Annotated in this window: 50 protein-coding genes and 3 pseudogenes (1 of these 53 only partly in view); 23 read left to right on the top strand and 30 right to left on the bottom strand. The window is 71.6% G+C overall.

Annotated elements, in window-relative coordinates; genetic code table 11:
• Nucleotides 1-195: 195 nt before the first annotated feature.
• Both O7626_RS18885 and O7626_RS18880 read left to right on the top strand, forming a co-directional pair.
• Nucleotides 196-951, top strand: coding sequence for an NAD(P)H-binding protein (locus O7626_RS18885; RefSeq protein WP_278062482.1), 756 nt, complete (start codon nucleotides 196-198; stop codon nucleotides 949-951).
• A gap of 65 nt (nucleotides 952-1016) precedes the next feature.
• Nucleotides 1017-1925, top strand: coding sequence for an RNA polymerase sigma-70 factor (locus tag O7626_RS18880; protein ID WP_278062481.1), 909 nt, complete (start codon nucleotides 1017-1019; stop codon nucleotides 1923-1925).
• Nucleotides 1926-2017: 92 nt separating this feature from the next.
• Here O7626_RS18880 and O7626_RS18875 read toward each other — a convergent pair whose 3' ends face one another.
• Nucleotides 2018-2215 carry a hypothetical protein gene (locus tag O7626_RS18875; RefSeq protein ID WP_278062480.1) on the bottom strand — a complete coding sequence of 66 codons (198 nt, stop codon included), beginning with the start codon at nucleotides 2213-2215 and terminating at the stop codon, nucleotides 2018-2020.
• Between O7626_RS18875 and O7626_RS18870 the strand changes: the two are divergent.
• Nucleotides 2187-2345, top strand: a pseudogene (locus tag O7626_RS18870) (aldehyde dehydrogenase family protein); the annotation flags it as partial. The gene O7626_RS18875 and the pseudogene O7626_RS18870 sit on opposite strands and share 29 nt — an antisense overlap.
• A 40-nt stretch (nucleotides 2346-2385) precedes the next feature.
• Here the strand turns inward: O7626_RS18870 and O7626_RS18865 are convergent.
• Nucleotides 2386-3546 (bottom strand): FAD-dependent oxidoreductase, encoded by a 1161-nt coding sequence (locus O7626_RS18865; protein WP_278062479.1) that lies wholly within the window; start codon nucleotides 3544-3546, stop codon nucleotides 2386-2388.
• 229 nt (nucleotides 3547-3775) lie between these two features.
• Here O7626_RS18865 and O7626_RS18860 point away from each other — a divergent pair, with 229 nt between their 5' ends.
• Nucleotides 3776-5041 (top strand): endonuclease/exonuclease/phosphatase family protein, encoded by a 1266-nt coding sequence (locus tag O7626_RS18860; RefSeq protein ID WP_278062478.1) that lies wholly within the window; start codon nucleotides 3776-3778, stop codon nucleotides 5039-5041.
• Nucleotides 5042-5749: 708 nt separating this feature from the next.
• On the opposite strand, the gene O7626_RS41555 is transcribed toward O7626_RS18860, so the two are convergent.
• From O7626_RS41555 to O7626_RS18845, 3 genes are all read right to left on the bottom strand, one after another.
• Nucleotides 5750-6820, bottom strand: coding sequence for a hypothetical protein (locus O7626_RS41555; RefSeq protein WP_347404800.1), 1071 nt, complete (start codon nucleotides 6818-6820; stop codon nucleotides 5750-5752).
• Nucleotides 6821-7061: 241 nt separating this feature from the next.
• A complete protein-coding gene (locus tag O7626_RS18850; protein WP_278062476.1) occupies nucleotides 7062-7253 on the bottom strand; it encodes a hypothetical protein in 192 nt (63 codons plus the stop codon).
• 317 nt (nucleotides 7254-7570) lie between these two features.
• Complete coding sequence (locus O7626_RS18845) at nucleotides 7571-7873, bottom strand: hypothetical protein (protein WP_278062475.1); 303 nt, start codon at nucleotides 7871-7873, stop codon at nucleotides 7571-7573.
• 562 nt (nucleotides 7874-8435) lie between these two features.
• On the opposite strand from O7626_RS18845, the gene O7626_RS18840 reads away from it, so the two are divergent.
• From O7626_RS18840 to O7626_RS18825, 4 genes are all read left to right on the top strand, one after another.
• Nucleotides 8436-9461 (top strand): hypothetical protein, encoded by a 1026-nt coding sequence (locus O7626_RS18840; protein ID WP_278062474.1) that lies wholly within the window; start codon nucleotides 8436-8438, stop codon nucleotides 9459-9461.
• A gap of 190 nt (nucleotides 9462-9651) precedes the next feature.
• Nucleotides 9652-10530, top strand: coding sequence for a copper resistance protein CopC (locus O7626_RS18835; RefSeq protein ID WP_278062473.1), 879 nt, complete (start codon nucleotides 9652-9654; stop codon nucleotides 10528-10530).
• 22 nt (nucleotides 10531-10552) lie between these two features.
• On the top strand, nucleotides 10553-10924 hold the full coding sequence (locus tag O7626_RS18830) for a hypothetical protein (RefSeq protein ID WP_278062472.1): 372 nt from the start codon (nucleotides 10553-10555) through the stop codon (nucleotides 10922-10924).
• 6 nt (nucleotides 10925-10930) lie between these two features.
• Complete coding sequence (locus tag O7626_RS18825; protein ID WP_278062471.1) at nucleotides 10931-12238, top strand: hypothetical protein; 1308 nt, start codon at nucleotides 10931-10933, stop codon at nucleotides 12236-12238.
• A gap of 80 nt (nucleotides 12239-12318) precedes the next feature.
• Here O7626_RS18825 and O7626_RS18820 read toward each other — a convergent pair whose 3' ends face one another.
• From O7626_RS18820 to O7626_RS18810, 3 genes are all read right to left on the bottom strand, one after another.
• Nucleotides 12319-12732: a hypothetical protein gene (locus tag O7626_RS18820; RefSeq protein WP_278062470.1), complete on the bottom strand. Its 414-nt coding sequence runs from the start codon at nucleotides 12730-12732 to the stop codon at nucleotides 12319-12321.
• A complete protein-coding gene (locus O7626_RS18815; protein ID WP_278062469.1) occupies nucleotides 12729-13247 on the bottom strand; it encodes a diacylglycerol kinase family protein in 519 nt (172 codons plus the stop codon). The genes O7626_RS18820 and O7626_RS18815 overlap by 4 nt, the downstream gene beginning before the upstream one ends.
• 76 nt (nucleotides 13248-13323) lie before the next feature.
• Nucleotides 13324-14418 (bottom strand): NYN domain-containing protein, encoded by a 1095-nt coding sequence (locus O7626_RS18810; RefSeq protein WP_278062468.1) that lies wholly within the window; start codon nucleotides 14416-14418, stop codon nucleotides 13324-13326.
• A gap of 157 nt (nucleotides 14419-14575) precedes the next feature.
• Here O7626_RS18810 and O7626_RS18805 point away from each other — a divergent pair, with 157 nt between their 5' ends.
• Nucleotides 14576-15640, top strand: a complete 1065-nt coding sequence (locus O7626_RS18805) for a serine hydrolase (RefSeq protein WP_278062467.1) — start codon at nucleotides 14576-14578, stop codon at nucleotides 15638-15640.
• A 121-nt stretch (nucleotides 15641-15761) separates the two neighbouring features.
• On the opposite strand, the gene O7626_RS18800 is transcribed toward O7626_RS18805, so the two are convergent.
• From O7626_RS18800 to O7626_RS18775, 6 genes are all read right to left on the bottom strand, one after another.
• On the bottom strand, nucleotides 15762-17975 hold the full coding sequence (locus O7626_RS18800) for an alpha-glucuronidase (RefSeq protein ID WP_278062466.1): 2214 nt from the start codon (nucleotides 17973-17975) through the stop codon (nucleotides 15762-15764).
• Nucleotides 17972-20095 carry a beta-galactosidase gene (locus tag O7626_RS18795; RefSeq protein ID WP_278062465.1) on the bottom strand — a complete coding sequence of 708 codons (2124 nt, stop codon included), beginning with the start codon at nucleotides 20093-20095 and terminating at the stop codon, nucleotides 17972-17974. Before O7626_RS18795 ends, O7626_RS18800 begins: the two co-directional genes overlap by 4 nt.
• Nucleotides 20092-20781, bottom strand: a complete 690-nt coding sequence (locus tag O7626_RS18790; RefSeq protein WP_278062464.1) for a DUF624 domain-containing protein — start codon at nucleotides 20779-20781, stop codon at nucleotides 20092-20094. The genes O7626_RS18795 and O7626_RS18790 overlap by 4 nt, the downstream gene beginning before the upstream one ends.
• A 179-nt stretch (nucleotides 20782-20960) precedes the next feature.
• A complete protein-coding gene (locus O7626_RS18785) occupies nucleotides 20961-22601 on the bottom strand; it encodes an extracellular solute-binding protein (RefSeq protein ID WP_278062463.1) in 1641 nt (546 codons plus the stop codon).
• A gap of 53 nt (nucleotides 22602-22654) precedes the next feature.
• Nucleotides 22655-23617 (bottom strand): carbohydrate ABC transporter permease, encoded by a 963-nt coding sequence (locus O7626_RS18780; RefSeq protein ID WP_278062462.1) that lies wholly within the window; start codon nucleotides 23615-23617, stop codon nucleotides 22655-22657.
• On the bottom strand, nucleotides 23614-24609 hold the full coding sequence (locus tag O7626_RS18775; RefSeq protein WP_278062461.1) for an ABC transporter permease subunit: 996 nt from the start codon (nucleotides 24607-24609) through the stop codon (nucleotides 23614-23616). Before O7626_RS18775 ends, O7626_RS18780 begins: the two co-directional genes overlap by 4 nt.
• Before the next feature lie 465 nt (nucleotides 24610-25074).
• Here O7626_RS18775 and O7626_RS18770 point away from each other — a divergent pair, with 465 nt between their 5' ends.
• Complete coding sequence (locus O7626_RS18770; protein WP_278062460.1) at nucleotides 25075-26112, top strand: LacI family DNA-binding transcriptional regulator; 1038 nt, start codon at nucleotides 25075-25077, stop codon at nucleotides 26110-26112.
• A 51-nt stretch (nucleotides 26113-26163) separates the two neighbouring features.
• Here O7626_RS18770 and O7626_RS18765 read toward each other — a convergent pair whose 3' ends face one another.
• Entirely contained in the window at nucleotides 26164-27078 is a 915-nt protein-coding gene (locus O7626_RS18765) for a cation diffusion facilitator family transporter (RefSeq protein ID WP_278062459.1), read from the bottom strand.
• A gap of 134 nt (nucleotides 27079-27212) precedes the next feature.
• Nucleotides 27213-28202 carry a LacI family DNA-binding transcriptional regulator gene (locus O7626_RS18760; protein ID WP_278062458.1) on the bottom strand — a complete coding sequence of 330 codons (990 nt, stop codon included), beginning with the start codon at nucleotides 28200-28202 and terminating at the stop codon, nucleotides 27213-27215.
• Between the two features lie 267 nt (nucleotides 28203-28469).
• Between O7626_RS18760 and O7626_RS18755 the strand changes: the two are divergent.
• A pseudogene (locus O7626_RS18755) lies at nucleotides 28470-29672 on the top strand (MFS transporter); the annotation flags it as partial.
• Between the two features lie 153 nt (nucleotides 29673-29825).
• On the opposite strand, the gene O7626_RS18750 reads toward O7626_RS18755, so the two are convergent.
• Nucleotides 29826-32093 (bottom strand): MMPL family transporter, encoded by a 2268-nt coding sequence (locus O7626_RS18750; protein ID WP_278062457.1) that lies wholly within the window; start codon nucleotides 32091-32093, stop codon nucleotides 29826-29828.
• 181 nt (nucleotides 32094-32274) lie between these two features.
• Between O7626_RS18750 and O7626_RS18745 the strand changes: the two genes are divergently transcribed.
• Both O7626_RS18745 and O7626_RS18740 read left to right on the top strand, forming a co-directional pair.
• Nucleotides 32275-33432, top strand: a complete 1158-nt coding sequence (locus O7626_RS18745) for a histidine kinase (RefSeq protein ID WP_278062456.1) — start codon at nucleotides 32275-32277, stop codon at nucleotides 33430-33432.
• Nucleotides 33429-34076 carry a response regulator transcription factor gene (locus O7626_RS18740; RefSeq protein WP_278066210.1) on the top strand — a complete coding sequence of 216 codons (648 nt, stop codon included), beginning with the start codon at nucleotides 33429-33431 and terminating at the stop codon, nucleotides 34074-34076. The genes O7626_RS18745 and O7626_RS18740 overlap by 4 nt, the downstream gene beginning before the upstream one ends.
• A 215-nt stretch (nucleotides 34077-34291) precedes the next feature.
• Here the strand turns inward: O7626_RS18740 and O7626_RS18735 are convergent.
• Nucleotides 34292-35886 (bottom strand): annotated as a pseudogene (locus tag O7626_RS18735) (MDR family MFS transporter); the annotation flags it as partial.
• 172 nt (nucleotides 35887-36058) lie between these two features.
• Between O7626_RS18735 and O7626_RS18730 the strand changes: the two are divergent.
• Nucleotides 36059-36643: a TetR family transcriptional regulator gene (locus O7626_RS18730; protein ID WP_278062455.1), complete on the top strand. Its 585-nt coding sequence runs from the start codon at nucleotides 36059-36061 to the stop codon at nucleotides 36641-36643.
• Between the two features lie 156 nt (nucleotides 36644-36799).
• Here the strand turns inward: O7626_RS18730 and O7626_RS18725 are convergent, their stop codons facing one another.
• From O7626_RS18725 to O7626_RS18715, 3 genes are all read right to left on the bottom strand, one after another.
• Complete coding sequence (locus tag O7626_RS18725) at nucleotides 36800-38791, bottom strand: adenylyl cyclase (RefSeq protein WP_347404799.1); 1992 nt, start codon at nucleotides 38789-38791, stop codon at nucleotides 36800-36802.
• Between the two features lie 223 nt (nucleotides 38792-39014).
• Nucleotides 39015-39479 carry a CPBP family intramembrane glutamic endopeptidase gene (locus tag O7626_RS18720; protein WP_278062454.1) on the bottom strand — a complete coding sequence of 155 codons (465 nt, stop codon included), beginning with the start codon at nucleotides 39477-39479 and terminating at the stop codon, nucleotides 39015-39017.
• Between the two features lie 530 nt (nucleotides 39480-40009).
• Entirely contained in the window at nucleotides 40010-40294 is a 285-nt protein-coding gene (locus O7626_RS18715; RefSeq protein ID WP_278062453.1) for a flavin reductase, read from the bottom strand.
• Between the two features lie 627 nt (nucleotides 40295-40921).
• On the opposite strand from O7626_RS18715, the gene O7626_RS18710 reads away from it, so the two are divergent.
• Together O7626_RS18710 and O7626_RS18705 are read left to right on the top strand one after the other, a co-directional pair.
• On the top strand, nucleotides 40922-41425 hold the full coding sequence (locus tag O7626_RS18710; RefSeq protein ID WP_278062452.1) for a DUF5753 domain-containing protein: 504 nt from the start codon (nucleotides 40922-40924) through the stop codon (nucleotides 41423-41425).
• Entirely contained in the window at nucleotides 41416-41601 is a 186-nt protein-coding gene (locus tag O7626_RS18705) for a DUF397 domain-containing protein (RefSeq protein WP_278062451.1), read from the top strand. Before O7626_RS18710 ends, O7626_RS18705 begins: the two co-directional genes overlap by 10 nt.
• A gap of 59 nt (nucleotides 41602-41660) precedes the next feature.
• On the opposite strand, the gene O7626_RS18700 is transcribed toward O7626_RS18705, so the two are convergent.
• On the bottom strand, nucleotides 41661-42257 hold the full coding sequence (locus O7626_RS18700) for a TetR/AcrR family transcriptional regulator (RefSeq protein WP_278062450.1): 597 nt from the start codon (nucleotides 42255-42257) through the stop codon (nucleotides 41661-41663).
• Nucleotides 42258-42311: 54 nt separating this feature from the next.
• Here O7626_RS18700 and O7626_RS18695 point away from each other — a divergent pair, with 54 nt between their 5' ends.
• Nucleotides 42312-43076, top strand: a complete 765-nt coding sequence (locus tag O7626_RS18695) for an SDR family oxidoreductase (RefSeq protein ID WP_278062449.1) — start codon at nucleotides 42312-42314, stop codon at nucleotides 43074-43076.
• Nucleotides 43077-43119: 43 nt separating this feature from the next.
• Here the strand turns inward: O7626_RS18695 and O7626_RS18690 are convergent, their stop codons facing one another.
• Complete coding sequence (locus tag O7626_RS18690) at nucleotides 43120-44601, bottom strand: gluconokinase (RefSeq protein ID WP_278062448.1); 1482 nt, start codon at nucleotides 44599-44601, stop codon at nucleotides 43120-43122.
• 250 nt (nucleotides 44602-44851) lie between these two features.
• Here O7626_RS18690 and O7626_RS18685 point away from each other — a divergent pair, with 250 nt between their 5' ends.
• Together O7626_RS18685 and O7626_RS18680 are read left to right on the top strand one after the other, a co-directional pair.
• Nucleotides 44852-45802 carry an aminoglycoside phosphotransferase family protein gene (locus O7626_RS18685; protein WP_278062447.1) on the top strand — a complete coding sequence of 317 codons (951 nt, stop codon included), beginning with the start codon at nucleotides 44852-44854 and terminating at the stop codon, nucleotides 45800-45802.
• On the top strand, nucleotides 45802-46155 hold the full coding sequence (locus tag O7626_RS18680) for a hypothetical protein (RefSeq protein ID WP_278062446.1): 354 nt from the start codon (nucleotides 45802-45804) through the stop codon (nucleotides 46153-46155). Before O7626_RS18685 ends, O7626_RS18680 begins: the two co-directional genes overlap by 1 nt.
• 125 nt (nucleotides 46156-46280) lie before the next feature.
• On the opposite strand, the gene O7626_RS18675 is transcribed toward O7626_RS18680, so the two are convergent.
• Nucleotides 46281-46976: a hypothetical protein gene (locus tag O7626_RS18675; RefSeq protein WP_278062445.1), complete on the bottom strand. Its 696-nt coding sequence runs from the start codon at nucleotides 46974-46976 to the stop codon at nucleotides 46281-46283.
• Between the two features lie 185 nt (nucleotides 46977-47161).
• Between O7626_RS18675 and O7626_RS18670 the strand changes: the two genes are divergently transcribed.
• Nucleotides 47162-47767: a YdeI/OmpD-associated family protein gene (locus O7626_RS18670; RefSeq protein ID WP_278062444.1), complete on the top strand. Its 606-nt coding sequence runs from the start codon at nucleotides 47162-47164 to the stop codon at nucleotides 47765-47767.
• Between the two features lie 73 nt (nucleotides 47768-47840).
• Here the strand turns inward: O7626_RS18670 and O7626_RS18665 are convergent, their stop codons facing one another.
• The 5 genes from O7626_RS18665 to O7626_RS18645 all read right to left on the bottom strand — a co-directional run bounded on the left by O7626_RS18665 (nucleotide 47841) and on the right by O7626_RS18645 (nucleotide 52577).
• On the bottom strand, nucleotides 47841-48842 hold the full coding sequence (locus O7626_RS18665) for a phosphotransferase (protein ID WP_278062443.1): 1002 nt from the start codon (nucleotides 48840-48842) through the stop codon (nucleotides 47841-47843).
• 96 nt (nucleotides 48843-48938) lie between these two features.
• On the bottom strand, nucleotides 48939-49568 hold the full coding sequence (locus tag O7626_RS18660; RefSeq protein WP_278062442.1) for a response regulator transcription factor: 630 nt from the start codon (nucleotides 49566-49568) through the stop codon (nucleotides 48939-48941).
• A complete protein-coding gene (locus O7626_RS18655) occupies nucleotides 49565-50842 on the bottom strand; it encodes a sensor histidine kinase (RefSeq protein WP_278062441.1) in 1278 nt (425 codons plus the stop codon). Before O7626_RS18655 ends, O7626_RS18660 begins: the two co-directional genes overlap by 4 nt.
• A gap of 3 nt (nucleotides 50843-50845) precedes the next feature.
• Nucleotides 50846-51586, bottom strand: coding sequence for an ABC transporter permease (locus tag O7626_RS18650; protein ID WP_278062440.1), 741 nt, complete (start codon nucleotides 51584-51586; stop codon nucleotides 50846-50848).
• A gap of 10 nt (nucleotides 51587-51596) precedes the next feature.
• Nucleotides 51597-52577: an ABC transporter ATP-binding protein gene (locus O7626_RS18645; protein WP_278062439.1), complete on the bottom strand. Its 981-nt coding sequence runs from the start codon at nucleotides 52575-52577 to the stop codon at nucleotides 51597-51599.
• Between the two features lie 496 nt (nucleotides 52578-53073).
• On the opposite strand from O7626_RS18645, the gene O7626_RS18640 reads away from it, so the two are divergent.
• From O7626_RS18640 to O7626_RS18630, 3 genes are read left to right on the top strand one after another with little or no spacing between them, the layout of a single operon-like run.
• Complete coding sequence (locus O7626_RS18640) at nucleotides 53074-54345, top strand: extracellular solute-binding protein (RefSeq protein ID WP_278062438.1); 1272 nt, start codon at nucleotides 53074-53076, stop codon at nucleotides 54343-54345.
• A 12-nt stretch (nucleotides 54346-54357) separates the two neighbouring features.
• On the top strand, nucleotides 54358-55380 hold the full coding sequence (locus O7626_RS18635; protein ID WP_278062437.1) for a sugar ABC transporter permease: 1023 nt from the start codon (nucleotides 54358-54360) through the stop codon (nucleotides 55378-55380).
• Complete coding sequence (locus tag O7626_RS18630; protein WP_278062436.1) at nucleotides 55380-56267, top strand: carbohydrate ABC transporter permease; 888 nt, start codon at nucleotides 55380-55382, stop codon at nucleotides 56265-56267. Before O7626_RS18635 ends, O7626_RS18630 begins: the two co-directional genes overlap by 1 nt.
• A gap of 33 nt (nucleotides 56268-56300) precedes the next feature.
• Here O7626_RS18630 and O7626_RS18625 read toward each other — a convergent pair whose 3' ends face one another.
• Nucleotides 56301-56744, bottom strand: the 3' portion of a protein-coding gene (locus O7626_RS18625; RefSeq protein WP_278062435.1) for a carbohydrate ABC transporter permease. The gene runs 399 nt beyond the window's last position; 444 of the gene's 843 nt are visible here — the last part of the coding sequence; its start codon lies off the right edge, out of view; the stop codon is at nucleotides 56301-56303.

Raw genomic sequence — 56744 nt, 5'->3', positions numbered from 1 at the left:
GTGATCGGCACCCGTACGCCCACCGGGACGCGACCGGCGGTGCAGGCTGGAACCGCACTCCGGCCGGCGAGGGCCACCCGGGGTGATTCGGGTCGCACGGCATCCGGTCCTGTCACGAATCGACGTCCCGCCCGGTCGTTGTGATGGCCGGGCGCCAACCGGCGCCTGGACAGGGACGACAACCAGAGGACCAAAATGAAGATCGTCGTTATCGGCGGCAGCGGACTCATCGGCGGCAAGGTCGTGGACCTGCTCGCCGCACAGGGCCACCAGGCGGTGCCGGCGTCCCCGAAGACCGGGGTGAACGCGGTGACCGGGGAGGGGCTGGCCGAGGCACTCGACGGCGCCGAGGTCGTCGTGGACGTGTCGAACGCGCCCTCGTTCGAGCCGGCTGCCGCGCTGGAGTTCTTCGAGACGTCCACCCGGAACCTGCTCGCGGCCGAGGCGGCGGCCGGGGTGGGTCACCACGTGGCGCTGTCGGTGGTCGGCGCGGACCGGATGCCGAACGTCGGGTACATGCAGGCGAAGGTGGCACAGGAGAAGCTGCTCCCGGCGTCGCCGGTGCCGTACTCGATCGTGCGTGCCACGCAGTTCTTCGAGTTCCTCGAGGCCATCGCCGGCATCGGTACCGACGGCGACACCGTACACCTGGCGCCGGTGCTCTTCCAGCCGATCGCCGCCGACGACGTGGCGGCCACGGTGGCGGACGTCGCGCTCGGCACCCCGGTCGGCGGCATCGTCGAGGTGGCCGGACCCGAGCGGTCCCGCCTCGACGAGGTGATCCGGTCGGTGCTGGACGCGGACGGGGACCCCCGGGAGGTGGTGGCGGACCAGGCCGCCGGCTACTACGGTGCCGAGGTCGCCGACGACGCGCTGGTGCCCACCGGCGAGGCCCGGATCGGTCAGATCCACCTGGCGCAGTGGCGCGAGGCGACCGGCAGGGCGCGGTAACCCTCCGCCGCCAGCCGGTCCCGACGACTTTGCCGGATCGCGCCGCAGCCGGGGAGGATGGTCCGGTGCAGCCCGCAGCCGACGGACGGACCGGTCAGACCGGTCAGACCGATGACGTGGCGGACTTCCAGGCCGTCCGGGGACGGTTGTTCGGGATCGCCTACCGGATGCTGGGCAGTGTCGGGGACGCCGAGGACGTGGTGCAGGACACCTGGCTGCGCTGGCAGCGGACGGACCGCCGGAACGTGCGCAACCCCGAGGCGTTCCTCACCACCACGACCACCCGGTTGGCGATCAACGCGGTGACGACGGCCCGGGCGCGTCGCGAGACGTACCCGGGGCCGTGGCTGCCGGAGCCGGTGGACACCGCCGCCGACCCGGCGCTCGGCGCCGAGCGGGCGGAGGGGCTGGAGCTGGGCGTACTCCTGCTGCTGGAGAAGCTCGCCCCGGCGGAGCGGGCGGCGTACGTGCTGCGGGAGGCGTTCGACTACACCCACCGGCAGGTGGCCGAGGTCCTGGCGACGTCGGAGGCGAACGCCCGGCAACTGTTGAGCCGGGCCCGCCGGCACCTGGATTCGGCCCGGTCGGCGCCGGTCGGCCGGGCCGAGCACCGGCGGCTGGTCGAGGCGTTCCTGGCGGCGGCCGACGGCGGGAACCTGGCCGCCCTGGAGCGGCTGCTCGCCGACGACGTGGTCGCGCGCTCCGACGGCGGGGGACGGGTGCACGCCTCGAGGCGGGACGTCACCGGCCCGGCCCGGGTCACGAACTTCCTGGACAACGTGCTGCGGAAGTACTGGCACGGGTCGGTGCTCCGGCTGGTCCCGGCCAACGGCGCGGAGTGCCTGCTGGTGGCGGCCGCCGACGGTACTCCGCAGGCGCTGCTCGCCCTGACGACCACCGGCCGGGGGATCGAGCGCCTGTTCGTCGTGCTGAACCCCGACAAGCTCGGCCAGTTCGCCAGCCCGCCCGCCTGACAGCAGCCGTCCCGGCCTCCCACGCCACTGCACCGGCGGCGGTGTGGTGCCAATGGGCCCGACCCCGCTCGCCGTCGGATCTTTGGCCGGCGTCAGGGCCGCTGACCGCCGACGACCGAGAGTTGGGGCAGCTTCTCCGCGCTCTCGCTGCCCGGGGTGGCGGTGAAGACCAGCAGCGACTGGGACTGGTCGGGATCGAGCAGCACCTGACAGTGCAGTTCGAGGAGGCCGAGCCGTGGATGCGTGATCCGCTTCGGGGCGCGACTGCGTGCCGGCCAGGTGGACGTCAACGGCGGCCAGTGGAACCCGCTCGCCCCGTTCGGCGGCTACAAGCAGTCCGGGAACGGCCGGGAGTTCGGCCGGGAGTTCGGCCGGGCGGGGCTGGCGGAGTTCCTGGAGACCAAGGCCATTGAGCGCTGATCTCCGCAGGACCGGGACGGGTGCCGCCGGTACGCCCGCCTCAGCCGGCGTACCCGTCGGACCGGTCGGACGGGTCGGACCGGCCGAATCGGTCGAATCGGTCGAACCGGTACGGCGCCAGCTCCGCGTCCCGGTCCTCGCCGAGCACCTCGGCCGCGACCAGGTCACCGGCGTACACGCTCAGGGTCGCGCCGCTGTGCGAGACGGCGAAGTGGAAGTTCGGCAGCCGGCCCGCCCGGCCCAGCACCGGCAGGCCGTCACCGGGGATGGGCCGTTCACCGACCCGTACCTCCCGGACGGTCACGTCCCGGAGGCCGGGATAAAGTCGGGTCCCCGCCTCGACCACCCGGTCCACCGCCGGTCGGGGCACCTGGTATCCGCCGTCGGCGGCCGGCTGCGCCGCGTCGTCGATCTCCGGACTGTGCAGCAGCAGCCGCCCGTGCCCGTCTGGGCGCAGATGGACGTGTGGGGCGTGCACGACCCGGGAGACCGCGACGGCGGTCGGGGAGGTGTAGACGAGTACGCCACGGGTGTTGCGCATCGGCAGCGCGAGCCCGGCGAGGTCGGCGACCCGGCCGGCCTGCGGCCCCGCGCAGTTCACCACGGCGGCGGCGGGCAGCCGGTGTCCCGAGGCGAGCCGCACCGCGCGTACCTCGGCACCGTCGACCTCCAGACCGGTGACGGCGTCGTCGCGGACGACCTCGGCGCCGCCGGAGAGCGCGGTCGCCAGCAGGTGCCCGACCAGGCCGGCCGGGTCGACCCAGCCTTCCCGGGGGAAGTAGGCGATCCCGTCGGGCGGCAGTTCGGCCGGAGCCATCTCCGGTTCGAGGCGGAGCACCTCGGCCCGGTCCAGCCACCGCGCCTCGTACCCGTAGGCGAGCACGCCCTCGACCTTCGCCCGCAGCTTGGCACGGGCGTCGTCGCCGTCGGCCCACTCCAGGTTGCCGCCCTCGTGGTACCAGTCGCCCCGCGGCGTCTCGGCTGCGAGCCGGCGGTGCGCCGCCATGCTCGCCACGCTCAGCTCGTGGTAGGCCCGGGGCTGCTTGCCGCAGGAGTTGGTCCAGGAGAACGTCGCCCCGGAGGTGCCGCCGGCCGGCGCCCCGGCGTCGACGACGGTGACCCGGGCGCCCCGGCGGGTCAGCCCGGCGGCGACCGCCGCGCCGTACACTCCGGCTCCGATGACGACCACCTGGGTGACCATGCTGATCGTTCCCCTCTCCGTGGAATTCCGTCCGGGGCGGGTGCGCGGCCTGCTGTCGATTCTCACCTCTGGGTCGCCCGGTCCACATGACACGTTCGGCCGAAGCGGCGGGACGGTGTCGCGCGGCCCGGTCAGCCACGACGGGACGTCCAGATTTCACGCCCTGGTCACCGGATGCTCGGGACACGACGATAGACACGCGGGCGGAGATCAACGTCAAGGAGGAAACATGTCCTGGAGTTCCGGGCGAACCGGCCGGTACGCGGTCCGGGCGGGCCTGCTCGCCGTCGCCGTCACCGCCGCCGGGCTGCCCGCTGCCGCGTCACCGGTGATGGCACACGGCGGCGCCGGTACGGTGCGGTTCGCCACGTTCAACGCCTCCCTCAACCGTGGTGCCGAGGGCGCGCTGCGCTCCGACCTTTCCACCCCGGCCAACGCGCAGGCCCGGACGATCGCCGAGATCGTGCAACGCACCCGGCCGGACGTGCTGCTGGTCAACGAGTTCGACTTCGACCCGGTGGCCGCACGACTGTTCCAGCAGAACTACCTGTCGGTCGGCCAGCACGGTGCCCGGCCGGTCCACTACCCCCACCGGTTCGTCGCGCCGAGCAACACCGGGATCGCCTCCGGCTTCGACCTCAACAACGACGGTCTGGTCGCCACCGAGCCCGGCACCACCGGGTACGGCGACGACGCCCTCGGCTTCGGAGCATTTCCCGGGCAGTACGGCATGGTCGTCTACTCCCGCTATCCGATCGAACTGCGGCAGGCCCGCACCTTCCAGGAGTTCCGCTGGAAGGACATGCCGGGGGCGCTGCTGCCCGACGACCCGGACACCACGGCGCCGGCCGACTGGTATTCGCCGGAGGAGCTGGCTGCGGTCCGGCTCTCCTCGAAGAGCCACTGGGACCTGCCGGTCCAGCTCGGACGGCGTACCGTGCACTTCCTGGTCAGCCACCCCACACCGCCGGTCTTCGACGGTGCGGAGGACCGCAACGGGCGACGCAACTTCGACGAGATCCGGTTCTGGGCCGACTACGTGCGGCCGGGCGCCGGGCGGTACATCTACGACGACCGGGGCCGGCGGGGCGGGCTGCGTCCCGGTGCGGAGTTCGTGATCGCCGGTGACCTCAACTCCGACCCGAACGACGGGGACAGCCTTCCCGACGCCGCACGGCAGCTCCTCGACCACCGGTGGATCCACGACCGGCTCGTGCCGGGCAGCGCGGGTGCGGCCGAGGCGGCGGCGGTGCAGGGCGGCGCCAACCCGACGCACCGCAGCGAGCCGGTGCACGACACGGCCGACTTCGCCGACGTACCGGGGCCGGGGAACCTGCGCGCCGACTACGTGCTGCCGTCCCGGGGGCTGGACGTGCGCGGCGGGGGCGTGTTCTGGCCGGTGGCCGGCGATCCGCTGTCGCGGCTGACCGGGACGTTCCCGTTCCCCAGCTCCGACCACCGGCTGGTCTGGCTGGACCTGCGCGTCCGGCGCTGACCACGGGGACCCGGCGGCCGTTCCGGTTGCGGGCACCCATCGGGAGCCGGGGTGCAGGGTTTCCGCGTCCTGATCCCGCTCGGGATCCTGGCCGGCATCGCGCGGGGCGTGCGGGCGTACCTGGACAGCAGCGCCTGGACCAGCACTTTCAGAGTTGCGCCCGTCGGATCCTGGCACCCGCTAGGACTCGGCAGGCGTAGAAGACGGCCCGGACCTCCGTGGAGGTCCGGGCCGTCTCTCTGCCATCCGGTTCGGGTTACGGCTGGCAGGGGCACTCACAGCGCCAGTCCCGCAGGGCCGCCGCCGGGTGCCGGTTCGGGTCATCCTCGATACAGACGTGCTTCTCATCCCCGGTGGCCAGAGCGTCCGCGCACCGGACGCACAGGTGGATCGGCAGAGACGGGTTGATCACCTCCGGGTCGGACATCCAGGTCATGGGGGCTGGCCTGGCGCCCGTAGGCGGTACGAGCTGGGGCGGTAGGTCGTCACTGAACACGCGTCACCCTTCCTGGGAGGGCAGGCCCGGCCACGGAGCCCTAGTCACGTATCCGGACCGCTTCCCTTTGCCGTGCCCCTATAGGCAACCTGACACAGGTGCTAACTGTACAGGTTTGTAGACTGCGCAATGCGATAACTGACATATGTAGCCTGATCAGACCTAATAGCGTCACGTCCATGGCCGGCCGGAAGTTGTACGGCGCTCAGGAGCTAAGGGACCGCCTGGGCGTGTCCCGGACGCGTACGCTCCAGTTGATCGCCCGGCCCGACTTCCCAGAGCCGTACGAACGCCTGGCCGGCGGTGCGGTGTGGCTGGCGGAGGACGTGGAGCGTTGGATCGAGGAACACCAGCCGTGGAAGGCACGCGGCGCCGACCCGGACGCGGAGGACTGAGCGGCCCACAGAGACACGAAACGGCCCGCACCCCTCGGATTGGCCTTCTCGCGGGGTGCGGGCCGTTCGCTGTGCCGCTGAGGCCGCCGTGACGGCCTTCCCCCAAGCGTCCAGGACCGAGTGGCGCTCCAGGCTCCAGAGTGCGGAAGCGGCCCGCTCCCGCGTCTCCCTGACCTCCTGGACCGCCCGGCCCGCGATCGTGGAGCCCGCCACGAATAGCCGGCTCGGCTCCTTCACCACCAGGTCCAGCCGGGCCAACTCCGCCACCGCCTGGCCGTGGAGGTACGCCAGCCACTCCGGCCGCCGCTCCGCGATCCCAGCGGCCACCCGACGCCGGAGCGTATTCACCGCGTCCGCCGTCCCCTCCGCCACCAGTTCGGCGGTAGCGGCCTCCTCCTGACGCTCCCGGATGATCCGGTTCACGTCCGCCCCGTCCACCGCGTTCCTGGAGGCGGCGGCCTCCGCCACCAGCTTCCGGGCCGCCGTCGGGCCGTCCGCCGCCGTCATCTTCGCCTGACGGGCCGCACTGCGGAGCCGGGTCGCCTCCTCGCTGAGCGCCTGGAGCCGGAGCAGGTCCGCCCGGATCTCCGGGTGCACATGCCGTGCCGGAACCTGGCCGACGGTCCGACCGCTCAGCGGCTCCCCCTCCCACACCTCCGGGGCCTTGCTCCCGGGTGCGGCCGGTCGGAGCGTGCCTGTGGAAGCGGTCGGGAGGGTGGCCGTGGCGTTCATCAGGGCGGCCTTGTCGCCAGTCCGGCGCCACTTCCGGGCCTGGTCCTCACCGTCGGGGTTCGCCAGCGGGCACGCGGCCCGGTTCGCCTCCGCCGCACCCGGTACCCGCTCCGCCGAACCGTGACCGAAGATCACCAGGCCGCCCCGGTGATCCACCGTGTGGACCTTGGGTTCTGAGACCTGAACGTCACGGCCACCGGGTGCTTGGGAGTGGTCTGGGAAGCACGTGCACTCCGTCAGGTCCCCGGCCTCCCGGGCGAAGTGCATTGCCACGGCCAGGAGGTACGAGGCTCCCCCGGGTGTCCGTCTCCACTGTCGACCCACCAGACACCGAGGTCCGGGGCGTAGCGGGTGCGGGTGTTCGTGGCCTGCGGGTGCGTCAGCATGGGGTGTCTCCTTAGTAACCGAGGATGCGCCGGAACCGGGCGGAATCGGAGTCGATGTGGTCGGCGGGGGATACCGGCACGGTCGTCTGGACGCGTGGCGTCCGGCGGCCCTGTGCGGCCGGGGGCTCCGGGGTGGCCATCTTCTGCGGGTTGCCGGTCAGGATGCGGCGGTACCGGTCCGTGTCCGGATCGGTGGTGGTCACTGGAAGGTTTCGTGCCCGGACACGGCCCCGTCCCGGGACACGTCGTGGTCGAACCGGGACATGTCCGGGTTCGACCACGACCACCGGGACACGGGACATCGGGACATCGGGACACGGGGACATGTCCCCGCCGGACACGCTGAGCGTCCCGGAGCCGGGACACGGACACCCATGTCCCGGACAGCTCCAGGACACGGCGAGCGTCCCGGGCGGACATTTCCACGGGGACACCGCAGAGGTCCAGTTCGGCCAGTAGCTCTCCCCGGCTCGCCGGGATGCGCCAGTCCTCCAGCGGCTCCGGCGCTGCTCCCACCGGCCTACGCGGGCCACGGGTACGCCTCCGTGATCACCGAAAAGGCCCGGCGGCGGTTGCGCATCCAACGCGGGTCGAATGGCTCCGCCTGGACGCGGACCCATTCGTAGCTGTCCACCGGCCGGGGACAGTGCGCGACCCGGTGCGTCAGGTCACCCGGCTTGTAGTACGGCCCGTCCATTGTGCCGGCTCCGTGCCGGTGCCACACTCCGCACGGCCGGCATGGCACCAGCAGTGCGAGCGGAGTACGTCCGCCCTGCGGTTGCCCGGGTCGCAGGTAGCCGGGGACGGTCGGAAGCTTCGTCATTGGTGGTCTCCTCGGGTAGGGGTTCGGCGGGTTGCCGACGTGCCTCGTGTCGGCCAGTGGGGTCCGGCTGCTCACGTGGGCTTATGGGCCAAGAGGCGGGGGACTGCTCACGGGTGGCCGGAAGGCATGTCGGCCAGGAGGCGGTGAACCGCTCACCCATCGGCCAGGGGAGGCCCCGCACTTGGCTCACGCGCACTTACCCCCAAGGGGTGGCAAGTGCGAGTGTTGAGTGTTGAGTGTTCGAAGGTTGTCTAAGTGTTCGGGTTGTGGGCTCTGCCGACGCCTTCCGGGCCCGATTGCGGCGGGCGAGGTGTCGACAGCCCGCGAGCTGGCTCGGTTCCGGCCTCGTCTTCCGGGCACGCGTGGCCGTCCCGAAATCGGGTACGCCGCCGACGACATTCAGGGCGGGATTCAGGGCGGGCTGGTCGACGGCAAGGGGCGGGTGATGCGGGAGAACCGGTCGGCGGACCCACCGGAGCAGGGGAGAGGCGGTCGCCAGGACGTCCGGCGGACCGGTGGTCCGAGCGGCCGGGGGTATGGCGGTGAGCGACGGGAGCGCGTCGTGCCGGAGGTTCCCGCCGCAGTCGGCCCTGCTGTCGACCCTGTCGCTGACGAAGTCGACCTACCGGTGGCCGAACGCGTCGCATCCGCCGCCGAGCCGGACATCCTGCTCGACGTGCCGCAGCTCAGCGTGGAGAAGATCCGGCTCAGCGTGCACGGCCTGGACGCCGACCTCTCGCTGCGGACCAGGCTGGCGAACCTGTTGCAGATCGACGCGGGTGTCCGGGTCCACCTCGAAGAGGTCGACCTCGACATCGAGGGTGTCGAGGCGGAGGCGCTGCTCAAGGTGCGGCTCGACCAACTCGCCGGCATCCTGAACCGGGCGTTGAGCACCATCGACCGCAACCCGGCGATCCTCGGGAATCTGTTGCGGACGGCGGACAACGCGGTGGGCGAGGTGAACCGTACCGCGCGGGACGCGGTGACCGGCCTGGACCGTGCCGCCGAACAGGCCCTCGGGTGGCAGGCGGCGGCGACCCGCGCCATCGACCGGTCGGCCGGGAGCAACGTGCCGCCGAGCGGGCCGCCGGTGACTGAGTCGAGGTGGTCGGACGTGTCAGCGGCGCCAGCGGGTGAAGCGGTGGCTGCGGCGAGCCGGTCGGCTGCGGATGCGGTGCGGGCGGGTGAGGAGGCGACGGCTGCGGCGACCCGGTCGGACGCGGGTGCGGTCCGGGCGGAGGAAGCCGTGGCGGACGTGGTGGATCGGCCGACCGCCGCCGGTACCGGCCGGCGGGGTGGCCGGTCCGGTCAGCTGCCGCCGGGGGCGACCGCCGCAGCCGCTCGGGCCGGTGAGGTGGCGAGCGGGGCACTGCGGGCGGCGGGCGGCTTCCTGCGGAACGCCGTCCGGGATCTCGGCCTCGAAACGCCGCCGTCCAGAACGGGTGAACAACGCGCGTCCGCCGAGCGCAGTCCCTCCCCGGGGCAGAGCCCGCCCGAGCGGAACCAGTCTGCCGCCGAGCGGACGCCACCGGTGGCCGCCCGGTACCAGTCGCGGCGCACTGGCGCACGTATCCGCCGGTGGCGCTGACCACCTGCCCGGTCGTCCCCGGCACCCTGCGGCGGTAACCGGCTCGGGCCTCGCCGAGCCGGTGCGACCCGTCCGCCGGGCGGTAACCAGACCAGTACGGGAAGTTTCGTCGAGACATCTGAAAGTCTGTTCAGAGCCAGCGAAAGCGGCTAGCCTCGCGGAAGGTTTCTACCGAGAGCCGAGGTACGCGATGGTTCGTGCGGCACCGCGTCTGCTCGTCGCCGTTGTGCTGAGCCTGCTCACCGTCGCGCTGGCCGCCACCACTGTGCACCCCCGACCGGCGTACGCGCACGGGCAGCTCGCCGTCTCCACCCCGGCCGACGGCGCAACGCTGGCCGCACCTGTCGAGTCCGTGTCGCTGGCGTTCACCGAGCAACCCCCGACCTTCGCGTACTTCACCGTGACGGCGCCCGACGGGGCGAGGGTGGACCGGCGCTGGTCGCCCGGTGCGCAGATCCGGCTGGAGAAGCCGGTACGCGAGTACCAGCGAATCGACGGCGTCTGGCAGCCGCAGCTGTACCACGTCGGCTTCACCGTGCAGGTGCCGGTGGCGTACTGGCCGGAGCAGGGCCGCTACGTGGTGCGCTACCAGACGGTCGCCTCGGACGGCGAGGAGGTCAAGGGCGAGGTCGGATTCACCTACACCGGCGCCGGCACGCCCGCCCCGGCGGGTTGGCGGGCCCCCACCGACCAACCCAGTCCGGAGCTGGTCGCGGCGGCCTCCGCCGGACACGGCCAGCCGACCGCCGCAGCCTCGACGCCGGCCGGGGCACCGCCGTCCGAGTCGGTAGGCGCTCCGAGCAGCGGGCAGGACGACGACGGCCTGGCCACCTCGGTCTGGCTGGTGCCGGTCCTGCTGCTGGTCGGAGCCGCCGTCCTGATCGTCGGCGTCGCCCGCCGTCCGGCCCGCGCCGGCAAACCTGCCACCCATCCCCGAAACAGCTCGACCCGTCCCCGAAACAACGCGACCCGCTCCCGCGCCGCGTCCCGGTCCGGAGGGCAGGGCGGTGCGCCGGAACGCGGCCGGAGCCGTCCCGCCGCCGCCTCGAACCGCCGCAAGCGCCGCTGACCGTCCCTGGAGAGCCCCCGCCATGATGCCGCCCCACCCCCGGCGACCCCGCGCGGCCTACGCCGCCGCACTGCTCGCGCTGCTCCTGATCGGACCGACCGGCTGCGGTGACGGTGAACCGGCTGCCACCGGCACCGAGACCGTCACGGTCACCATCGCCGACGGCACCGTCTCGCCCGCGCCGGGCCGGATCGAGGTGGACCGGGGCCAGACGGTCCGGATCACCACGACCAGCGACGTCGCCGACATGGTGCACGTGCACGGGTACGACAAGTCGGTCAACCTGCAGCCCGGGGTCGCCGGCACGGTGGAGTTCGTGGCCGACCGGGACGGGCTCTTCGAGGTGGAGACGCACGGCCAGGAGTTGCAACTGTTCCAGCTCGTCGTCCGGTAGCCGGCGTTGTGGCTCGCGCACGGCGTCGGCGGGCGCCAGGACCTGCCCATCCCGTTCGGTCTCGCGCTCACCGGTGCCCTGGTCGCCCTGGTGGTCTCGTTCGTGGCCCTGGGCGTGCTCTGGCGGGAGCCGCGGCTCGGCACCGAACCGCCCCGACCACTGCCGGCACCGGTCCGGCGGGTGGTGGCCGCCCGGGCCTGGCCGTGGCTGTGCCGGCTGGTCGGGCTGGCCGTCGCGGCGTACGCCGGGCTCGGCTTCCTCGGCCCGGACACCGCCGACAACCCGACCGCCGGAATGGTGTACGTCCTTTTCTGGGTCGGCCTGCTGCCCCTGTCGCTGCTCTTCGGCCCGGTCTGGTCGGTGCTGAACCCGCTGCGCACCCTGCACCTCCTGGCCTGCCTGGCACTGCGCCGCGACCCGGTACGCGGGCTGCGTGACCTGCCGCCCGGACTCGGGTACTGGCCGGCGGCCGGTGGACTCTTCGCGTTCGTCTGGCTGGAACTGGTGGCGCCGCACCGGGTGAGTCTGCCGGTGATCGGCGGCTGGCTCGCCGGCTACGCCGTCGCGATGCTGGCCGGTGCGGTCGTCTACGGGTCCCGCTGGTTCGACCGGGGCGACGCGTTCGAGGTCTACAGTGCCGTCGTCGGGCGGCTGGCAATGGTGGCCCGGCGTCGCGACGGGACGCTGGTCCGGCAGCACCCGCTGGACGGGATGGCCGGGCTGCGCCCCGCGCCCGGCCTGGTCGCCTTCGTGGTGGTGTTGCTCGGCTCCACCATGTACGACAGCGTCTCCAACGCCCCGGGTTGGGTCCGGGTGCTCCAGTCCGGGACGGCGCCGGCTCCGCTGGTCGGCACGGTCGGGCTCACCCTGGTGGTCGTGCTGGTGCTCGGCGCCTATCTGGGCGCGACCGGCCTGGCCGGCCGGCTCGGTGGTCGTCCGGCGGGGGAGTGCGCCGGGGAGGTGGCGCATTCGATCGTGCCGGTCGCCGTGGGCTACCTGGTCGCGCACTATTTCACCCTCTTCCTGCTGGAGGGGCAGCGCACCCTGGTCCTGCTCACCGATCCGCTCGGCACCGGAGCGGACTGGCTGGGCACCGGATCGTGGACCGTGAGCGGCTTCGGCACCTCCCCGGCCGGTACCGCACTGCTCCAGGTGACCGTGATCGTCCTCGGTCACGTCTTCGGCACCGTACTCGCGCACGACAGGGCGTTGCGGCTCTTCGACCGCCGGACGGCGGTGGTCGGCCAGCTGCCGCTGCTGGTCCTGATGGTCCTCTACACCACCGCCGGCCTGCTGCTGCTCTTCGCCGCCTGAACGGCCCGGGTGCCACGTCCGGGTCGCGGCCGGGCAGCGTTGGGCCACGCCCGGGTCGCGGCCGGGCAGCGCAATCGGCGTCAGCGGTCGGGTGTGTCGGCGGGGGCCATCACCCGCAGCGCGTTGGCGTCGAGCCCGATCCGGATCGGGGTCCGGCCGCGTACCTCGCCGTCGACCTCGACCGTGGCCGGTCGGTCGGTGTCGAGCAGGATCTCCCCGGCGGCGAGGAACGGCTCGTCGTCGAGGGTGCGGCGGTGTCCGGTGGCCGCGTTACGCGCCGTGGCGCGCAGCAGGTCGCGGCGGGTCGGGCCACCGACCGGGTACGCGACCAGCAGCCGGTCGTCGGCGTTCGCGTCCGCGGTGATCGGCCGGCCGGCCTGGAAGCCGCCGTTGGCCACGTAGAGCTGGTGGGTCAGGAACTCGCGGGACTGCCCGCCGGCCCGCAGGCTGATCCGGATCGGACGGTGTCCGGTGAGCAGCGCCAGGGCGGTCACCGGGTATGCCAGCCGGCCGGTGACCGCTTGAGCCGGGCCGGTGCCCGGGCCATCACGTCGGCGGAGAGCCCGATGCCGACGTGGTTGGCGAACGGCATGCCGTCGGCGAGCCCGAGGTCGACGTCTATCACCTTTCCGCCGGCCAGCGTCGCGACGGCGGCGTCGAGGTCGAGCGGGATGCCGACGGTCCGGGCGAAGTTGTTGGTGGTGCCGAGCGGCAGCAGCCCGAGCGCGATGTCCCGGTGTGCGAGCAGGCGCGCGGCGGCGCCGATGGTGCCGTCGCCGCCACCGACGGCCAGCAGGTCCGGCGCCAGTTCGGCGGCGGCGGCCAGGCTCGCATCCAGTTCACCGGGGCGGTCCGTCGGAAAGGTGCCGAGCAGCGTGAAGCCCGCGTCGACCAGCCGGGCCCGTGCCTCCTGGAAGAGCCGGCGGCCCCGGCGGGAGCGGGCGTTGACCACCAGCGCCGCCCGGCGCTCCCGCCGGATGGCGGCATCGAGCTCCTGCTTCGACCGCATGGGCCAAGACACTATCGGCAGCCGCCGGCCCGGCCCCGGCCGGCGGCGTACCCGGCGCGCGGGGTGGTCCGGGACGTCACCCGGGGCGCGCGGTGAGCAGGTAGTCGTCGGTCTCCGGGCTCCACCGCAGCTCGACCGCGCCGCCGGTGGCGGCCGCCTTGCAGAACTGGAGGAAGCTGCGGTAGCCGAGCTTCTTCTCGCTGAAGTCCGGGCGGGCCCGGCGGAGCTGGTTCTTCAGCCCGGAGAGCGCCACCGGGCCGTCCGCGCCGGCCAGGTCGAGGAGCACGGTACGGAGCAGCCCGAACGCCACCTCCCGGTCGCCGTGCTCGGGCAGTGACACTCCCGGGTCGCCCTTGGCCGGGCCCTCGGTCAGCTCGACCACGTTGTGTTCGGCGAGGTGCCGGAGCAGCTCGCCGAAGGCCCGGAACCCGTAGTCGGACTCGCTGAACGTCGGGTCCTTGCGCAGCAGGGTGCGCTTGAGCGTCGAGGCGGTGACCTCCCCGCCCGAGCTGCCCTGCAACCCCGCCACGGTCTGCGCGACCAGTTCGGCGAGGGTGTCGACGTCGCGTACCGGCTCCTCGACCCCCTGTGCGGCCTCCGGTCCCGGCTCGACCTGCTGGTCCGGCTCGACCTGCGGCGCCTCCGGGCCGGTGGGCCGGGCCGGACGGCCCCGGCGGGGGCGGGTCGACGGGATGTCCACCCCTTCGAGCCGGTCGTAGTAGAGGAACTCGTCGCAGGCCGGCGGCAGCAGCGCCGAGGTGGACTTCTCCACGCCGACGCCGATCACCCGCTTGTTGAGTTCGCGGAGTTTGTGCACCAGCGGGGTGAAGTCGCTGTCGCCGGTGCAGATCACGAAGGTGGACAGGTATCCGCGTTCGAAGGCGAGTTCCACCGCGTCGACCGCCATCTTGATGTCGGCGGCGTTCTTGCGGCTCGCCCCCATCCGCTGCGGGATCTCGATCAGCTCGACGTGTGACCGGGTGAGCATCCGGCGGTCCTCGCCGAAGAACGACCAGTCGGCGTACGCCCGGCGGACCACCACCCGGCCGCGCTCGGCCAGCGCGTCGGCGATCGGTCGGAAGTCGAAGCCCAGGCCGCCGAGGTGGTCCCGGGCGCCCAGCGCCAGGTTCTCGTAGTCGAGGAAGAGGGCAATCCGGTCTTCTTGATCCACGCGGTTCAGCCTACGCCCGGCGAGGCGTTCCGGGCCGTTGCGCATCGGTGCGTCGGGCCGGCCGGCGCTGGTACGCGTCCCCGTCCGGGTTGTTACCGGAAATCACGATCGGTACGCTCGCCCCCGGTAGTTCGTCGATGGATCATGGGGGGCAACGGTGTCGGAGAGCGTCAGCCGCCGGGCGGCGATCGGGATGGGGGCGGCGGCGGCCGCACTGGTGGCGACGGGTCAGCCCGCTGCCGCCGCACCACCGGCGACGGTGGCGGTCGGCCGGGCACCGGTGTCCGGACCGGGCGCGCCGGCGGGGCCGCTGGGGCCGACCGGCACCGCGCAGGCCACGATCCGTCAGGCGTACGCCGCGCAGAAGGCCCGGGCCCGTGGGGTGTGGCACTCGCACATCGCGATGGTCAACTCCGCCGGCACCCTGGAGACAGTCGTGGCGGACGACGTCGACAAGGTGACCCACGGCTACAGCGTGCAGAAGCTCGCGGTCGCGGTGGCGGTGATGGACAAGATCGACCGTGGCGAGCTCCGGCTCGACCAGAAGCTCGACCTCACCGCCGACATCATCCTCGGCGGCACCGGCATCTACTTCCTGCACACCGTCTGGGGTGACGACGTCACGGTCGCCAACTTCCTCACCGCGATGCTGCTCGTCTCGGACAACACCGCCGTCCGGATGTGCGGGCGGGTGGTTCCGGCGCTGGAGATCAACGAGATCCTCGCCGCCAAGGGCTTCACGCACACCCGGGTCGAGCCGGTCGCCAACCCGAACCGGTTCTTCCTCGGCGTCACCACGCCCCGGGAGACCCACGACCTGCTGTGGCGGCTGGCGAACAAGACGATCGTCACGCCGAAGTCGGCCAACTTCCTGCTCGGCATCCTGCGTTGGATCAACGGCTACCACGACGGGGTGCGCCGCAACATGTCGTCGGCCGAGCGCAGCCGGATCGCCACGAAGTACGGCGCGGACTACGACGAGCTGGGCGCGGCCCGGCACGAGGCCGGGATCATGTTCGACGCGGCCGGCGCGCCGACGCTGACGTACGCGATGTTCGCCGACTCCCTGGGCGACCTGGACAACTACGGTGCGACGCATCCGGCGGTGCAGGCGCACGCGGCGCTGGGCCGGGTCATGTTCGACTCGATCGCCACCGTCACCAACCGGACGGCGAAGGCCCGGCACTCGGTCGACCCGTTCCACCCGGTCAGCGGCGGCTGACCGGCGCGCCTCCGGAGGCGGGTGCGCGTCGGACGACGCCCCACCCGCCTGAGCCGGCGGACGCGGACGCGTCCGCACCGACCAGATGGCCCGGCCGGCGGTCGATCGCCGGCCGGGTGCGTCAGTAAATCGGTCGGTCGTGCGCGTCCGGTACCCCGGACTTGCGGAGGAAATAGCTGTTCACCTTGTCGCGCCACTCCTCGGCGGAGCGCGACTGCTCGGCGAGCCGCTCGGTCACCCGGGCGTGCAGGGCCGGGTCGACCAGACCCGAGCCGGCGATCCCGGCCCACCGCCGGACCATCCCGGCCACCTCCTCCGCCCCGGCGAAGCGGCTGTCGTAGATGTGCTGGATCACCGTCGACCCGCTGTGCAGCACGTGCTGGTACGGCACGTGGTGGAAGAAGAGCAGCAGCTCGTCCGGGCACCGCTCCAGCGATTCGTAGCGGTCCGCCCAGGGCTGCGGGTACTGGCCGGTGAACCCCGTTCCGGTGGCCCGGGTCCGGTCCGCCCCGACGCCGTCCCGGTCGGCGTAGTGGTAGGTGCCCCAGCGCGAGTACTCGTAGCCGTCCACGTCCGGCCCGTAGTGGGTGTTCGGCCGGACCATGAAGCCGACCCCGAGCGGCGCCGTGTACCGCTCGTAGGTGTGCCACGAGTCGTCCAGCAGCGCGTGCAGCGTCCCGCGCAGCAGCTCCGGATCGCCGGTCCCCGACGGCGTGAAGGTGAGTTCGATCCACTCGTCGAGTACGGCCACCGGGTCGAGGTCGGGGGCCCAGCCGAGCCGGCCGGCGGCGTACAGGTTCGCCTGGGCGAGCGGGTGCCCGGTCCAGTAGTGGTCGTCGCCGACGTTGGAGACCACCACCAGCCCACCCCCGGCCGACGCCCCCGGCAGGTCGCCGCCGGTCGGGGAGTCGCCGGTAGGGGAGTCGCCGGTCGGGGGTGTCGGCGTGCCGTGGCCGGTCGTGCCGGCGACCACCGAGGCGACCGTCGGGCCGCCCTCCCCCCAGGGCGCGAACCGCAGCACCTCGCTCCAGGACGGGCCGAGATAGCAGACGTGCCGCTGCTGCCCGGTGTACTCCTGGGTCGCCTGCACCTCCACGGCCAGCCGGGTGCCCGGCATCGCGGCGAGGACCGGTGAGACCGGCTCGCGGACCTGGAAGTCCATCGGCCCGTGCTTCACCTGGAGGATCACGTTCTCCCGGAACTGGCCGTCGAAGGGCGTGAAGTGGTCGTACGCTGCCCGGGCCCGGTCGACGGAGCGGTCCCGCCAGTCCTGGTGGTGGTTGTAGACGAAGGCCCGCCAGTGCACCACCCCGCCGTACGGTGCCAGGGCGTCGGCGAGCATGTTCGCGCCGTCGGCGTGGCTGCGCCCGTACCGGTCCGGGCCGGGCTGCCCCTCGGAGTCGGCCTTCACCATGAACCCGCCGAAGTCCGGGATCGTCTCGTGCAGCCGCCGGGCGGCCTTGGCCCACCAGGCCCGCACGTCCCCGTCCAGCGGGTCGGCGGTCGGCAGCTCGCCGAGCGCGACCGGCGCGGCGAAGTTCACCGACAGGTGCACCCGGATCCCGTACGGGCGGACCAGTTCGGCGATCTCGGCGACGTCGTCGAGCCGGTCGGTCAGCAGCCGGGTCGCCGTACCGTGCACGTTGACGTTGTTCACCGTCATCGCGTTGAAGCCGCAGGCGGCCAGCAGCCGGGCGTAGCCGCGTACCCGCTCGGCGTCGTGCCGCGGCGCACCGTCCCGCCAGAAGATCGAGCCGCCGGCGTAACCCCGCTCGACCTGCCCCATCCTCGGGTGCACGTCGACGTTGTCCCAGTGGCTGACCAGCCGCAGCCGCATCGCCGGCCGGTGCCGCCGTGCCGGGCGGTCGGCGCCGAACGCCGCCGCGCCGAGCCGGACCACCTCGAACAGCCCGTAGAGCAGCCCGGCCGGCTCGTCGGCCAGCACCACCGTCACGCCGTGCCGACGGACCAGCGCGAAACCCTCCGGCCCGAGCCCGTCCCCGGCCGTGTACCCGTGCTCGTCCGGCCCCGGTTCGCGGACCGCCGCCGCCACCGCGTCCGCGACTGCCTCCGACACGCCGGCCGGCAGCGTCCCGGCCGGCAGCGTCCCGGCCGACCCGAGCACGAAGACCAGGTCGTACGGTCCGCCCCCGTCGACGCCGGGGTGCCGGGTGATCGTGCCGCCGTACCGGGCGCAGGCCCGGGCCACCTCGTCGTGCACCGTCGCCACCAGCATGCCCTCGCCGCAGACCAGGGTCCGGCGGCCACCTGTCGCCCGGAACGCCTCCGGCGGCAACCACGCCGGGTGTACGGGCGCAAGCTCGGCGGTGTTCACGGTGTTCCTTCCCGGTCTGCCGGTGAGCCGGTCACCTGTCGACCGGCCGGCCCGGTGGCGTCCTCGCGCAGCACCAGCACTCCCGTCGGGGCGAGCCGGATCGGCTGGCCGACCTCGATCCGCTCTCCGCCGAGCAGGTCGGTGCCGGCGGCGTACGCGGTCGTCTCGACCGGCTCGGCGCCGTGGTTGAGTAGGAACCGCAGCCGTGTCCCGTCCGGGGCGACCCGCACCGTCGACTCCAGCTCGGGCAGTTCCGCGTACGGGCCGAGCAGGTCGTGCCGCTCCAGCACCCGCCGTACCACCCAGTCCACTCCCGGCTGGTCGAGGCCGGCGGCGACGTACCAGCCGTGGCCGGCACCGTGACTGTTCCGGGTCACCGCCGGGGTGCCGGCGTAGAAGTCCGCCTGGTAGGTGCCGAGCACCTCGGCACCCTGCGGGGTCACCAGCTCGAAGAGCAGCCGCGACTCGACCTCGACCTCGCCGCCGTCGCCTCCGCCGGCACCGGCTGCTCCTGCCTCGGCGTCGTGCAGGCGTACCGGGTTCACCACCTCGGGCGGGCGGGCGTCCCACTCGTCGACCCGGATTCCCAGCAGCGGGCCGAGCGGTCCGGGCACGTCGGCCAGGAACGCGTTGTCGTCCTCGTCGACCCGGCCGGACAGGAAGGTGGTGAGCACCGAACCGCCGCGCTGCGCCACCGCCGCCAGCCGCTGCGCCAGGTCACCCTTGAGCATGTGCAGTGCCGGCGCGACCACCACCTGACAGCCGGTGAGGTCGGCGGTCACCGGTACGACGTCGACGTCGACGCCGGCCGTCCAGAGCGCCCTGTAGTACGCGTGCACGATCTGCTGGTAGCGCAGCAGCCGCGACGGGCCGTCGGAGATCTCCAGCGCCCACCAGCTGTCCCAGTCGAAGAGCAGGGCGACCCGGGCCGGCGTGCGGGCGCCCAGCGTCGTCGGGCCGAGCCGGTCCAGTTCGGCGCCGAGTTCGGCCACCTCGCGGAAGACCCGGGTGTCGTCCCGCCCGGCGTGCCCGATGACCGCGCCGTGGTATTTCTCGCAGGCGCCCCGGGAGGCGCGCAGCTGGAAGAAGAGGACCGCGTCGGCGCCGTGCGCCACCGCCTGCCAGCTCCACAGCCGCATCACCCCGGGCCGCTTGACCGGGTTGACGTCCCGGGCCGCGGTGTGGCTCGGGGTCTGCTCCATCAGCCAGAACGGCTGGCCGTCCTTGAGCCCGCGCATCAGGTCGTGGTTCAGCGCCATCCAGGCCGGGGAGTTGTCGTCCGGCGGGTAGTTGTCCCAGGAGGCGAAGTCGAGGTGCGGTGCCCAGCGATGGTAGTCGATCGGCCGGTACATCCCCATGAAGTTGGTGGTGACCGGGACGTCCGGGCTCGACTCGCGGATCGCCGCCTTCTCGTCGGTGAAGTTGGCAAGCATCGCCTCGGACATGAAGCGCAGGTAGTCGAGGGTGATGCCCTGGAAGGCGGTGTGGTTCGGCCCGCGCCAGTGCTCGGTCAGCGCCGACGGCGGCTCGATCTCGTCCCAGTCGGTGAAGGTGTGCGACCAGAAGGTGGTGTACCAGGCCGCGTTGAGCGCGTCGAGGCTGCCGTACCGGTCGCGCAGCCAGGCCCGGAAGCCGGCGGCGCAGAGGTCGCAGTAGCAGGCGCCGCCGTACTCGTTGCCGACGTGCCAGGCGATTACCGCCGGGCTGCCGGCGTACCGGCGGGCGATCCGGCGAGCCAGTTCGGTGGAGAGTCGACGGAAGACGGGGGAGCTGGGGCAGGAGTTGTGCCGCTGCCCGTACCGGTGCCGGCGCCCCTCGAAGTCCGTCCGGGTCACCTCCGGATGTGCCTTCGCCAGCCAGGCCGGATGTGCTCCGGTGGCGGTGGCCAGGCAGATTCGCCGGCGCTGCGCGCCGGCCCGCTCGACGATCCGGTCCAGCAGGGTGAAGTCGTAGCGGTCCGGGGCGGGCTGGAGCAGCGCCCAGTCGAAGACGCCGAGGGTGACCGTGTCGATCCGGGCGGCGTCGAAGAGCCGGTAGTCCTGCTTCCAGACCTCCTCGGGCCACTGCTCCGGGTTGTAGTCCCCGCCGAAGGCGATCTTCGGGACGCTCGGCAGGCTCACGCGGTGAACTCCTTCTCGACCTTGCCGACCAGCGGGCGGCTGTTGCGGAGCAGGGCCAGCACCAGCACCGAGCCCAGCAGCCCGAGGACCGCCTCCGAGGTGACCCAGACGATGCCGGCCGCCACCACCAGCAGGCAGACGTTGCCGAGCGTCACCCCCGGGGCGTACCCGAGGAAGTGCAGCGCCAGCCGGGCGACGTCCCGGACCCGGAAGCGGAACAGCGAGGTGATCACCAGGGCGTTCCCGAGCCACAGGGTGGCGCCGAGCGCGATCAGCAGCAGCGGCACCCGCCACCAGCCGGGCACCCCGGCCGCGCCGAAGTAGCTCAGGTTCAGCGCGACGATCGTCAACCAGGCGAGCCAGGGCACCCAGATCGCCAGTACGCCCAGGGCGTTGGCCCGGTAGCCGCGCCAGAACAGCGTCGCCGGGTTCAGGTCGGTCAGGTCCGGGCGGTGGTGGCGCAGCGCGTAGAGCGCGGCGGACAGTGCCGGGCCGAGCGGCAGCGCGCAGAGCGCGACCAACGGAAGGTTGCTGGCGTGCCGGTCCAGCAGGAAGAGCGGGACCAGCCCGGGCAGGGTGGTCAGGACCAGCAGCAGCTCCACCACCAGCAGGCTGTAGACCAGTGCCATGACCCGGGAGAGCGGCCCGGTGCCGAACCGGGCGCCGACCCGTGCGTTGTCGTTCATGCCGGCTGCCTCCCGCGTCCGTCGGGGTAGGGCCGGGCGGCCGGTACGGGATCGTGCATGCTGGTGGTCCTCTGTTCCGTGTTGCGCGACCCGCCCGCCCCGCTGCCGATGCGGGCGGGCCGCTGCGCCGACCTCCGGTCCGGCCGTGCCCGTGACGGGGCACGACCGGACCGGACGCCTCAGCCGTGTTCCTTCTGGTACCGCTCGTACGCCTCCTGGACCTTCTCCATGTAGGCGTCCATGTTCTTGCCCTTGAGTTCGGTCAGGTAGGCGTCCCACTGGGCGAGGTCCCGCTGCCCGAGGATGAACTGGAGCGTCGCCTGGTAGACGAAGTCCTTCAGCGGCGTCGCCCAGAGCGAGATCTGCTCGCGTTCCTCGTCGGTGAACGGGTACGGCGGCATCACCGGCCGTGGGGTCCGGGCGTTCATCACCTTCTGGAACTCCTGCTCCTCCGCGGAGAAGAAGGACTGCACCAGCTCGGGCTTGCCGCCGTAGGCGAAGACGCCGTTGGCGAAGCCGAAGTCCTTCTGGAGGTGCTTCGGTGCCTTCGGGTTGATCGCGATCATCCGGACGTCCGGGGTGAGGGTGTACTTGCCGGCGGCGTCCTTGGTGAAGGTGGTTCCCTCCACGCCCAGCCGGGCGAACTCCTGGCCGGCGTCGGAGTAGAACAGCCAGTCGATGAACTGCATCATCGCGACGAAGTTCTTGCTGTCCCGGGCCTTCTTGGAGATCATGATGCCGTTCTCCAGCCGGGAAGCCGGGTTGATCTCACCGGCCGGGCCGACCGGCAGCGGGATCTTGGTGAGCGTCGCGTTCGGCAGCGTCTTCGCCAGGTCCGGCCGGTAGTCGTTGTCCAGCGTCTGCGCGTTGCTGCCGATCACGAACGACTTGCCGTTCGCCAGCTTCTGCCGGGCGTTGTCGTCGGTCTGGGTGAAGCTCTCCGGGTCGAGCAGCCCTTCCTTCACCAACTTGTTCAGGTAGGTCAGCATCTGCCGGTAGTTCTCGCTGGCGCCGGTGTAGAAGAGCTTCTTGGCGTTCGCGTCCCAGCTCACGTGCTGGAAGTTCCAGCCGGCGCCCTCCATCCCGTACGACGCGGCGAGGATGTTCAGCAGGTTGCCGGCCGGGTTCGGCTGGCTCCACCGGTCGGAGAAGGGGAAGGTGTTCGGGTACTTCGCCTTCATCGCCTTGAGCACCGTGTAGAGCTCGTCCCAGGTCTTCGGGATCTCCAGGTTCAGCTCTTTGAGGATGTCGGTCCGGATCGCCAGCGAGTAGTCGTGCCAGGGCTTCTCGTGCACCCCGGGCAGCAGGTAGAACTTGCCGTCCGCCTGGCGCCGCTGGTTGATCTCAGGGGCCAGGTTCCACTTCTCGATCTTGTCCTTGAAGTTCGGCATCAGGTCGAGGTAGTCGCTGACCGGCAGGATGGCGCCGGAGGAGACGAAGGTGTCCTCGGAACTCGGGTACGTCTTCGGGATGATCATCGGCGCGTCGCCGGCACCGATCAGCAGGCTGCGCTTCTGCTCGTAGTCGCTCAGTGGCACCGAGACCGGTTCGAGCGTGACGTTGGTCCGCTTGTTCAGCTCGGACCAGAACATCCAGTCGGCCTTGTAGGGGTAGTTCGGGTGGTTGTTGTAGAGAATGGAGAACTTCACCGGTTCGGTCGCCTTGAACTGCTGGTTGACGCCGAGTTCGGCCATCGCGCCGGCCCGGTTCGCCGACAGGTCCTCGGCATCCGACTCGTCGCCACTGCCGCAGGCGACGAGCGATAGGGTGAGCGCGCCGGCAGCTACCACCGCTGCTCGGCGCCGGGCTCGTTGGAACATCAGGCTTCCTTTCGCTGGTGGTTCGTGGGTTCGACGGCTCACCGCCCGCCGGGCTATCCCTTCACCGCACCGAGCATCACGCCGGACACGAAGTACCGCTGCACGAAGGGGTAGACCAGCAGGATGGGCAGGGTGGTGAGCACGATGGTCACAGACTTCAGGGTTGCCTCGGCCTGTACCTCGTTCGCCTCGGTGACGGCGCCGACGTTCTCGGAGCCGACCGCCCCGGCGATCAGGTTGCGCAGGTAGACGGTGACCGGGAGCAGGTCCTGCCGGTCCATGTAGAGGAACGCGGAGAACCACGAGTTCCAGAACGAGACGGCGTAGAAGAGGACCATCGTGGCGATCACCGCCTTCGACAGCGGTATCACGATCCGCAGCAGGATCCCGTACGTGTTCAGCCCGTCGACGGCGGCGGCCTCCTCCAGGTCGACCGGCAGGCTCTCGAAGAACGCCTTCATCACCAGCAGGTTGAACACGCTTATCGCGTTGGGCAGCACGATCGCCCAGATGGTGTTCGTCATGCCGAGGCTGCTGATCAGCACGTAGTTGGGGATCAGACCGCCGTTGAAGAACATGGTGAACACCGCGATGCCGATCAGCGCGGTACGCCCCTTGAGGTGGTGCTTGGAGAGCACGTACGCGAAGCAGGTGGTCAGCACCATCGCGATCGCGGTGGCGACGACGGTGTAGACCACGGTGTTCCGGTAGTTGGTCCAGAACAGCGAGTCCCTCATCACCAGCTCGTACGTGCCGGTGGTGAACCCACGCGGCCAGATCGTCACCTGGCCGGCGATGATGTACGCCTCGTCGCTGAGCGACCGGGCCACGATGTTCAGGAACGGGTAGAGCGTCACCACCACCACGCCGGTCAGCACGATGGCGTTGAACACCCGGAAGACCCGGTAGCCCCGGGTGTCCTGGATGCCTCGGCGCCGCCGGGGCCGGCCGAGCCGCTCGGTGGCCCGCTCCGGGTCGGCGGCCTCGGGGTGGGCGGTGCTGGAGTCGACGGTCACCACAGGCTCGTCCCCACTGTGCGGCGGGAGATCGCGTTCGCGGACAGGATCAGGGTCAGCCCGATCAGGGCCTCGAAGAGCCCGATCGCGGCGGCGTAGCTAAAGTTGCTGGACTGGAACGCCATCCGGAACAGGTACGTGGAGATCACGTCCGCTGTCGGGTACGTCAACGGGTTGTAGAGCAGCAGGATCTTCTCGAAGCCGACCGCCATGAAGGTGCCGATGTTGAGGATCAGCAGCGTGACCATGGTGGGTCGGATGCCGGGCAGCGTCACGTGCCAGGTCTGCCGCCACCGGTTCGCGCCGTCGATCCGGGCCGCCTCGTAGAGGTTGTCGTCGATCGTGGTGAGGGCGGCGAGGTAGAGGATGGTCCCCCAGCCGACCGTCTGCCACACCTCGGAGGAGACGTAGATGGTCCGGAACCACTCCGGCCGTTGCAGGAACGGGATGGCGTCCTCGCCGGCCGCCTTCACGACCTGGTTCACCGTGCCGTCGGTGGAGAGCAGCTGCATCACCATCGCGGCCACGATCACGATCGAGAGGAAGTGCGGCAGGTAGGAGACCGACTGGACGAAGCGCTTTAGCTTGCGGGTCCGGACCTCGTTGAGCAGCAGCGCCAGGATCACCGGCAGCGGGAAGACGATGACCAGGGTGAGCGTGCCCAGGATCAGCGTGTTGGTGAAGACCTCCCAGAACGTCGGGTCGCTCAGGAACATCTTCACGTAGCGCAGGCCGACCCAGTACTCGCCGAAGATGTTGCCGCCGGGCTGGAAGCGCCGGAACGCAATTACGTTGCCCAGCATCGGCAGGTAGCGGAAGATGAGGAAGAACAGCAGGGGCAGTAGTGCCAGGGAATAGAGCTGCCAGTCCCGGCGAATCGCCTGCCGCCACGTCCGGCGGGCCTTGCGGCGACGGCGGCGGGTCGCAACCGGACCCGGCGGATCGGACTCGACCGTCACGGGCGGCGGGCCGGCGGTCGTCGGTGCACTCATCCTCGTACCTCCGTGCTGACGGACGGGAGCGGCGTGCCGCCCATCATGTCGAACCGGTGCGGGACGGCAGCTGCGCCCGGAGCACCCGCGCGGTGGTGGCCAGCCGCGGATCGTGTCGTGGTGGTGCGGTGCGGTGCGTCGTGGCGCTGTCGGCCACGGGCGACTGGCTCAACATGTCACCCCTTCGAGCCGACCAGGACACTGTCCGCCCGGGACAGTGGGCAGGTCAGGTCGGCGGGATTCGAAACTTTCGGCAATGTCCGCGTTACCTGTGCGGGGGAACCTATGCGCCGTGGCGAAGATGTGTCAAGGGTGTCTGAACTGCTGGATTCGTGACGCCATCGCGTATCGTGCCCGAAGTGGCCGGACGGTCGGCCAGGTGTCACCGCCGGATCGAGCCGTGGTCGGTCAGCCCGGTGTTAGGGTTTCGCACCGAAAGTTTCGGATAGTTGCGGGAGGCTGTCGATGACGAGGTCCCGGCGGATCGTCAGTACCGGTGCCGCGACGATCGCGACCATCGCCGACGAGGTCGGGGTCTCCCTGACGACCGTCTCCAAAGTCCTCAATGGTCGCTCCGACGTCGCACCGGAAACCCGGGCCAAGGTCGAGGCCAGCCTCGAACGGCACCGCTACCGTCGCCGGGTGAAGCGGCAGCCGACCGCCGTGGAGCAGATCGACCTGGTCTTCCACGAACTCGACTCGGGCTGGGCCACGGAGATCATCCGGGGCGTGGAGGCGGTGACCAGCACCGCCAAGCTGGACATCGTCTTCTCCCAGCTGGGCGGTCGGCACCGGCCCTCGCAGCAGTGGCTGGAGCGGGTGTTGCTGCGGCGGCCGCTCGGCGTACTGCTGGTGCTCTGCCAGCTGACCGAGGCGCAGCGGCAGCAACTCCAGCGCCGGTCGATCCCACTGGTGGTGATCGACACCGACAGCGCGACCTCGGCCGCGGTGCCGACGGTCGGCTCCAACAACTGGAACGGCGGGCTGCTCGCCACCCGGCACCTGCTGGAGCTGGGCCACCGCCGGGTCGCCTGCATCTCCGGCCCCGAGGACGTACTGTGCAGCCGGGCTCGGGCCGCCGGCTTCCGCTTCGCCCACGACGAGGCAGGCATCCCGGTCGACCCCGCGCTGGTCCGGTACGGCATGTTCTCCACCCATGCCGGCTACCAGCACGGGATGGAGCTGCTGAGCCGGCCGGACCGGCCCACCGCGATCTTCGCCGGCTCCGACATGCAGGCCATCGGGGTGCTGCGGGCCGCCCGGCAGCTCGGCCTGGACGTGCCGGCGGACCTCTCGGTGATCGGCTACGACGACCTGCCGATGGCCACCTGGATCGGGCCGGCCCTGACCACAGTGAACCAGCCGCTGCGGGACATGGCCGGCACCGCCACGCAGATGCTGATCGACCTGGCCCGGGGGGCGGAGCTGTCGACCAGCCGCATCGACCTGGTCACCGAACTCGTCGTCCGGGAGAGCACCGCGCCGCCGCGACACCGCGCCTGAGCACCGGCCGGCACACTGCTCTCGAGCACCGGCAGCGCGCCGGGGCGGCGGTCACCACTCGGCGTCCTGGCAGACCTTCTCGGCGGTCGGCGGCTCGATCTGCAGGGTGCAGTGGTCGATCCCGAATCCGTCGTGCAGCCGGGCCCGTGCGGCGGCCAGTACCGGGGCGACGTCCGCGCCCGGGGCGAGCAGCAGGTGCGCCGAGGCGACGTCCATCCCGGAGGTCAGGGTCCAGACGTGCAGGTCGTGCACGTCGACCACCCCCGGCACCCCGGTCAGGCTGGTTTCCACGGCTGCGACGTCGATGTGCGCCGGCGCGGCCTGCACGAGTACCCGCACCGCGGCCCGGGCCAGTTGCCAGGTGCGGGGCAGGATGAAGAGGCCGACGGCGACCGCGACGACCAGGTCGGCGTAGCGCCAGCCGGTGGTGGCGATCACGACGGCGGCGACGATCACCCCGACCGAGCCGAGCAGGTCACCGAGCACCTCCAGATAGGCGCCCCGGACGTTGAGGCTCTCCTTGGCACCGGCGCGCAGCAGCAGGAACGCCACGACGTTGGCGACGAGACCGACGATCGCGACCGCCAGCATCGGCCCGGCCAGCACCTCCGGCGGGTCGTCGAACCGGCGTACCGCCTCGATGAGCACGAAGACCGCCACCGCGAACAGCAGTACGGCGTTGGCGAGCGCGGCCAGCACCTCCAGCCGGTAGAGCCCGAAGGTGCGCTGGGCGTGCCGGGCGGCCCGGCTGGCGGCGGTGATCGCGGCCAACGCCAGGCCGATGCCGAGCACGTCGGTGAACATGTGCCCGGCGTCGGAGAGCAGCGCGAGCGAGCCGGTCCACCACGCCGCCGCCGCCTCCAGCAGCAGGGCGGCGCCGAGAACGGCCACCGCCGCCCAGAGCGGCCTGCGGTGGCGTTCGCCGGCCCGCATCGCCTGGCCGCCGTGATCGTGGCCTGCGCCCATGTCTCCAGCCTCCCGCCGCCGACACCAGTACCGACAACATATGCGTACATAGCAATGTGTGCAAGTTGAAACTGGATGCCGATACCGATGCCGGAACGGCGGACCACCCGGTCGGAGGCGGGCAGGGGACCAGCTCAGGCGCTCTCGCGGAGGATCAGCTCGGACGGGTACGCGGTGGCCGGCGGCACCCAGGCCCGGTCGAGTACCGCCCGCGCGGCCGACGTGGCGATCTGCTCGACCGGATGGCTCGCGGTGGTAAGTGCCGGCGCGCTCAGCGCGGCGAACGGCACGTCGTCGAAGCCGGCCACGGCGATGTCGCCCGGCACGTCGACCCCGCGCCGCCGCAGCGCCGCCAACGCCCCGAGCGCCATCGCGTCGCTGTTGGCGAAGATCGCGTCGGTGTCCGGCCACCGCTCCAGGATCCGCAGCGTCGCGGCCTCGCCGCCGCCCGCCGTGAAGTCGCCCGGCACCGACCGGACCGCCAGCCCCGCCGCCCGCAACACCTCCCGGTAGGCGATGACCGGCCGCCGGGTGCAGGGCATCCAGTCCGGGCCGCTGATCATCGCGATCCGGCGCCGTCCGGAGCTGACCAGGTGCCCGACGATGCCACGGGCCGCGCCACCGTTGTCGACGTCGAACGACGGTACGGTCCCGGAGCCGATCCCGATCGACACCGTCCGACCCTCCAGCGCGGCCGGCACCGCCGCCAGGATCAGTTCGGTGGTGTTGACCAGCAGTACGCCCCGGACGCCCCGGTCCTCCGCCAACTGCCGCAGCCGGCCGGGCGCGTGCAGCGGCAGCCACTCCAGGGAGACGCCGATCGCCCGGCGTGCGCAGACCTCGGCCGCGGCCCGCACCACCCGGTCGACGTACGGGTCGTGCAGCACGGTGGGCGCGGCACCGACGACGGCCACCACCAGCCGTACCCCGGCACCGGTGGCCAGGGCCCGGGCCGCCGAATCAGGCGCGTAGCCGAGCTGCGTGGCGGCGGCCACCACCCGGTCCCGGGCGATCGGGGAGGCGGCGCCGTAGCCGGCGATGACCCGGGAGGCGGTGGAGCGGGAGACTCCGGCCATCCGGGCCACGTCCTCCAGGGTGGCCCGGCGTGGCGCCCGGCTAGGCACGCCGGCACCCCGGCTCGACCTGGCGGGGGCGGGCTGCTGCTGCCGCGATGTAACGACCGGGCTGACGCATGGGCAAATCATGCACCCGCGAGGCAACCGTCGGCGAGCCGGTAACCGACCCCGGAGGGCGGATATCCCGGACAGCTCGAATCGGGTTGCGTCGAGAGCGCTCCCAGGGGTGCGATCAAGGAACCCGGCACGAGGAGCGGCGGAGCGGCCCACCAGTGGCCCGCCCGAGGCGGGTGGTCGAGGAAGCGGAGGCAGCAGGTGAAGGCGTCCACCGGTACGATCCGGCCACCGGTCGCACCGCGACGGGTCCTTACCGCCCGGACCGCTGTCGCCGTCGTCTTCGGGCTCAACGGGCTGGCCCTGGCATCCTGGTTCGCCCGCCTGCCGGCCGCCCGGGACGCCCTCGGGCTGACCCCGGGACGGCTGGGCCTGCTGCTTTTGGCCGCCTCCACCGGTGCCCTGCTGGCGTTGCCGACCGCCGGGATACTGGCGCACCGGATGGGCGCCGCTCGCGCGGTGGGCGCCGCGACCGCGCTGGCCGCGTCCGGCCTGGTACTGGCCGGCGTCGCCACCGGAAGCTGGCAGACCGTACCGCTGGTCGCGGTCGGGCTGTTCGCCCTCGGGTACGGCTCCGGCACCTGCGAGGTCGCGATGAACGTGGAGGCGGCGGCGGTCGAACGGCGACTCGGCCGCACCGTGATGCCGCGGTTCCACGCGGCGTGGAGCCTCGGCACCGTGGCCGGGGCGGCGGTCGGCGCCGGCACCGCCCGGCTCGGCGTACCGATCGGATTGCACCTCGGGCTGGCCGCCGCCGTGATGCTCGCCGGTACGCTGTCCGCCGTCCGCTGGTTCCTGCCGGACCCGTCGAGCCCGGCCGGCCCGACGACCGCCCGGACCCGCGGTGCCGGCCTGCTGGCCGCCTGGCGTGAGCCGCGAACCCTGCTGATCGGCCTCCTGCTGCTGGTGATGGCCTTCACCGAGGGGACCGCCAACGACTGGCTGGCGCTGGCCTTCGTCGACGGCCACCGGGTCTCCGAGACGGTCGGCGCGCTGGCCTTCGGCGTCTTCGTCGCCGCGATGACCCTCGGCCGCACCGTCGGGACGGTTGCCCTGGACCGCTGGGGTCGGGTCCCCGTGCTCCTCTGCAGCACCGCGCTGGCCGCGATCGGCGCCACGGCGGCGGTACTGGCCGACCCGTGGCCGCTGGCGATGGCCGGGGTGCTGCTGTGGGGACTCGGCACCTCGCTCGGCTTTCCGATGGGGATGAGTGCGGCGGCCGACGAGGAGCACCGGGCGGCTGCCCGGGTCAGCGTGGTGGCGGCGATCGGCTACACCGCCTTCCTTGCCGGGCCACCCCTGGTCGGGCTGCTCGGCGACCGGGTCGGCAGCCTCCGGGCGCTGCTGGTCGTCCCGCTGGTGCTGCTGCCCGCGCTGCTGCTGGTGCCCGCCACCCGCCCGCCGGCCACCGCCCCCGGGCACGAACCCACCGACGGGCGGCAGGTCCCTGCCGACGGGCGGGAGGGACCTGCCGACGGGCGGGACGAGCCTGCCGAGGGACAGCAGGACCTGTCGGCGGACAGCACGGGCCGGCCGACGGGGCGGAGCCGGTCGGCTCTACGGGTGCCAACTCCGGTGGAGGCGCCTGAGCGGCGCGGGTGCCCACCAGTTGGCCCGGCCGGCGAGCCGCATGACCGCCGGCACCAGCAGCCCCCGGACGACGGTGGCGTCCACCAGGATCGCCAGGGTCAGCCCGACCCCCATCAGTTTCAGGAAGCTCATGCCGCTGACCACGAAGGCGGCGAACGAGACCGCCAGCAGTACGGCGGCGGACGTGATCAGCGGACCCGTCGTGGCCAGCCCGGCGGCGATCGCCCGCGCGTTGTCGCCGGAGCGGTCGTACTCCTCCTTGATCCGGGCGAGCAGGAAGACCTCGTAGTCCATCGACAGGCCGAAGGCGACGCAGAACATCAGGATCGGCATCGACACGTCGAGCTGACCGGTGGCGGTGAAGCCGAGGATCCCGGAGAGATGCCCGTCCTGGAAGATCCACACCATCGCGCCGAAGGTCGCCGTCAGGGAGAGCAGGTTCAGCAGTACGGCCTTGACCGGGACGAGGATGCTGCCGAACACGGCGAAGAGCAGGATCGCGGTGGTGGTCGCGATGAGCGCCAACGCCAGCGGGAGCCGGTCGCCGATCGCGGCCTTGGCGTCCACGAGTTCCGCGGCGTCGCCGCCGACCCGGAAGTCGAAGGGCGGGTCCAGCGCCCGGATCTCCTCGACCAGCCGCTCGCCCTCGGCGGAGCGCGGCACGACCGAGGGGACCACGCTCAGCCAGGCACCGGCCGGCACCGCGTGCGTCGTCACCTCGGTGACCCCGTGGACCGCGCCGACCTGACCGGCGAAGGCGGCCACGGCCCCGGCGTCCGCGCCGCCCGCGTCGACGCCGGGCAGGGCGATACCGAACTCCTCGGTCCGGTTGCCGGCGAACCCGGTCTCGATCGCCTCGACGACCTGCCGGGCCTCGCTGGACGCCGGCAGTGCCTGGTGCGACGGCAGACCCGGGTCGACGCGGAGGAACGGGACACCGAGCAGCAGCAGGAAGAGCACCACCCCGGTCGCCACCGGCAACGGCCGGCGCATCACCGCACTGGCGAGCCGGTGCCAGAACGCCGATTCCGCCGTCGGGCCGGGAACCGCGGTCGGGTCGGGAACCGCCGTCGGGCCGCGTCCCGCCGACCGGCCGGAGACCGTCCACCGGCCGGTACGGCGGCGGCAGCGCGGCGAGCCCGCACCCACCCTCGGCCCGAGGACCGCCAGCAGGGCGGGCAGGGTCAGCAGGGCGCCCGCCGCGGCGCAGAGCACCACCGCGATCCCGGCGTAGGCGAACGACCGCAGGAAGGACAGCGGGAAGACCAGCAGGGCGGAGAGGGAGACGGCCACGGTGAGCGCCGAGAACGCCACCGTACGGCCGGCCGTCTGCACGGTCCGCACCACCGCCTCGCCGGTCGGCCGGCCCGCGGCCGACTCCTCGCGGAACCGGCTCAGGATGAAGAGCGAGTAGTCGATCGCCAGCCCGAAGCCGAGCCCGGTCATCAGGTTGATCGAATAGACCGACACCTCGGTGAGCCGCGCGATGCCGGACAGGGCCAGGACCGCGCCGAGCACCGCGACCACCGCGACGGCCAGCGGCAGGGACGCCGCCACGATCCCGCCGAAGACGAGCAGCAGCAGGAGCAGGGTCACCGGGACCGCGATCAGCTCGGCCCGGACCAGGTCCGTGTCGAGCTGCTCGCCGATTGCCTCGTCGATCGCGTACCCGCCGCCGACCCGGACGGTCAGCGGGCCCCGATCCCCGGCGTGCTCCGCCGCGATCGCGGCCGCCGCCGCCTCGACCTGTTCCTCCCCACCGGCCAGGTCGACCAGCACGAGCGCCGCGTCGCCCTCGGTCGACCGGAGCGCCGCGTCGCCCTCGGTCGTGCGCAGCGGCGGGTCGCTGCCGGTCGTGCGCAGCGGCGGGTCGCCGTCGGTCGTGCCGAGCGCCGGTTGGTGCTCCGCCGACCAGTAGGAGTCGACCGCCTCCACCCCGGGACGGCCGGCGAGTTCCTGGGTCAGTGCGGTGCCGGCCGCCGCCACCTCCGGGTCGTCGACCCGGGTGCCGTCGGCGGCCTCGACCAGCAGCACCAGTTCCGGCCGGGGTACCCCGACCTGCGCCAGGAATTCCTCGGCCCGGGTCGACTCGGCGTCCGGGTCGGCGAAACCGCCTCCGCCGAGCCGGCCGAAGACGCCGGATCCGGCCGTGCCGGCGGCGAGGAGGAAGAGGACGGTGAGGGCCAGCACCAGCCGGCGGCGGCGGACGACGAGGTGACCGATTCTGCCGAACACGGTGATCTCCTGACTTCCGTGCGGAGGGGATGGTCAGATCCTCGTGACCGGCGCCGGTGCCCACATCGGACCGCAGGCCCTTCCCGGTACGGGTCCGGCGGCGCCGAACCCGTACCCGGGACCGGGTCCGGGCGTACCCGGGTACGGGGTGCCCGGCGACGTACGGCGGTAGTCTGCGGGCGTGGAGCAGACGGGGCTGCGGGCCTGGGGCGACTCGTCCGCCGCAGGACTGGCCTTCCCGCTCGCGGCGCTGGCCGCGGCGCTGCTCGTCTTCCTGACCAGCGGTATCACCGTCGGCCTGGTCGGCATGCTCGTCGCCGCCTTGGTCCCCTGGGCGCTGCTGGCCGGTCAGGTCCGGGTCGGGCCGTGGCCGATGGCGGCACTCGGCGTCGGCATGCCGGCCCTGGTCACGCTCTGGTACGACGCACCGGGCGCCATCTTCCTGGCCCTGCTCGCGGTGGCCTGGCTGGCGGCGACCGGTCGCTCGTGGCCGGCCGAGGCGCTGGCCACGCTCGGCGCGGTCGCCGTGCCGGCGGTGTTCGTCGGGCTCGACGGGGCGTGGCGCGAGGACTATCCCGCCGTCGTCTTCTTCGGCACCGGGACGATGTTCAGCTGGCTGATCGGCCGCATCCTGCGCCGGGAGCGGCGTCTCGTCGCCGCGCTGACCGAGGCTCAGCAGCGGCTCGACGTCGCGGCGGCGGCAGCCGAACGCCGCCGGATCGCGCACGACGTGCACGACGCGATCGGACACGGGCTCACCGTCGTGCTGCTCAACCTGGTCGGCGCCCGGCAGGTGCTCGATCGCGACCCGGTGGCGGCGGCCGAGGCGCTGGACCGGGCCGAGCGGGTCGGCCGGGACAGTCTCCAGTCCGTCCGGGCGATCGTCGGCCTGCTGCGCGATCCCGCCGACGGCGGTGGTGCGCGACCGCCGTCGCCGGGTGCGGTGGACGTCGCCGCCCTGGTCCGGGATGCGGCCGAGGCAGGTCTGCCGGTACGCGGCGAACTGGTCGGCGACCTCGGATCCGTCGACCCGTACACCGGGCTGGCGGCGTACCGGATCGTGCAGGAGGCGGTCAGCAACCTGCGGCACCACGCGCCGGGGGCGGAGGCGGTGGTCCGGATCGTCCGGCATGCCGACCGACTCGCGGTGTCGGTACGCAACGGTGCTCCGGCCGGGACTGCCGCCCCGGCCGGTCGGGGCGGTGGCAACGGGCTGGACGGCATGCGCCGGCGCGCCGGCACCCTCGGCGGCACCCTGTCGGCCGGACCGGACGGCGACGGCTGGCTGGTCGAGGCGTCGCTGCCGGTGCCGCGTACCGCCGACGAGGAGGCGGGATGATCCGGATCGTCCTGGTGGACGACCAGGAACTCGTCCGGGCCGGCCTCCGGCTGATCCTGTCGGCCCACGACGACATGGCCATCGTCGGCGAGGCGGCCGACGGCCGGGCCGGCGTCGACCTCGCGGGCCGGCTGGCGCCGGACGTCGTGTTGATGGACGTCCGGATGCCGGTGCTGGACGGGATCGGGGCGACGCGGCAGTTGACTGCCGGCCAGGGCGCGCCGCCGGTGCTGGCCCTCACCACGTTCGCCGACGACGAGGTGCTGTGGGGCATGGTCGAGGCCGGCGCGGCCGGCTTCGTGCTGAAGGACGCGCCCGCGGCGGAGCTGACCGGCGCGATCCGGGTCACCGCCCGGGGCGGCTCGTGGTTCGACCCCCAGGTGGCCACCCGGGTGCTGGAACTCGTCCGGGTCCGGCGGGCGGGTCGGGGAGCATCCTCGGTGACCGCGCTGACCGACCGCGAGCGGGAGGTGCTCCGCCTGGTGGCGGCGGGCGCCAACAATTCCGAGATCGCCGGTTCGCTGCACCTGAGCGAGCGGACCGTGAAGGGGCACGTCTCGGCGATCTTCCTCAAGCTCGGTGTCCGGGACCGGGCCGGTGCGATCGTCCGGGCCTACGACGCCGGCCTCGTGCCGGACCGCTGACGTCCCCGACCACCGTCCCGGTCCGGAGCCTGGACCTGGTCTGGGCCCTGAGCCTGGTCTCGGGCCTCGACCTGGTCGGGGGTGCGCGGAGCCTGGTCGGCGGTGTGGGGAGCTTGGTCCGGGGTTTGCGGAGCCTGGTCGGCGGTGTGGGGAGCTTGGCCCGGGGTCCGAGGAGCCTGGTGTGGGGTCCGGAACGGGGTCGGCTCGGCGGTCGGCGGGGCGCCGTCGACGGCGCCGGCCGCGGTGGCGGCGCTGGTAGCCGGGTCCAGCAGGTCGAGGCTGGTCCGCAGGGTGACCGGCTTGAGCAGGGCGGCGGCGACCACTCCGACCACCGCGATCGCCGCGGAGATCAGGAAGATGTGCCCGGTGGCGTCGCCGTAGGCGTCGCGCACGATGTGCAGGACCGGGTCCGGCAGGCCGGCCAGGTTGAGGCTGCCGCCGGCGCTGCCGGAGCCGGAGGCCGGGATGCCGGCCGCGGTCAGGTCGTGGGTGATCTGCTCGGTGACCCGGCGGGCGAGTACCGCACCGAGTACCGAGACCCCGATGGTGCCGCCGAGGGAGCGGAAGAACGCCACGGTGGAACTCGCCGCGCCGATGTCCTTGAGCGGTACGGCGTTCTGCACCGCGAGGACCAGGTTCTGCATGGTCATCCCGACGCCGATCCCGACCAGCAGCATCGCCGCGCCGACGAAGACCAGGGAGGTCTGGTGGTCGATGGCGCCGAGCATCAGGAACCCGGCGACCAGGACGATCGCCCCGAACACGATGTACGGCTTGATCCGCCCGCTGCGCGTGATCATCCGTCCCGCCACGATGGACGAGACGAGCACTCCGGCCATCATCGGGATGGTGAGCAGGCCGGCCTCGGTGGGGCTGTAGCCCCGGCCGATCTGGAAGTACTGGCCGAGGAAGACGGCGCCGCCGAACATCGCCATCCCGACCGCCAGGCTGGCGACGATCACCAGTGCCGTGGTGCCCTGCCGGACGATGTCCGCGGCACGACCGGCTCGGCGGTGCGTGCCTCCACCAGCACGGCGAGGGCGAGCAGCAGTACGGAGCCGCCGACCATCGCGGCGGTCTGCCAGGAGAGCCAGCCGAACGAGTTGCCGACGAACGAGATCCAGACGAGCAGTACGCTGACCCCGGCCGCGATCAGGGTCGCGCCGAGGTAGTCGATCTGCACGTTCTCCCGCCGTACCGTCACCAGGTGCAGGGTGGCCTGGAGGACGACCAGGGCGAGGATCGCGATCGGTACGCCGACGAAGAAGCACCAGCGCCAGCCGAGCCAGGACGTGTCGACGATGAGGCCGCCGAGCAGCGGCCCGCCGACGGTGGCGAGGGCCATCACGCCGCCGAGGTAGCCGTTGTACCGGCCCCGTTCCCGGGGCGGGATCATCGCGGCGATCACCACCTGGACCAGCGCCTGCAACCCGCCGACGCCGATGCCCTGGAAGGCGCGGGCGGCGATCAGCTGGCCGGCGTTCTGGCTGAGCCCGGCCAGTACCGAGCCGACGAGGAAGATCACGATGGCGGTCTGGACCAGGGCCTTCTTGTTGAACAGGTCGGCCAGCTTGCCCCAGATCGGGGTGGTCGCGGTCGCGGTGAGCAGGGTGGCGGTGACCACCCAGGTGTACTGGGTCTGCGAGCCGTTCAGGGCACCGATGATCTTGGGCAGCGCGGTCGAGACGACGGTGCTGCTCAGCAGGGCGACGAAGAGCACCAACAGCAGGCCGCTGAGCGCCTCGAGGGTACGCCGATGGCTCGTCGGCTCCGCTTGCGGCGCGGGGGTGAGTGTGGTCGGGGCGCTCATCGCGCGGCCTCCAGCTCTTCTCGGTAGTCGATCTGTCCCGGCGGACGGTCGAGGCTGCCCCGGTGGCTTCTGCGGACAGTCGGTTTGCCGCAGGTAAGGATTTCTCGATCAGTGCGCATTGCGCAAGTTTTCGCTATGAGAAGTAAGTCACCGCCGCGTACGCTGTCGGGCGATGGACGAGACGGTGGGCCGGCGGGAGCGGAAGAAGGCCGCCACCCGGGAGGCACTGCACCGGGCGGCGCTCCGGCTCGCCGCCGAGCAGGGACCCGACCGGGTGACCGTGGAGGCGATCGCGGACGCCGCCGACGTGTCCCGCCGGACCTTCTCGAACTACTTCGCGAACAAGGAAGAGGCGCTCTTCCACCCGGACACGGTGCGGATTCGTCGACTTCTCGCGCTGGTGCACGCGCAGCCGCTCGACGAACCGCCGTGGGTCGTGCTCACCCGGGCGGCCGAGCAGCTGGCCCGGGAGAGTGACGGGTTCGACCCGCTCTGGCTGGCCCAGCGGCGGCTGATCCGCAACCATCCCAGCCTCGCCGCCCACCAGATCACCGCGTACGGCACGGTGGAGCAGGAGTTCACCGCCGAGATCGCCCGCCGCCTGCCGGACGATCCGGAGACCCCGCTGCGCGCCCGGGTGCTCGCCGGGACGTTCCTGCACGCGTTGCGCGCGGCCACCCGGTACTGGACCGACCACCAGGAGCGCCCGCTGGTCGAGGTGGTCCGCGCCGCCCTCGGCTACCTGACCGCACGCTGACCGGGCGGGCCGGGCTCTTGGTTCGGGCGGGTGGGTGTGCGCAGTTGCTGTCGCTACCACGACATTGACTGCGCACACCACCCCGGCGGAGTGCGGAGTCCGCCCGACGGCTGGTCGGGGACACCCCGGCCGGCCGGCCGCCGTCGTGGACCGGGTTCAGGCTCCCGGGTACTCCGTGAGGTAGACCGGTACGCCGACCCGGGTGGTGTCGGCCGCCTCGCCGACGCCGTCGACCACGTGGTCGATCGTGCCGGCGCTGAGGTTGACGGTCATCACGTGGTGCAGCCGGACACCGGGCGTGCGGGGCACCTCGAAGCCGTTCTCGGTGTGGATCGACGGGTTGTTCTGGTTGAAGACGTACACGCCGCCGCCGTGCAGGGTGTGCCGACGTACCCGGTCGCCGACCTTGTAGCCGGCCCAGCCCTCCACGTCGCCGTTCATCCAGTCCGCCTGGGTCGGCGGGTCGTACGGCAGCTCGTTCTGGTAGAGCACAGTGGCGCCGTCCTCGCCGTTCCAGACCGTGTTGTACCGCTGGAAGTGTTCGACGAAGAGGCCGGTCGCGGTGACGTGGTCGCCGTTGACGACGGCGCCGTACCGGCCGGTGTTGGTCCGCCAGCGGTCGGTGTCGCCGTTGACGCCCTCGGTGAAGCCCTCGACGCCGTGGTCGCCGCGCCACACCCAGGTGTGGTCGATCAGTACGTGGTCGGCGTTCACCTCCAGCGCGATGTGTGTCCGGCCGATGTGCGGGCCGCCGACCCGGAAGTACACGTCGGAGAGGGTGATCGGGTTGTCCGGGGTGCTGTGGTTGCGGCCGTTACGGCTGCCGACCCGGAGCAGCACCGGCGACTCGCGCGGGCCGGCGTCCACGGTGACCCCGGCGACGACCACGCCGGGCACCCCGGCGACCTCCAGCGGAACGGCGCCGTTCGCGGCCGTCATGGTGGCGTGTCCGATGCCCAGCACCACAGTGTCCGGCCGACGGACCTCGATGCTCCGGGCGATGTCGTAGACGCCGGGGGTGAGCAGCAGGTGCCGGCCCCGGGCCAGCTCACGGTTGATCACGTGTACCGGGTCGGACGGGCGGGCGACGAAGAAGTCCCGCAGCGGCACGGTCCGCCCCGGCGTGAGCCCGGCACCCCAGCTGACGCCCCGGCTGTCCCGCCGCGCGGCCGGCACCCGGACCTGGTAAGCGCCCTTGCCGTCCACGAACAGGTACGGCTTTTCCCGGCTCAGCGGCGTCGTCTCCAGAGTGGTGTACGGCGGGTCGGGGAAACCGGCGTCGTCGGGTGCGCCGATTACGCCCGCGAAGACCTGGTTCCACACCGCGTTCGACCAGCTCGCCACCTCGCTGTTGCGGGTCAGCCACTGCTGCTGGGAGCCGTTGGTGGTGGCCGGCAGCCCGGAGTCGGCGATGAATCCGCCGCTGGCGTACTGCGGTCCGGCGGTGCAGTAGTCCATCAGGGACAGTCCGCCGCCGTCGATGTTCATCCGGCGCAGCGAGACCGCCTGGGAGACGGCCCAGAAGTTCGCCGTGAACCGGCACTCGTCCTGGCCGCTGGCGACGATGTGCAGCGACAGGTTGGACAGGGTACGCCAGAAGTTGACCAGGGCGATGCAGTTGCCGGTGCCGCCGCCCTCCAGGCAGCGGTTGTAGACCTCGATCTTGCCGTTGATCACGACGTCGGTGGGTGACGCACCGAGTCCGGCGATCTCGGTGTAGTAGCCGACCCTGATCTGGAGCGGCTGCTCCGCACTGCCGTATGTCCCGGGCATGAAGAGGTACGCGTACCGGTCGGTGCCCATCTCGGCGTCGACCTGCCGGGCGTGGGTCGCGTCCAGGGTCGCCTGGATCTGGCTGACCGGCATGCTCGGGTCGAAGACGGTGACGTTGCGCCCGAGGTCCGGCGCACCTGGCCGGGGCGAATGGATGCCACCGGGGGTGGGGGTCGCAGTGCGGGCGGAGGCGCCGGTGGCCGTGCGGGCGGAGGCGTTGGCGGCGCCGGTGGCCGTGTGGGCCGCGGCGTTGGCGGCGCCGGTGGCCGTGGTGGCCGTGGTGGCGGCGGTGGCGAGTGCCAGGCCGAGCACGAGCACCCGGCGGAGCCGGTGGCGTGTGGGGCGCCGCCGGAGGCCGGGGGAGGTGATCGTCATACGGTTCGTCGGTCCTTTCCGGATGCCGCGGAGTGGTTCTGAGAGCGCTCTCTTGTTCGCCCCGGCGGCACCCCGTCGATCGAACGAAGGGGATCGAGACGTTTCTACCGGGTGCGCGCTCGCTCCGCCATCGGAACCGGCGGCAGCGCCAGGTGCCGTCCGGTCCGGCCCGCATGCTGTCGGGTCCAGCCGCGCGCCGCCGGGTCAGGCCCTTGGCGCGGGTTCAGCGCAGGATCAGCACCGCCAGTGTGCCGATCACCGCGTTGGCGGTCACGTGCACCAGGTACGGCAGCAGGATGCCGCCGGTGCGCAGCCGCAGTATTCCCAGGGCAAACCCCCAGGTGCCGGCCATGACCATGCCGACCGCCCCGGACGGGAAGCCGGCGAGGTGTGCCGCGCCGAACAGCACCGCCTGGAGCACCACGGCGATCCTGGCGCCCCAGACCGAGGCGAGTTCGGTAAGCAACACCCCCCGGAAGAGCATCTCCTCCCACACCGGGTTGACCAGGGCGAACCCGATGATTCCGAGGATCGCCAGCCAGAGCGGGAGGCGTTGCAGGTCCCGCAGGTATTCGGCCGGCTGGGGACGTACCGCAAGTGCCCAGGTGACCAGCGCCGCCGCTCCGAACAGGACGGTGGCCAGGCCGAGCCAGGTGCCTCCGGGGTCAGCCGGCCCCGGGCCAGCCACGGTGCGGCCGGAGCCACTCCCGCCCGCCGCCCGACGAGCAGCAGACAGGCCAACGGCAGCACGCAGACCAGCACGGTGGTGAGCGCGGGCGGCCAGCCGGCCAAGCTGCCGACCGCGAAGCAGCCGAAGAGCGGCCCGACGAAGGTGGCGCCGCGCAGCGCGGCCGGTGAGCGCAGCCCGACGGCGATCCCGACCAGCGCGACGACGGCCGCCGCGACGATCGCTGTCCGCACCGGTGTCTCCGGTCGGATCGGCAGTACGGCGCAGACGCCCAGCCCGACTATGGCGCCGCCGGCGAGCAGTCGCCCGCCGGTCGAGCCGTCACCGGCCACTGCTGTCCCGGGTACGACCGGTTGCGGTGCCACCGTCGTCGACGCCTCCGGACGGTCCGACACCGGAGTCGCCGATGGCGTCGCACGGTCCGGCTCCTGCGTCATCGGGCGGTCCTTCCGGGCTGGTCCGACGACGACGGCCGGAGAATATCCTGCCTCGGCTGTGCCGACCGACCCCGGCGCCCGGCGGCCGATGGCTCAGCGGCGCCGGGGCAGCCAGTGCAACAGTTGACCGACGACCTGCGCCGGATGCGTCTCGGGCAGGGCTTGCAGCGCCCGGGTGAGGTGGGCCGCGAGGTACATCAGCAGACCCACCCGGTCGCCCTTGAAACCGATCAGCAGAGCCAGCCGGGCCGGCGCGCACGGCCAGGGATCCTGGCAGGTCTGACATTGGTACGTCGGCGTCGGGCTGTGCCGGCCGGCCGGATAGCGCCGGGCGTTCCGGCGCATGTGCCGGTACCAGCGCTCCTGCGGCCCGATCATCGGATCACGTCCGGGCGGCGCTGGCCTGCCGGGACCGGTGCTGATGTCCCGGGTTCCCGCCGCCCGGCCGACCGTTGGCCAGCCGGGCGTGTGTGGATGCGTTCCAGCCGGAACCCCGGTTCGTCGCCGTCGCCGTCGCCGTCGCCGTCGCCGTCGCCGTCGCCGTCGTCTTCGGACGAGGCGCTGGCGTCGGTGTCGGGGTGGGTGCCGCCGCGCGGACGGCGGCCCGGAATTCGGCGCGGGACAGCGCTGGTACAGGTGGTGGCTGATAGGGCATCGGCACCGGCGGGATCGAGTCCGGGCAGCGCCATCGATAACCGCATCGGCAGTACCGCCAGAGTCGGCGCCAATCGCGGCGGTGCCGGGGCCGGAATCTACGCCGGATATTCATGATCGATGCCTTCCGTCGGTGGAGTTCGACGGGGGCGGCACCAGAGATCCGTTGTCGGCGCCGCCCCCGTCAGGCATCCACCCGGGTCGGAGGTCACGGGGTGGATGAATGCCTGGATTCCACCCTGGACTGTGACCCGAGCAGGGCGGAAGATGCTGGTCGAGCCCGTGGAGCGGGTCGGCATCCCATCGAAGATGACCATCAAAACCGAAGTGATTTGGGGGACGTGAAACGCTATGTCCGCGATGGTGGTCCCGGGAATCCTTCAGACCGAACCGTGCGCGCGGGCGGTGCTGATGGGTCGACGCCTTCGGGCCGAGTCCGTGGACGCCCTGCTGGCTACGAGGCTCGGTCGTCAGGAGATTCTGCACCGGCGGCCCGATCCCTGCCAGTTGGTCGCGGTGCTGGACGAAGGGGTTCTGCATCGCCGGGTGGGGGACGCTTCCGTGATGCGGGATCAGTTGGAAGCCCTGGTCGCGGCATGTGAACAGCCGAATGTGCGGGTTCAGGTCGTCCCGTTCGACGCAGGCTCCTACGTGGGGCTGGATGGCCCACTGGCGATCGCGACGGTGGACGGCCGGTCGATCGGCTTCCTCGAAGGACATCTGGAGGGTCGCGTAGTAGAGAACCCGAATGCCACCACCGAGATGGAAGCCGCATGGGAGGCCATCCGGGACTACGCTCTACCCAGCAACCAATGCCTCGATCTGATCATGAGGACGGCCGAGAAATGGACGTGAACACCGCCCCGAGATGGATCAAGTCCACACGTAGCGACAGTACGAATTGTGTCGAGGTGGCCGACAACGTTCCCGGCCGGGTTCTCGTGCGGGACAGCAAGGATCCGGAGGGGCCGGTCCTGACGTTCACCCCTCGGCAGTGGGGCGGCTTCGTGGATATGGCCAAGCGATCCTAGAGTCCCCCAGCCTGACGCTGTCCGGCTGCGCGTACCGCCCCGGCGGAGTGTGGGGCCCTTTACCGGGTCGTCCCGTCGCCGAAGGTCGCCGCCAGCGCCTTGGCGATCAGGTCGGGCAGGTCGGTGCGCCCGTCGTCCTTCGCCCATCGCACCAGCGCGGTGTGCATGGCGGCCAGGCAGGCGCTTGCCGCAGCCTCGGCCTGGAAGGTGGCGTCCGGGTCGGCAACCTCGTCCCGGAGACCGTCCACGATGGCCTGTTGCAGTACGTAGTGGTTGTCCAGGTGCCTGGCGCGCAGGGCGGGCGTGGAGATCATCAGCCGCAGACGGGCCAGCAGTAGTCCGTCGTCACCGGCGGTGAGGGTCCGCGCCGAGTCGACGAGTGCGCTGCCGATGCGGCGGACCAGAGGCTGTCCGGCGGGCGTGGCGGCGATCCGTTCGGCGAGCAGCCGGCCGTTCTGGTCGACCTGCACTAGGTCCTCCTTCGTCGGGAAGTGCCGGTACACCGTCATCGGGGCGACGCCGGCAGCCTCGGCGACGTCGTTCACGGTCGTGCTGTCGTATCCGCGCTCGACGAACAACCGCAGCGCATGCGCCTGGATCATGCGCTGCGTCTCGGCCCGCCGTTGCTCCCGCAGTGTTGAGTGCCGCTCGCCCATGTGATAGACACTACCGCACTGGTAGTCACTAACACTTTGGGAGTAACTAACATCATGACTGACCTGATCGGCAGAACCGCCCTGGTGACCGGCGCATCACGCGGCATAGGGCAGGAGATCGCGATCCGGCTCGGCGCGCGCGGCGCGATGGTCGTCGCGCACTTCGGTGCGGACCAGGACGGCGCGACGGCGACGGTCGACCAGATCGTGCGGCACGGTGGAACGGCGTACGCCGTCGGCGCGGAACTGGGGGTGGGCGGGGACGTCGACACGCTCTTCGCGGGGGTCGAGAACTGCCTGGCCGGCCGGCCCCTCGACATCCTCGTCAACAACGCGGCGGCGCCACCGGCAGGCCCGCTCGGCACCACGACCCGGGCAGCCTTCGACAAGCTCTTCGCGGTGAACGTCCGAGCGCCGTACTTCGTCATCGAGCGGGCCCTGCCGCTGTTCCGCGACGGCGGCCGGATCATCACGATGTCGTCCGTCGCGACCCGGATGGCCAACGCCACCCAGACCTCCTTCGCGATGACCAAGGGCGCGGTCGAGACGATGACCCTGACCCTGGCCAACCAGCTCGGCCACCGGGGCATCACGGTGAACGCGGTCGCGCCCGGCGCCACCCGGACCGCGACCAACGGGCCGGTCTTCGAGACACCGGGCCTGGCCGAGACGATCACCGCAATGACGGCGCTCGACCGGCTGGGCGGGCCCGGCGACGTCGCCGACGTGGTCGCGTTCCTCGCCTCCGACGCCGCACGCTGGGTCACCGGCCAGGTCATCGACGCCAGTGGCGGCCTGTTCCTCGGCCCGCGCGTCTGACGACCCGAGCCCCCGACCATTTCCCGGGCAGGCGCCCGGGTGGTCAGCCGCGCACGAGCGCGTCGTACACCTCGGCGAACCGCGCCCGCCGTCGCGCATAGTGCTCGACGTGCGCCGGCCGGGGCTCGTAGGTCTCTCCCGTTGCCCGAGGTGCGCGCGGGACCTCCGGTGCCAGCACGTCGAGCGCGAGCAGCGCCGTTCCACGCTGCGTCGCGCGGCGCCGGGTCACCTGGGTGACGGGGCGCCCGAGTACGTCCGCGAGGATCTGGAGCCATCCAGGATGGTCGTTGCTGACCCGTCCCGCCGCCGCGACCTCCAGGACCTCCGGGGCGGCCGGGTGGAGTTCGTCGGCGACCCGCGCGTAGGTCATGGCCACGCCCTCGATGATCCCCCGGAACAGCGAGTCGGCATCCGTGGCCGCCGACACGCCGTCGAACACGGCACGTGCCCCACCGACCCAGCCCGGCGCACGTTCACCAGTGAGGTACGGCAACACCAGCGGCGTGGCGTCGCTCGGCGGCGCGGTGAGGGTGGCCGCGAGCGCAGGGCCGAGGCGCAACGTGCTCTGTGCCCAACTCACGGCACGACCGACGTCGTTGATCGCCCCGCCGAGCAGCGTGCGCCCGGCGTCGACCCGGTAGTTCCAGAGCCCGAACGGCAGCGGATCGGCGGGGCCGTCGAGCAGTACCCGCAGCGCACCGCTGGTGGCTGTCGACGCGGTGAGCACCGTGGCGTCGGTCGCCCCGGACCCGATGTTGCTGGCGAAGCCGTCGGTGATAGCGGGGAACCACACGGCCCGAGCGAGAGCGGGCCAGCGCGCCGGGGCTCCCGACGGCGCCGGCTCGGTCATGTCCAGTGGTCGGGAGAGCTGCTCGGGGCCGATGCCCGCCGCGGCGAGCAGCTCGGCGTCGAACTCACCGGTACGGCGGTCGAGCAGGCCGGTCCACGCCACCGTGGACGTGCCGGCGAGCGGGTGCCCGACGAGCCGGGCCAGGACGTACTCGCCGAGGGAGCACCAGAGCGCGGCCCCGGTGACGGCACGCGGCTGCGCGGAGGCGAACCAGCGCAGGCGCGGCGCGTGGTAGCTCGTGTGCAGGCGGGTGCCGGTGCGCTGCTGCACCGCCTCCTCGTCGAGCTCCTCCCGAAGCGCCGTGACCGCCGCTGCGCTGCGGGAGTCGGCGTAGGTCAGGCACGGGGTGAGCGCGCGTCCGGCCGCGTCGACCGCGATCAACGAGGCGGCGAAGGTGTCCATCGCGACACCGGCGATCCGGGTCCCCAACTGCCGGTCCCCGGTCACCGCGTCGAGGACCTGCTCGACCTCCGCCGTCACCTGGTCGGGGTCGATGACCGAGGTGCCGTCGGGTGCGACGGTGAAGGCGTGCGGCACCTTGTGCTGGAGGCCGTCGACCCGCCGGCCCGACGCGTCGTGCACGCCACCACGGGTGGCGGTGGACCCGATGTCCAGCGCGACGACCAGCGGGTCCACCGCCGAGTCGAGGGCGACGTCGTCGTCGGTCCGGGTCATCGCAGTCCTCGTCATTCGTCCAGGCAGGTCTCCGGCGACAATAGCCAACCGTTGCCCTGGACGCTGAGCATCGCCCGGCCAGCCGCCAGGTACCCGTCAGGTGATGGCGAGGAGCACCGCCTCGCCCTTGGCCGGGCCCGAAGGTGAAGGCTGGGTCGGCACTCATGCCACCCCCGCTGGACCCCGGCCCGGCTCCCGGCGGCCCTGCACCGCTCGACCGCGGAGCTGGCGCGTGCGGGACGATGCTCCAGTGAGCGACACACCCCAAATCGGTCCCGTTCCGCGACGCATCGCCATCGATGTCCAGCAGGTGCGTCGGTTGGTCGTCAACCAGTTCCCGCAGTGGGCCGATCTGCCGGTGCGGCCCGTCGCCAACGGTGGCTGGGACAACCTCACGTTCCACCTGGGCACGCAGAAGCTGGTACGCCTGCCCAGCGCGGCCGAGTACGCCGAGGCGGTCGACAAGGAGCACCGCTGGCTTCCGGTGCTCGCACCCCACCTTCCGCTGCCCATCCCCACTCCACTGGTCAGGGGCGAACCCGACGCCGACTACCCCTTCCCGTGGTCGATCTACGAATGGCTGCCCGGCGAACCCGCGAGCGCGGACCGGATCGTCGATCCCAGCCGCTTCGCGCTCGACCTGGCCGAATTCCTGGCGGCCCTGCAAAACGTCGACACCACTGACGGTCCCCGCCCCGGACAGCACAACTGGTACCGGGGCGGCACCCTGCGCACCTACGACGGTGTGGCGCGGCGCGCGCTCACGACGCTCGACGGCCACGTCGACGTCGATCTGGCCCGCGAGATTTGGAAGAGCGCACTGGACGCCCGCTGGGACGGCGTGCCGAGCTGGTTCCACGGTGACATCGCAGCGGGCAACCTGCTGCTCGACGACGGGAAGCTGGCAGCTGTCATCGACTTCGGGACCTGCGGCGTCGGCGATCCGGCCTGTGACCTGGCAATCGCCTGGACGCTGCTGAGCCCGGAGGGCCGCCAGGTGTTCCGGGACCGACTCTCCGTCGATGACGCGACCTGGGCGCGCGGGCGCGGCTGGGCACTCTGGAAGACGCTTGTCACCTGCGCCAACACCCCGGGCGACGAGGAAGACTCAGCCGCGAGCGCGATGCGCGTCCTCGACGAGATCTTCGAGGAGTACGCGGCAGGCACCGTCACCCGACCAGGCGTTTCCAGGCTCAACTGATGATCAACCATGGGGGACCCCCGTCACGGCTCAGCGGATTCTGGGCCTGCCTCGTCGGCGGCGCGGCCGTCATCTCGCTGCTGCTGGTCCTCGACCCGATCACCCGCTACGAGGACTGTCCCAACTACGGCGGGAACGGTAACGTCAGCTCCTTCGACAACCCGGCCTGGGATCTCTTGTTCCCGCTGGTCCTGCTCGGCTGGCTGGCTCTGGTGGTCGTGGAGCAGACGTTGCCGGTGACCCGGCGTCATCGTGGCGGCGCCGATATCGCCGTGCGGGCAGCGTCCGCGGTCACCCTGTCCGTGCTGGCCTCGTGCTGCCTTTTCCTCAACGTGGCAACCACGTGTCACTGACGCCCGGGTGCCGGCCGAGCGACGCACCGGCATGCGCGGTCCCAGGCCGACACCGTACGCAGCCGACCGTTTACCAGCGGCGATACCAGGACCTCCTGCACGCGTACGCCCATCCGGTACCGTCGCTACGGCTGGTCGCGCCGGCGCCGGTCCCAGGTGTGGTTGACATGCCGGACGATGAGGAGGGCCAGGCTCGCCAGCGCGGCGACGGTGGCCACGGCGCCGATGACGACGGCCGCCTCGATCCCGACGCCGAGCGAGTCGCCGATCAGGCCGGCCAGCGCGCCGACGAGGACGGCGACGATGACGCTGACCAGCAGGGGGACGCTCGACAGGTACTGGGTGGCGGGGATGCGGGTGCGGCTGGCACCGTAGGTCCGCATGATCCCGGCGACATCCTCGCCGTGCCCGGTGACGAAGTAGCGCTCCAGCTCGGGCGCCAGATCGAGGTAGCCCCGACGCAACCGGTTCATTCCGATCACCAGCTCGACGTCCTCGCTGTTGAGCTGCACCAGGCGGACGACGGTGGCCACCCCGATGACGACCAGCAACGGGATGAGCAGTAACGCGAAGAAGCGGAAGCCGGCGCCGAAGTCGGTGCTGTCCGCCACCAGCGCGAGCGCGACGACCGTCGCCGACACCACCGTCACGAACCAGCTGGCGCGGCTGAAGCTCTCGCTCCACGCCAGGTTCCGGGTGGCCAGTAGGCTCCAGTGCTCGGTGGACAGGATCTGCGCTCGTACGGGGACGGGGGCGGGTGCGGGGGCGGAGGGGGATCCGGCCGCCTGCTCGTCCCTGGGGGGATCATCGGGATCGGGCATCTCGCCCTCCTATCTGCCGCCGCGAACCCCGGCGACCTCGGCTGTCAGATCAGCGCTGCGGCAGATTGACGCCGTCACGATCTGCGGATGGTCGTTCATGGTAGTCCGCCGAGGATCACTGCCCCGACCTCAAGACGTGGAAGGTCCTGAAGCCGTCGTCATACCCACCGGTTAGCCTGCCCGGCATGGGCAGTGCCGAACTGGATGAGTTGATCGTGGCGGACGCTGCGGCGCTGCGCGCGTGGTTGACGGCCAACCACGCAACCTCGCCCGGCGTCTGGCTCGCCCTGACCAAGAAGGGCGGCACAGTCACCACGCTGACCTGGCAGCAGGCGGTCGACGAGGCGCTGTGCTTCGGCTGGATCGACGGGCAGGCCCGAAAACGGGACCAGGAGACCTCCTGGATCCGGTTCACTCCGCGCCGGCCCCGCAGTTCCTGGTCACAACGCAATGTCGCCAACGTGGCCAGGCTGGAGGCGCAGGGGCGGATGCTGCCCGGCGGCCGCGCCGCGGTGGAAGCCGCCAAGGCGGACGGGCGGTGGGCGGCCGCCTACGCCCCGCCCTCGGAGGCCGAGGTGCCGGCCGACCTCCGCGCCGCCATCGCCGCCGATCCCGCCGCGCAGGCCATGTTCGACGTACTCACCCAGACCAACCGGTTCGCTCTCATCCACCGCGTCAACGCCGTCAAACGGGCGGAGACCCGGGAGCGGAAGATCGGCGAGTTCGTCGCCATGCTGGCCCGGCACGAGACGATCTACCCGCAGAAGGCCAAGCCACCGACCTTGCCGTGATCGGCGTCTCCGGCTCGGGCGACCTCGTGCGTGCCGCTGACTGGGCGTCACATCCTGTGACCTTCGCCGGGCGTCATCCGGGCCGGGGTGTGGGATCCGGTTGCGCCTTGCGGACGTCCGCCAGCAGCTTGGCGAGCACCGCTTCGGTCACCCAGGCGTCGCCGTTTCGGTCGGTGGCAGCGAGCCAGTCGCCGATGTCCCACATCGCCCGGCAGGCGGCCAGGACGGGGAAACCGGCCAGCTCGCCCTGGCTCAGCGGGCGGACCTGCTGGTAGCCGGCGAGAACCGCTGCCCACCGTTCGCGTTCCTCCGCCGGCGATTCGGGCCCGCGATAGAGAGCGACCAGGTCGTACGCGCGTAACCCGAACCCGCAGTGGTCGAAGTCGAACGTGACAAACCGTCCGTCTCCGTCGACGTGGGTGTTGCCCCGGTGCAGGTCCGCGTGGATGATCCCGTACGCGGCGCCGCCGATCGCCCGGAGCCGCCGGATCTCGTCGGTCAGTCGCTCGCCGAGCCTGTCGAGTTCGGCGAGGTCCGCCGCGGCCCGGTCCGAGCCGGCACAGCGCGCCAGGCTGGCCAGCGGCCGTGCGACGAGGATGCGTTCGTCCAGGTGGTAGCGGTCGTGGCTGGTGCGGAAGGTGTCCATCTCCAGGTGCATCCGGGCGATGCCGGAGCCGAACTCGCGCCATTGCCCGCTGGTCAGGGTGCCTTCGTACAGGGGCCTGCCGGGCGCGTGGGTGAGGAGGGCGAAGCATCGTTCGCCCTCCGGTGCCGCCAGCCGGCCGAGCCGGTCTCCGACGGCCCGCTGGTAGGGACGGATGACGCCCAGCCCGGCGGCTGCCAGGTGCTCGAGCAGGTCGAGTTCGAAGCGGAGGTCGGACTCCGAGCGGATCCAGTACTTGGCCCGGTTGTAGACCCGCAGCACGCGGCGACCGCCCTCGACGTCGGTGACCAGGTAGGTGTCGTTGAAGCCGCGGTTAAGCAAGGTCACCCTGACGGGCGTCGCGATGGCGTACTCCCGCTCCACGAGCCGGGCGAGGTCCTCGACGTGCAGGAGCGAGTGGGTCACACGCATGCCGAGTGAGCCTAGAAGAGGACCGGGTGGGCCCGCCAGGAACAAGCAAGTACGGCAGGCCTCCGGCTCCCTGATCGAGGTCGGCTGGTGCGGGCGTCAGCGGCGGGGTGTCAGGTAGCCACGGGAGAAGGCGGTGGCCACCGCCGCGGCCCGGTCGTTGACCCCGAGTTTCGCGTACACGTGCAGCAGGTGGGTCTTGACGGTGGCCTCGCTGATGAACAGCTGCCGCGCCGCCTCGCGGTTGGTCGAGCCCTGGGCGATCAGCTCCAGCACCTCCAACTCGCGCTGGGACAGCGGCTCGGAGGCCGGCTGGCGGATCTGCCCCATCAGCCGGGTCGCGACGGCGGGGGAGAGGACCGCCTGTCCGCGCGCGGCAGCCTCGACCGCCCGGAACAGCTCCTCGCGCGGGGCGTCTTTCAACAGGTACCCGGTGGCGCCCGCCTCGATCGCCGGCAGCACGTCACTGTCGGTGTCGTACGTGGTGAGCACCAGGATCCGGGCCGACACCCCGCGCCGGGCGAGTTCCCTGATCGCGGTGACCCCGTCGGTCCTCGGCATCCGCAGGTCCATCAGGATGACGTCGGGTCGGAGCCGCTCCCCGGCGGCGATCGCCTCGGCGCCGTCGCCGGCCTCGCCGAGCACCTCGAAACGCCCGTCGGCGCTGAACATGCCCCGCAACCCGTCCCGGACCACCGGGTGGTCGTCGACGATCAGCAGCGAGATCAATCGACACCTCCGGCGGGGATGGCCGGCACGACGGCCGAGATCGCCGTTCCGCCGCCCGGCTCGGATTCGATGTCCAGCCGGCCGGCGAGGCGCTGCACCCGCTGCCGCATGCCGGCCAGCCCGAACCCTCCGTTCGTCGAGCCGTTGGCCCGCTTGGCACCCGGCGCGAAGCCGACACCGTCGTCCCGTACGTCGAGCGTCACCAGATCCTCCATGTACGACAGGGTCAGGCCGACCCGGCTGGCCCGGGCATGCTTCGCCACGTTCGCCAGCGCCTCCTGTGCGGTACGCAGCAGCGTCACCTCGACGTCGGCGTGCATCGGCCGGGCGTCGCCGGTGGTGGTCAGCACCGTGTCGACGTCATGCACCTCGGCCCAGCGCCGGGCCAGCTCGTTTATCGCGTCCGGCAGCCGGGCCTGCGCGAGCATCGCCGGCTCCACCGCGTGGACCGTCCGGCGGGCCTCGGTGAGGCTCTCCCGGGCCAGGTTCATCGCGTTCGTCAGGTGTCGACCGGAGGCGGCCGGGTCGTCGGTCTGCTCGGCGGCCTGGAGTTGGGTGAGGATGCCGGCGAGCCCCTGGGCGAGGGTGTCGTGGATCTCCCGGGCCATCCGCTGCCGCTCGTCGAGCACCCCTGCCTCCCTGGCCTGGACCAGCAGTTGGGCGTGCAGGCCGGCGTTCTCCTCCAGCGCCGCCTCCAGCTTGGTGTTGACCTCGTGCAGCTCGGTGAGCGCCTGCCGCTGCTTGTGGTTGCGCTGGTCGGCCAGCTCGGCGAAGTGGAAGAACACCCCGGCCAGCAGGATGCTGATCACGGTGACGGCGATGCCTTCCCACCACCGCCCGGCGACGATGTCGGCGACCCCGCCCAGATATCCGATCGCCGAGACGGTCGCCGTGGCGGCGACCCCGGCATAGCGCCAGCGACCCTTCAGGTAGATGAACGACTGTGGGTAGCCGACGAAGGCGAAGAGGGCGAAGAAGGGTGCGATCGCCACCAGGCCGGCGGCCAGCACCATCAGCCCGGTGTAGTAGAGGCCCATCAGCGGGCCGTGTTCGTGCCATTCCGGGTGCAGGGTGTGGAAGTAGAGCACCCAGAGGGTTGCCGCGAGGGTCAGCCCGAGCATGGTCGGCACGTGCACCGGCGTGACCCAGATCGGTTGCAGCAGCGTGAGCAGGACACTGGCGGCCAGCAGGAGATAGGGGAGGACGTTGAAGAGCGCGATCTCCCTGCGTTCCCAGCGGTCGAACTCCGCCCGCAGCTCCGCCTCGATACTCACGACCTACTCCCAGCGGAAGTACCGCGCGGCCAGCCCGCCGGCCACGATCGTCCACCCCAGCATGACAGCCAGGTGCAGCGGCTGCGGCCAGTGCCCGGCCGTTGCGTCCTGCAACGACTGCACGCCGGCACCGAGTGGGGTGAGGTCGCTGATCGTCCGCAGCACGCCGTTCATGGTGTCGCGCGGGATCCAGAGGCCGGCGAAGAAGACGAGCGGGAAGAAGAGTACGGTCCCGATCGCGCCGGCACTCTTGCCGCTCGGCGCGAGCGCGGCGACGAGCAGGCCGATCGCGAACATCGCCAGCGCCGCCAGCACGTAGCCGAGCAGGTAGGCCGGCAGCAGTCGGGGCAGGCGCACGTCGAACGCGAGGCGGCCGACGGCGAGGACGACCATCATCGTCGCCACCGACAGGATGGTGGCCATCAGCAGTTGCGCGCCGAGCATCAGCCCCGGTTTGACCGGGGTGGTGCGCATGCGGCGCAGTACCCCTTTCTCCCGGTAGCTGGCGAAGAGCTGGGAGAGGCCGTTGAGGGCGAACATGGCGAGCGCCGTCGCGACGGTGATCGGCACGTACAGGTCGATCACCCGCAGGCCGCCGAGGGACGGCTCGGGTTCGCGGAACGAGGGTACCGCCCCGAAAATGACCAGCAGGATCGGCGGGAAGGCCAGCGCGAAGAACACGATCAGCGGCTCGCGGAAGAAGAGTCTGGTCTCGGTGACGGTGAGCCGGGACAGGGCGGACACTGCGGTCTCCTCAGGCTTCGAAGGGGCGGGCGTCGGGCGTTTCGCCGGTGCGATCGCGGGGCGCACGGTCGGGCAGGTCGCCGAGGGCTCGGCCGGAGCGGCCGGTGAGCGCGACGAAGGCGTCCTCCAGCGAGGTCTGCTCGACCCGCAGGTCGGCGGCGACGACCTGTTCGTGGGCGAGCGCGGTGGTGACCGCGAGCAGCAGGTTGCCGGTGCCCGTCACCACGAGTTGGCCGCCCGCCCGCTCGACCGAGGTCACCTCCGGCAACGCGGTCAGCACGGCGTGGTCCAGCGGTGCCGAGGGCCGGAACCGGATGCGTTGCCGGTCGTCGACGCTGGCGACCAGCCCGGCCGGGGAGTCGAGCGCGACCAGCCGACCCGAGTCGATCACGGCGAGCCGGTCGCAGAGCCGTTCCGCCTCCTCCATGAAGTGCGTGACCAGCAGGATCGTCACGCCCCGGTCGCGGACGTCCTCGATCAGGTCCCAGGTGTCCCGCCGGGCCTGCGGGTCCAGGCCGGTGGTGAGCTCGTCGAGTACCGCCACCGTCGGGTTGCCGAGCAGTGCGAGGGCGATCGACAGCCGTTGCTTCTGGCCGCCGGACAGCCGCCGGAACTGCGTACCGATCTTGTCGCCGAGCCGGAGCACGTCGACCAGTTCCCGCCAGTCGGCCGGCTCCCGGTAGAAGGAACTGAACAGTTCCAGCGCCTCGCCGACCCTGAGCTTGTCGGGCAGTTCGCTCTCCTGGAGCTGCGCGCCGAGCAGTTGCCGCAGCTCGCCGGTGTCGTGTCGCGGGTCGATGCCGCAGACCCGGATCGTGCCGCCGTCCGGGATCCGTAACCCCTCCACACACTCGACCGTGGTGGTCTTGCCGGCCCCGTTGGGACCGAGGATGCCGAAGATCTCGCCCGGCTCGACAGTGAAGCTGACCCCGTCCACCACGGTCTGCCTGCCGTAGTGCTTGACGAGGCCGTCTACCTCGATGATTGCCATACCGGAAGCCTGCCGGCCGCGCCCCCACGCCGAATCGACCACGCGGCCACCGCCGTCGCCGGCCGCGACGGGTAACCCGGTCAACCGATCGGTGGATGCCGGGGTCAGCCGCCGACCGGCAGCGCGTCTTGCCGGACCGTCGGCACGAAACTGGCACATCTCGCCGGTAGCGGGTCGACAAGCACCTTCCGGAACTTCTCCGATACCCTGCGCCCACCAGTCGTCCGGCCCGGGCGTCCGTGAGCGGCGCTGTCGCAGGTCCGGTGGCACTGAAAGGTTTCGGAAACGTGTCTTGTTTTTTTCAGTTTGGTCTGCGAGTCTTTGCCCGTCCAAGACAGCTGACGTGACGCCCGACGGGTGTAGTGACGGGGTACGCCGGCCCTCGCGTCCGCTGTGGACAACCGGGAGCGGTGTCTCCGCTCGCCCGGTGGAAGCCCCGTCCGGTGCGTATTCGGGCAGAGAGGACAGGTTGATGAGGGCAAGAAAACTACTGACGGTGTCGGTAGTCCTGGCGACTGGTGTCCTGGGAACCGCGGCCTGCGGTGCCGGCGACTCGGACGACGGCGCCAGCGGCGGCAAGGTCACGATGAGCTTCTGGCACAACGCCACGACGGGTCCCGGCAAGGCGTTCTGGGAGAAGACCGCCGCCGACTTCCAGGCCGCCAACCCGAACGTGACGATCGAACTCCAGTCGATCCAGAACGAGGACCTGGACGGCAAGCTCCAGACCGCGCTGAACTCCGGCGACGCCCCCGACGTGTTCATGCAGCGCGGCGGCGGCAAGATGGCCGCGATGGTCAAGGCCGGCCAGCTGATGGACATCACGGGCGGGATCAGCGACGCCACCCGGAAGGTGGTCTCGGAGGGGTCGTTCAAGGCGCAGACGATCGACGACAAGGTCTACGCGATGCCGGTGGCGGTGCTGCCCGGCGGCTTCTTCTACAGCAAGGACCTGTTCGGCAAGGCCGGCATCGCCCAGCCGCCGACCACGCTCGCCGACCTCCAGACCGCGATCGACAAGCTGAAGGCCGCCGGCACCCAGCCGATCGCCCTCGGGGCCAAGGACGCCTGGCCGGCAGCCTTCTACTACTACTTCTTCGCGTTGCGGGAATGCAGCACCAACACGGTCACCGAGACCGCCAAGACCATGACCTTCGACGACCCCTGCTGGCTCAAGGCCGGTCAGGACGTCCAGGCCTTTGCCGCGACGCAGCCGTTCAACAACGGCTTCCTCACCACCTCGGCCCAGCAGGGCGCGGGAAGCTCGGCCGGTCTGCTCGCCAACCACAAGGCGGCGATGGAGCTGATGGGTGCCTGGAACCCGGGTGTCATCGCCTCGCTCACGCCGGACCAGAAGCCGCTGCCCGACCTGGACTGGTTCCCGTTCCCGAGCATCGAGGGCGGCGCGGGCGACCCCGGCGCGATCCTCGGCGGCGTCGACGGCTACTCCTGCTCCGCGCAGGCTCCCAAGGCGGAGTGCACCGCCTTCCTCAACTTCATGTTGCAGACCAGCGTGCAGGAGGAGTACTACAGGGCCTTCCAGGCGCCGCCGGTGAACAGCGAGGCACAGGGCGCGGTGGCCGAGCCGCACCTGAAGTCCGTGCTGGCGGCCTACAACAAGGCCCCGTTCGTCTCGCAGTGGCTCGACACGGTCTACGGGCAGAACGTCGGCAACGCCCTCAACACCGCGGTGGTGAACCTGCTGGCCGGCAAGGGCAGCCCGGAGGACATCGTCACCGCGGCCAAGACCGCCGCCAAGAGGTCCTAGAGACACCACATCATGTTCGATACAGACCGCGAGAGCGTACAGCTCACGCAGGACCGGTCGGCGGACGAGACGCCGGTCGGGGGTGGCGCGCCCGTCGTGCCGCCCCCGACCGGGCGCCGTCCCCGCAGGGGCATCGGCTGGCCCGCCCGGCTGGAGATCGCCCTGATGACGGGGCCGACACTGCTCGTCTTCCTCTCCTTCGTCATCCTCCCCGTCGCCATGGCCGCCTACTACGGCTTCTTCAGCTGGCAGGGGTACGGTCCGCCCACCGAGTTCGTGGGCCTCCGCAACTACCTGCTCATCTTCGAGGACGGCACGTTCGTCGACGCCCTGCAACACAACGCGGCCGTCGTCGTGCTGTCGTTGGTGCTCCAGGGGCCGGCCGCCATCCTGCTCGCGCTGCTGCTGAACCGGAAGATGCGCGGGCAGACGCTCATCCGGGTACTCGTCTTCGTCCCCTACGTCATCTCCGAGGTGGTCGTCGGCACCGGCTGGAGCCTGATGCTGCACAGCGAGGGCGCCGTCAACGCCCTGCTCGACGACTTCGGACTGGGCTGGCTGCGCAACGACTGGCTCTCCGACCCGGACAAGGCGATCTGGACCCTGATGGGGATCCTCACCTGGAAGTACATCGGGTTCGCCGTGATCCTCTTTCTCGCCGGGTTGCAGGGCATCCCGGACGAACTGACCGAGGCGGCGGCGATCGACGGGGCGTCCTACTGGCAGATCCAGCGCCGGATCACGCTGCCGCTGCTCGGGCCGACGATCCGGATCTGGGCCTTCCTGTCGATGATCGGTGCCCTGCAACTGTTCGACCTGGTCTACATCATCTGGGGCCAGTACGTCGCTTCCACGGCCGGGACCTCGACGATGGCCACGTACATGGTGGCCAACGGACGAAACGCCGGGGAGTACGGCTACGGCAACGCGGTGGCCGTGGTCCTGTTCTTCGTCTCGCTCGTCGCGGCCCTGGTCTACCAGCGGTTCGTGCTGCGCCGTGACACCGATGGCGCGATCACCGGAGGGAGAAGCTGATGGCCGCGACCGCCGTGGCCCCGCGCAGGCCGACCCGAACCAGCCGCAGGCCGACCCGGACCCGCCGGCGGGCGAACTGGGGAAACCCGTCCGTGTACTTCGTCGCGCTGCTGCTCGTCGGGACGATGCTGGCGCCCGTCGTCTACATCATCGTCGGCGGCTTCCGGACGAACTCGGAGATCACCGTCGACCCGGCGGGCTGGCCGAGCCCGTGGCAGGCCGGCAACTACCTCGACGTGCTGACCGGCGGGGTGTTCTGGCAACAGGTGGTCAACTCCACGATCGTCGCCGTTCTCACCACCGTCGGCGTGGTCGCCCTCGGCCTGATGACGAGCTTCATCCTGGCCCGCTACCGGTTCCGGGGCCGGGGAGCGATGTACTCGCTCTTCGCCGCCGGCCTGATGTTCCCGCTCACCGTGGCGATCACCCCGCTTTACATCCTGGTCCGGACCCTCGGGCTGATGAACACGCTGCCCGGGGTGATCCTCCCGCAGATCGGGTTCGCCATCCCGATGACGATCATCATCCTGGTCCCGTTCCTGCGGGCCATCCCGAACGAGATCCAGGAGGCGGCGTCGATCGACGGATGCAGTCGGCTCGGCTTCTTCTGGCGGATGGTGGTGCCGCTGGCCCTGCCGGGGGTCGTCACCGTGGCCATCCTGACCTTCATCAACAGCTGGAACAGCTACCTGCTGCCGCTGTTCATCCTCAACCGGGAGGAGACCTTCACGCTGCCGCTCGGCGTGCAGGCCTTCGCGTCGGTGTACTCGGTCGACACGGCCAAGGTCCTGGCGTTCACCTCCCTGTCGATGCTCCCGGCGCTGCTGTTCTTCAGCCTGTTCCAGCGCCGGATCGTCGGCGGGCTGACCGGCGCCGTGAAGGGCTGACACCGGGTGCCCGAAGGGCTGACCCCATCCGGGTCAGCCCTTCAATCCGGTGTGGGCCAGCCCCTCGATGAACTGGCGTTGGGCGATGACGAAGACGACCAGCACCGGGATCGCGGTCAGCGACGCCGCCGAGAGCTGCACGTTCCACATCGGACCGCCGTACGCGTCGACGAACTGGGTCAGCGCCTGCGGCAGGGTGAACTTCTCCGGCGTCGAGAGGAAGACGATCGGCTCCAGATAGAGGTTCCAGCTGTGCAGGAAGGTGAAGATGGAGACCGCGCCCAGCGCCGGCCGGGACAGCGGCAGCCCGATCCGCCAGAAGGTCGCGAACCGGCCCAGCCCGTCCAGCCGGGCCGCCTCCTCCAGCTCACCCGGCAGCGCCAGGAAGAACTGCCGCATGATGAAGGTGGCAAGCACACTCGGCGCGCCGAGGATCGGCACCAGGATCAGCGGCCAGTGGGTGTCGACCAGACCCGC

Origin of the sequence: Micromonospora sp. WMMD1102 (assembly GCF_029626265.1) — a bacterium.
In the GTDB taxonomy this organism is placed as follows: Bacteria; Actinomycetota; Actinomycetes; order Mycobacteriales; family Micromonosporaceae; genus Plantactinospora.
Note: the sequence above shows the minus strand (reverse complement) of the source record. Positions and strands in the feature narration are given on the sequence as shown.

Coding starts and splice junctions, on each gene's coding strand:
- O7626_RS18815 (WP_278062469.1), bottom strand. CDS start 13,247: ATGCGGTCGAAGCAGGAGCTCGATGCCGCCATCCGGCGGGAGCGCCGG.
- O7626_RS18705 (WP_278062451.1), top strand. CDS start 41,416: ATGGACGTGAACACCGCCCCGAGATGGATCAAGTCCACACGTAGCGAC.
- O7626_RS18715 (WP_278062453.1), bottom strand. CDS start 40,294: ATGATCGGGCCGCAGGAGCGCTGGTACCGGCACATGCGCCGGAACGCC.
- O7626_RS18680 (WP_278062446.1), top strand. CDS start 45,802: ATGATCAACCATGGGGGACCCCCGTCACGGCTCAGCGGATTCTGGGCC.
- O7626_RS18790 (WP_278062464.1), bottom strand. CDS start 20,781: ATGAACGACAACGCACGGGTCGGCGCCCGGTTCGGCACCGGGCCGCTC.
- O7626_RS18785 (WP_278062463.1), bottom strand. CDS start 22,601: ATGTTCCAACGAGCCCGGCGCCGAGCAGCGGTGGTAGCTGCCGGCGCG.
- O7626_RS18630 (WP_278062436.1), top strand. CDS start 55,380: ATGGCCGCGACCGCCGTGGCCCCGCGCAGGCCGACCCGAACCAGCCGC.
- O7626_RS18635 (WP_278062437.1), top strand. CDS start 54,358: ATGTTCGATACAGACCGCGAGAGCGTACAGCTCACGCAGGACCGGTCG.
- O7626_RS18765 (WP_278062459.1), bottom strand. CDS start 27,078: ATGGGCGCAGGCCACGATCACGGCGGCCAGGCGATGCGGGCCGGCGAA.
- O7626_RS18865 (WP_278062479.1), bottom strand. CDS start 3,546: ATGGTCACCCAGGTGGTCGTCATCGGAGCCGGAGTGTACGGCGCGGCG.
- O7626_RS18690 (WP_278062448.1), bottom strand. CDS start 44,601: ATGACCCGGACCGACGACGACGTCGCCCTCGACTCGGCGGTGGACCCG.
- O7626_RS18835 (WP_278062473.1), top strand. CDS start 9,652: ATGGTTCGTGCGGCACCGCGTCTGCTCGTCGCCGTTGTGCTGAGCCTG.
- O7626_RS18675 (WP_278062445.1), bottom strand. CDS start 46,976: ATGCCCGATCCCGATGATCCCCCCAGGGACGAGCAGGCGGCCGGATCC.
- O7626_RS18670 (WP_278062444.1), top strand. CDS start 47,162: ATGGGCAGTGCCGAACTGGATGAGTTGATCGTGGCGGACGCTGCGGCG.
- O7626_RS18830 (WP_278062472.1), top strand. CDS start 10,553: ATGATGCCGCCCCACCCCCGGCGACCCCGCGCGGCCTACGCCGCCGCA.
- O7626_RS18860 (WP_278062478.1), top strand. CDS start 3,776: ATGTCCTGGAGTTCCGGGCGAACCGGCCGGTACGCGGTCCGGGCGGGC.
- O7626_RS18710 (WP_278062452.1), top strand. CDS start 40,922: ATGTCCGCGATGGTGGTCCCGGGAATCCTTCAGACCGAACCGTGCGCG.
- O7626_RS18695 (WP_278062449.1), top strand. CDS start 42,312: ATGACTGACCTGATCGGCAGAACCGCCCTGGTGACCGGCGCATCACGC.
- O7626_RS18770 (WP_278062460.1), top strand. CDS start 25,075: ATGACGAGGTCCCGGCGGATCGTCAGTACCGGTGCCGCGACGATCGCG.
- O7626_RS18885 (WP_278062482.1), top strand. CDS start 196: ATGAAGATCGTCGTTATCGGCGGCAGCGGACTCATCGGCGGCAAGGTC.
- O7626_RS18775 (WP_278062461.1), bottom strand. CDS start 24,609: ATGAGTGCACCGACGACCGCCGGCCCGCCGCCCGTGACGGTCGAGTCC.
- O7626_RS18730 (WP_278062455.1), top strand. CDS start 36,059: ATGGACGAGACGGTGGGCCGGCGGGAGCGGAAGAAGGCCGCCACCCGG.
- O7626_RS18700 (WP_278062450.1), bottom strand. CDS start 42,257: ATGGGCGAGCGGCACTCAACACTGCGGGAGCAACGGCGGGCCGAGACG.
- O7626_RS18645 (WP_278062439.1), bottom strand. CDS start 52,577: ATGGCAATCATCGAGGTAGACGGCCTCGTCAAGCACTACGGCAGGCAG.
- O7626_RS18845 (WP_278062475.1), bottom strand. CDS start 7,873: ATGACGAAGCTTCCGACCGTCCCCGGCTACCTGCGACCCGGGCAACCG.
- O7626_RS18725 (WP_347404799.1), bottom strand. CDS start 38,791: ATGACGATCACCTCCCCCGGCCTCCGGCGGCGCCCCACACGCCACCGG.
- O7626_RS18665 (WP_278062443.1), bottom strand. CDS start 48,842: ATGCGTGTGACCCACTCGCTCCTGCACGTCGAGGACCTCGCCCGGCTC.
- O7626_RS18740 (WP_278066210.1), top strand. CDS start 33,429: ATGATCCGGATCGTCCTGGTGGACGACCAGGAACTCGTCCGGGCCGGC.